The 57671-nt window shown below is 38.0% G+C and carries 57 protein-coding genes, 8 tRNA genes, 1 other RNA gene and 1 riboswitch (2 of these 67 running past the window's edge); of the genes, 38 read left to right on the forward strand and 28 right to left on the reverse strand.

The window, feature by feature from the left end; translation table 11 throughout:
• Both WFN33_RS09230 and WFN33_RS09235 read left to right on the forward strand, forming a co-directional pair.
• Positions 1-147 carry the 3' portion of an MFS transporter gene (locus tag WFN33_RS09230; RefSeq protein ID WP_336952729.1) on the forward strand. 1173 nt of this gene lie to the left of the window's left edge, so only the last 147 of its 1320 coding nucleotides appear in the window; its start codon lies off the left edge, out of view; it ends in the stop codon at positions 145-147.
• A 146-nt stretch (positions 148-293) separates the two neighbouring features.
• Positions 294-719 carry a hypothetical protein gene (locus tag WFN33_RS09235; protein ID WP_336952731.1) on the forward strand — a complete coding sequence of 142 codons (426 nt, stop codon included), beginning with the start codon at positions 294-296 and terminating at the stop codon, positions 717-719.
• Positions 720-759: 40 nt separating this feature from the next.
• On the opposite strand, the gene WFN33_RS09240 is transcribed toward WFN33_RS09235, so the two are convergent.
• The gene (locus WFN33_RS09240) at positions 760-1428 is read right to left on the reverse strand and encodes a class I SAM-dependent methyltransferase (RefSeq protein ID WP_336952733.1); all 669 of its coding nucleotides are present in this window, start codon (positions 1426-1428) and stop codon (positions 760-762) included.
• A gap of 268 nt (positions 1429-1696) precedes the next feature.
• A complete protein-coding gene (folD, locus tag WFN33_RS09245; protein WP_336952734.1) occupies positions 1697-2545 on the reverse strand; it encodes a bifunctional methylenetetrahydrofolate dehydrogenase/methenyltetrahydrofolate cyclohydrolase FolD in 849 nt (282 codons plus the stop codon).
• Positions 2546-2697: 152 nt separating this feature from the next.
• Here folD and WFN33_RS09250 point away from each other — a divergent pair.
• The 3 genes from WFN33_RS09250 to WFN33_RS09260 all read left to right on the forward strand — a co-directional run bounded on the left by WFN33_RS09250 (position 2698) and on the right by WFN33_RS09260 (position 3722).
• Positions 2698-2771, forward strand: a tRNA-Cys gene (locus WFN33_RS09250).
• A 10-nt stretch (positions 2772-2781) separates the two neighbouring features.
• Positions 2782-2867, forward strand: a tRNA-Leu gene (locus WFN33_RS09255).
• Between the two features lie 123 nt (positions 2868-2990).
• Positions 2991-3722, forward strand: coding sequence for a hypothetical protein (locus tag WFN33_RS09260; RefSeq protein WP_336952736.1), 732 nt, complete (start codon positions 2991-2993; stop codon positions 3720-3722).
• Positions 3723-3781: 59 nt separating this feature from the next.
• Here the strand turns inward: WFN33_RS09260 and WFN33_RS09265 are convergent, their stop codons facing one another.
• Entirely contained in the window at positions 3782-5548 is a 1767-nt protein-coding gene (locus WFN33_RS09265; RefSeq protein ID WP_336952738.1) for an alkaline phosphatase D family protein, read from the reverse strand.
• A gap of 216 nt (positions 5549-5764) precedes the next feature.
• Between WFN33_RS09265 and WFN33_RS09270 the strand changes: the two genes are divergently transcribed.
• Both WFN33_RS09270 and WFN33_RS09275 read left to right on the forward strand, forming a co-directional pair.
• Positions 5765-5850, forward strand: a tRNA-Leu gene (locus WFN33_RS09270).
• Positions 5851-6091: 241 nt separating this feature from the next.
• Complete coding sequence (locus tag WFN33_RS09275; protein ID WP_336952740.1) at positions 6092-7048, forward strand: RDD family protein; 957 nt, start codon at positions 6092-6094, stop codon at positions 7046-7048.
• Between the two features lie 79 nt (positions 7049-7127).
• On the opposite strand, the gene WFN33_RS09280 is transcribed toward WFN33_RS09275, so the two are convergent.
• The 4 genes from WFN33_RS09280 to coaD form a co-directional block, all read right to left on the reverse strand.
• A tRNA-Met gene (locus WFN33_RS09280) sits at positions 7128-7204 on the reverse strand.
• A 64-nt stretch (positions 7205-7268) separates the two neighbouring features.
• Positions 7269-7646, reverse strand: an RNA gene (gene rnpB, locus WFN33_RS09285) — RNase P RNA component class A.
• A 26-nt stretch (positions 7647-7672) separates the two neighbouring features.
• A complete protein-coding gene (locus WFN33_RS09290) occupies positions 7673-7936 on the reverse strand; it encodes a YfhL family 4Fe-4S dicluster ferredoxin (RefSeq protein ID WP_336952742.1) in 264 nt (87 codons plus the stop codon).
• 1 nt (position 7937) lies between these two features.
• Positions 7938-8429 carry a pantetheine-phosphate adenylyltransferase gene (gene coaD, locus WFN33_RS09295; RefSeq protein ID WP_004722475.1) on the reverse strand — a complete coding sequence of 164 codons (492 nt, stop codon included), beginning with the start codon at positions 8427-8429 and terminating at the stop codon, positions 7938-7940.
• A gap of 159 nt (positions 8430-8588) precedes the next feature.
• On the opposite strand from coaD, the gene smpB reads away from it, so the two are divergent.
• Positions 8589-9065, forward strand: coding sequence for an SsrA-binding protein SmpB (gene smpB, locus WFN33_RS09300; RefSeq protein ID WP_004722477.1), 477 nt, complete (start codon positions 8589-8591; stop codon positions 9063-9065).
• A gap of 54 nt (positions 9066-9119) precedes the next feature.
• On the opposite strand, the gene WFN33_RS09305 is transcribed toward smpB, so the two are convergent.
• The 4 genes from WFN33_RS09305 to rluD form a co-directional block, all read right to left on the reverse strand.
• Positions 9120-10433 (reverse strand): hypothetical protein, encoded by a 1314-nt coding sequence (locus tag WFN33_RS09305; RefSeq protein WP_336952744.1) that lies wholly within the window; start codon positions 10431-10433, stop codon positions 9120-9122.
• A gap of 181 nt (positions 10434-10614) precedes the next feature.
• Positions 10615-11169 carry a flavodoxin family protein gene (locus WFN33_RS09310; RefSeq protein WP_336952745.1) on the reverse strand — a complete coding sequence of 185 codons (555 nt, stop codon included), beginning with the start codon at positions 11167-11169 and terminating at the stop codon, positions 10615-10617.
• Between the two features lie 126 nt (positions 11170-11295).
• A complete protein-coding gene (gene pgeF, locus WFN33_RS09315) occupies positions 11296-12039 on the reverse strand; it encodes a peptidoglycan editing factor PgeF (protein ID WP_336952747.1) in 744 nt (247 codons plus the stop codon).
• Positions 12040-12685: 646 nt separating this feature from the next.
• Positions 12686-13738, reverse strand: a complete 1053-nt coding sequence (gene rluD / locus WFN33_RS09320; RefSeq protein ID WP_336952749.1) for a 23S rRNA pseudouridine(1911/1915/1917) synthase RluD — start codon at positions 13736-13738, stop codon at positions 12686-12688.
• Positions 13739-13809: 71 nt separating this feature from the next.
• On the opposite strand from rluD, the gene WFN33_RS09325 reads away from it, so the two are divergent.
• Entirely contained in the window at positions 13810-14832 is a 1023-nt protein-coding gene (locus WFN33_RS09325; RefSeq protein WP_004819623.1) for an outer membrane protein assembly factor BamD, read from the forward strand.
• A gap of 118 nt (positions 14833-14950) precedes the next feature.
• The gene (locus tag WFN33_RS09330; RefSeq protein WP_336952751.1) at positions 14951-16858 is read left to right on the forward strand and encodes a DNA primase; all 1908 of its coding nucleotides are present in this window, start codon (positions 14951-14953) and stop codon (positions 16856-16858) included.
• A 531-nt stretch (positions 16859-17389) separates the two neighbouring features.
• Here the strand turns inward: WFN33_RS09330 and hemA are convergent.
• Positions 17390-18676, reverse strand: coding sequence for a glutamyl-tRNA reductase (hemA, locus tag WFN33_RS09335; protein WP_336952753.1), 1287 nt, complete (start codon positions 18674-18676; stop codon positions 17390-17392).
• A gap of 77 nt (positions 18677-18753) precedes the next feature.
• Here hemA and WFN33_RS09340 point away from each other — a divergent pair, with 77 nt between their 5' ends.
• From WFN33_RS09340 to panD, 11 genes are all read left to right on the forward strand, one after another.
• Positions 18754-20466 carry a hypothetical protein gene (locus tag WFN33_RS09340; RefSeq protein WP_336952756.1) on the forward strand — a complete coding sequence of 571 codons (1713 nt, stop codon included), beginning with the start codon at positions 18754-18756 and terminating at the stop codon, positions 20464-20466.
• An 8-nt stretch (positions 20467-20474) separates the two neighbouring features.
• Positions 20475-21083, forward strand: coding sequence for a lipoprotein insertase outer membrane protein LolB (lolB, locus tag WFN33_RS09345; protein ID WP_336952757.1), 609 nt, complete (start codon positions 20475-20477; stop codon positions 21081-21083).
• 25 nt (positions 21084-21108) lie between these two features.
• A complete protein-coding gene (gene ispE / locus WFN33_RS09350; RefSeq protein WP_336952758.1) occupies positions 21109-21942 on the forward strand; it encodes a 4-(cytidine 5'-diphospho)-2-C-methyl-D-erythritol kinase in 834 nt (277 codons plus the stop codon).
• A 4-nt stretch (positions 21943-21946) separates the two neighbouring features.
• A tRNA-Gln gene (locus WFN33_RS09355) sits at positions 21947-22021 on the forward strand.
• 30 nt (positions 22022-22051) lie between these two features.
• Positions 22052-22126: transfer RNA gene (locus tag WFN33_RS09360), tRNA-Gln, on the forward strand.
• 19 nt (positions 22127-22145) lie between these two features.
• Positions 22146-22220: transfer RNA gene (locus tag WFN33_RS09365), tRNA-Gln, on the forward strand.
• Between the two features lie 91 nt (positions 22221-22311).
• Positions 22312-22386 (forward strand) — tRNA-Gln (locus tag WFN33_RS09370).
• Positions 22387-22421: 35 nt separating this feature from the next.
• Complete coding sequence (locus tag WFN33_RS09375; RefSeq protein ID WP_004722497.1) at positions 22422-23375, forward strand: ribose-phosphate pyrophosphokinase; 954 nt, start codon at positions 22422-22424, stop codon at positions 23373-23375.
• Positions 23376-23472: 97 nt separating this feature from the next.
• Positions 23473-23769: a 50S ribosomal protein L25 gene (gene rplY, locus WFN33_RS09380; protein ID WP_004722499.1), complete on the forward strand. Its 297-nt coding sequence runs from the start codon at positions 23473-23475 to the stop codon at positions 23767-23769.
• Between the two features lie 20 nt (positions 23770-23789).
• Positions 23790-24368: an aminoacyl-tRNA hydrolase gene (gene pth / locus WFN33_RS09385; RefSeq protein WP_004722502.1), complete on the forward strand. Its 579-nt coding sequence runs from the start codon at positions 23790-23792 to the stop codon at positions 24366-24368.
• Between the two features lie 153 nt (positions 24369-24521).
• Positions 24522-24902 carry an aspartate 1-decarboxylase gene (panD, locus tag WFN33_RS09390; protein ID WP_004722504.1) on the forward strand — a complete coding sequence of 127 codons (381 nt, stop codon included), beginning with the start codon at positions 24522-24524 and terminating at the stop codon, positions 24900-24902.
• Positions 24903-24958: 56 nt separating this feature from the next.
• Here the strand turns inward: panD and WFN33_RS09395 are convergent, their stop codons facing one another.
• Both WFN33_RS09395 and WFN33_RS09400 read right to left on the reverse strand, forming a co-directional pair.
• A complete protein-coding gene (locus WFN33_RS09395; protein WP_336952759.1) occupies positions 24959-25591 on the reverse strand; it encodes a GDYXXLXY domain-containing protein in 633 nt (210 codons plus the stop codon).
• The gene (locus tag WFN33_RS09400; RefSeq protein WP_336952760.1) at positions 25588-27417 is read right to left on the reverse strand and encodes a DUF2157 domain-containing protein; all 1830 of its coding nucleotides are present in this window, start codon (positions 27415-27417) and stop codon (positions 25588-25590) included. Before WFN33_RS09400 ends, WFN33_RS09395 begins: the two co-directional genes overlap by 4 nt.
• 166 nt (positions 27418-27583) lie before the next feature.
• Positions 27584-27741, forward strand: a riboswitch (FMN riboswitch).
• Between the two features lie 108 nt (positions 27742-27849).
• On the opposite strand from WFN33_RS09400, the gene ribB reads away from it, so the two are divergent.
• A complete protein-coding gene (gene ribB, locus WFN33_RS09405) occupies positions 27850-28509 on the forward strand; it encodes a 3,4-dihydroxy-2-butanone-4-phosphate synthase (protein ID WP_336952761.1) in 660 nt (219 codons plus the stop codon).
• A 212-nt stretch (positions 28510-28721) separates the two neighbouring features.
• Here the strand turns inward: ribB and WFN33_RS09410 are convergent, their stop codons facing one another.
• Positions 28722-29204 (reverse strand): DUF1289 domain-containing protein, encoded by a 483-nt coding sequence (locus WFN33_RS09410; RefSeq protein WP_336952762.1) that lies wholly within the window; start codon positions 29202-29204, stop codon positions 28722-28724.
• Between the two features lie 235 nt (positions 29205-29439).
• Here WFN33_RS09410 and trhO point away from each other — a divergent pair, with 235 nt between their 5' ends.
• The 3 genes from trhO to WFN33_RS09425 all read left to right on the forward strand — a co-directional run bounded on the left by trhO (position 29440) and on the right by WFN33_RS09425 (position 32430).
• Complete coding sequence (trhO, locus tag WFN33_RS09415) at positions 29440-30372, forward strand: oxygen-dependent tRNA uridine(34) hydroxylase TrhO (RefSeq protein WP_034618212.1); 933 nt, start codon at positions 29440-29442, stop codon at positions 30370-30372.
• A 287-nt stretch (positions 30373-30659) separates the two neighbouring features.
• On the forward strand, positions 30660-31235 hold the full coding sequence (locus WFN33_RS09420; RefSeq protein WP_336952764.1) for a DedA family protein: 576 nt from the start codon (positions 30660-30662) through the stop codon (positions 31233-31235).
• A gap of 586 nt (positions 31236-31821) precedes the next feature.
• Positions 31822-32430 carry a LysE family translocator gene (locus tag WFN33_RS09425; protein ID WP_336952766.1) on the forward strand — a complete coding sequence of 203 codons (609 nt, stop codon included), beginning with the start codon at positions 31822-31824 and terminating at the stop codon, positions 32428-32430.
• 70 nt (positions 32431-32500) lie between these two features.
• Here WFN33_RS09425 and WFN33_RS09430 read toward each other — a convergent pair whose 3' ends face one another.
• Both WFN33_RS09430 and WFN33_RS09435 read right to left on the reverse strand, forming a co-directional pair.
• Positions 32501-33025: a YecA/YgfB family protein gene (locus tag WFN33_RS09430; protein ID WP_004722523.1), complete on the reverse strand. Its 525-nt coding sequence runs from the start codon at positions 33023-33025 to the stop codon at positions 32501-32503.
• A gap of 66 nt (positions 33026-33091) precedes the next feature.
• On the reverse strand, positions 33092-33298 hold the full coding sequence (locus tag WFN33_RS09435) for a PA3496 family putative envelope integrity protein (RefSeq protein WP_004722524.1): 207 nt from the start codon (positions 33296-33298) through the stop codon (positions 33092-33094).
• A 331-nt stretch (positions 33299-33629) separates the two neighbouring features.
• On the opposite strand from WFN33_RS09435, the gene rpoD reads away from it, so the two are divergent.
• From rpoD to WFN33_RS09465, 6 genes are all read left to right on the forward strand, one after another.
• Positions 33630-35573 (forward strand): RNA polymerase sigma factor RpoD, encoded by a 1944-nt coding sequence (gene rpoD, locus WFN33_RS09440; RefSeq protein WP_336952768.1) that lies wholly within the window; start codon positions 33630-33632, stop codon positions 35571-35573.
• A 127-nt stretch (positions 35574-35700) separates the two neighbouring features.
• Positions 35701-35988 (forward strand): YbeD family protein, encoded by a 288-nt coding sequence (locus tag WFN33_RS09445; RefSeq protein ID WP_004722529.1) that lies wholly within the window; start codon positions 35701-35703, stop codon positions 35986-35988.
• A 174-nt stretch (positions 35989-36162) separates the two neighbouring features.
• Positions 36163-36852, forward strand: coding sequence for a lipoyl(octanoyl) transferase LipB (gene lipB, locus WFN33_RS09450; protein ID WP_336952771.1), 690 nt, complete (start codon positions 36163-36165; stop codon positions 36850-36852).
• A gap of 79 nt (positions 36853-36931) precedes the next feature.
• Entirely contained in the window at positions 36932-37465 is a 534-nt protein-coding gene (locus WFN33_RS09455) for a hypothetical protein (RefSeq protein WP_336952772.1), read from the forward strand.
• A gap of 3 nt (positions 37466-37468) precedes the next feature.
• Positions 37469-38653, forward strand: a complete 1185-nt coding sequence (locus tag WFN33_RS09460) for an iron-containing alcohol dehydrogenase (RefSeq protein WP_336952774.1) — start codon at positions 37469-37471, stop codon at positions 38651-38653.
• A gap of 333 nt (positions 38654-38986) precedes the next feature.
• Complete coding sequence (locus WFN33_RS09465; protein ID WP_004722537.1) at positions 38987-40399, forward strand: APC family permease; 1413 nt, start codon at positions 38987-38989, stop codon at positions 40397-40399.
• 74 nt (positions 40400-40473) lie between these two features.
• Here the strand turns inward: WFN33_RS09465 and WFN33_RS09470 are convergent, their stop codons facing one another.
• Together WFN33_RS09470 and WFN33_RS09475 are read right to left on the reverse strand one after the other, a co-directional pair.
• Positions 40474-41031 (reverse strand): flavodoxin family protein, encoded by a 558-nt coding sequence (locus WFN33_RS09470; RefSeq protein ID WP_336952776.1) that lies wholly within the window; start codon positions 41029-41031, stop codon positions 40474-40476.
• A 37-nt stretch (positions 41032-41068) separates the two neighbouring features.
• Entirely contained in the window at positions 41069-41770 is a 702-nt protein-coding gene (locus WFN33_RS09475; RefSeq protein WP_336952778.1) for an SDR family NAD(P)-dependent oxidoreductase, read from the reverse strand.
• A 167-nt stretch (positions 41771-41937) separates the two neighbouring features.
• On the opposite strand from WFN33_RS09475, the gene WFN33_RS09480 reads away from it, so the two are divergent.
• Together WFN33_RS09480 and WFN33_RS09485 are read left to right on the forward strand one after the other, a co-directional pair.
• Positions 41938-42339: a winged helix-turn-helix transcriptional regulator gene (locus WFN33_RS09480; protein WP_004722540.1), complete on the forward strand. Its 402-nt coding sequence runs from the start codon at positions 41938-41940 to the stop codon at positions 42337-42339.
• A gap of 100 nt (positions 42340-42439) precedes the next feature.
• Positions 42440-42817, forward strand: coding sequence for a hypothetical protein (locus tag WFN33_RS09485; RefSeq protein WP_336952780.1), 378 nt, complete (start codon positions 42440-42442; stop codon positions 42815-42817).
• 288 nt (positions 42818-43105) lie between these two features.
• On the opposite strand, the gene WFN33_RS09490 is transcribed toward WFN33_RS09485, so the two are convergent.
• From WFN33_RS09490 to rplU, 9 genes are all read right to left on the reverse strand, one after another.
• Complete coding sequence (locus tag WFN33_RS09490; RefSeq protein ID WP_336952782.1) at positions 43106-43585, reverse strand: tRNA (cytidine(34)-2'-O)-methyltransferase; 480 nt, start codon at positions 43583-43585, stop codon at positions 43106-43108.
• An 84-nt stretch (positions 43586-43669) separates the two neighbouring features.
• Positions 43670-45043, reverse strand: a complete 1374-nt coding sequence (gene cysG, locus WFN33_RS09495) for a siroheme synthase CysG (RefSeq protein ID WP_336952783.1) — start codon at positions 45041-45043, stop codon at positions 43670-43672.
• 81 nt (positions 45044-45124) lie between these two features.
• On the reverse strand, positions 45125-46396 hold the full coding sequence (gene serS / locus WFN33_RS09500; RefSeq protein WP_336952784.1) for a serine--tRNA ligase: 1272 nt from the start codon (positions 46394-46396) through the stop codon (positions 45125-45127).
• A gap of 108 nt (positions 46397-46504) precedes the next feature.
• A complete protein-coding gene (locus WFN33_RS09505) occupies positions 46505-47311 on the reverse strand; it encodes an RsiV family protein (RefSeq protein ID WP_336952785.1) in 807 nt (268 codons plus the stop codon).
• A gap of 111 nt (positions 47312-47422) precedes the next feature.
• Positions 47423-48133 (reverse strand): hypothetical protein, encoded by a 711-nt coding sequence (locus WFN33_RS09510; protein ID WP_336952787.1) that lies wholly within the window; start codon positions 48131-48133, stop codon positions 47423-47425.
• 12 nt (positions 48134-48145) lie between these two features.
• Positions 48146-49609, reverse strand: coding sequence for a carotenoid oxygenase family protein (locus WFN33_RS09515; RefSeq protein WP_336952788.1), 1464 nt, complete (start codon positions 49607-49609; stop codon positions 48146-48148).
• A gap of 188 nt (positions 49610-49797) precedes the next feature.
• On the reverse strand, positions 49798-50493 hold the full coding sequence (lolA, locus tag WFN33_RS09520; RefSeq protein ID WP_004722558.1) for an outer membrane lipoprotein chaperone LolA: 696 nt from the start codon (positions 50491-50493) through the stop codon (positions 49798-49800).
• Positions 50494-50744: 251 nt separating this feature from the next.
• A complete protein-coding gene (rpmA, locus tag WFN33_RS09525) occupies positions 50745-50999 on the reverse strand; it encodes a 50S ribosomal protein L27 (protein WP_004722560.1) in 255 nt (84 codons plus the stop codon).
• Between the two features lie 19 nt (positions 51000-51018).
• On the reverse strand, positions 51019-51330 hold the full coding sequence (gene rplU / locus WFN33_RS09530; protein ID WP_004722561.1) for a 50S ribosomal protein L21: 312 nt from the start codon (positions 51328-51330) through the stop codon (positions 51019-51021).
• A 430-nt stretch (positions 51331-51760) separates the two neighbouring features.
• Between rplU and sdsA the strand changes: the two genes are divergently transcribed.
• The 5 genes from sdsA to adeJ all read left to right on the forward strand — a co-directional run.
• The gene (gene sdsA / locus WFN33_RS09535; protein ID WP_336952791.1) at positions 51761-52744 is read left to right on the forward strand and encodes an All-trans-nonaprenyl-diphosphate synthase; all 984 of its coding nucleotides are present in this window, start codon (positions 51761-51763) and stop codon (positions 52742-52744) included.
• 15 nt (positions 52745-52759) lie between these two features.
• Positions 52760-54814, forward strand: coding sequence for a site-specific recombinase (locus WFN33_RS09540; protein WP_336952792.1), 2055 nt, complete (start codon positions 52760-52762; stop codon positions 54812-54814).
• Positions 54815-54973: 159 nt separating this feature from the next.
• A complete protein-coding gene (locus WFN33_RS09545) occupies positions 54974-55612 on the forward strand; it encodes a phosphatase PAP2 family protein (protein ID WP_336952793.1) in 639 nt (212 codons plus the stop codon).
• The gene (locus tag WFN33_RS09550; protein WP_336952794.1) at positions 55612-56868 is read left to right on the forward strand and encodes an efflux RND transporter periplasmic adaptor subunit; all 1257 of its coding nucleotides are present in this window, start codon (positions 55612-55614) and stop codon (positions 56866-56868) included. The genes WFN33_RS09545 and WFN33_RS09550 overlap by 1 nt, the downstream gene beginning before the upstream one ends.
• 13 nt (positions 56869-56881) lie before the next feature.
• Positions 56882-57671, forward strand: partial view of a multidrug efflux RND transporter permease subunit AdeJ gene (gene adeJ, locus WFN33_RS09555; protein WP_336952795.1) — the beginning only. It continues 2390 nt past the right edge of the window; 790 of the gene's 3180 nt are visible here — the first part of the coding sequence; it begins with the start codon at positions 56882-56884; the stop codon falls past the right edge of the window.

Consider the following 57671-nt stretch of genomic DNA (forward strand, 5'->3'; position numbering starts at 1 on the left):
ACGGCTGAATTAGTTGCGTTAAGCTTTAAAAATGCTGGGCATGAAAACTATTTCTTCTATTACATTACCTTTATGATCAGTTTATCTCTAATCACCTATGTTTTTATGAAAGATAGCAAAAAACATAGCCTGATTACGGATGATTAATTCAAACTATAGTTTGCAATCTAATTCATTTAAAACAGCTTTTTTATTTACATGAAAAAGCTGTTTTATTTACGCAATTCACTTATCGTGAAAATTGCAAAGCTATGGCATACTAAAAATAATTCAAAAAGCTAGGACTTTAAAAGATGAAAAAAATCACTTATGCAGGTTTAGGATTAATCGTTTTAGCTTTATCTGCATGTCAAACAACCCCTCGTCAATACAATGGCGTAACAGGTTATCAGATTGAAAATCAAACAGCAGATAGTGCAACACTGGCATACACCCTTTCAGGTCGTGCAGATCGTGATTTGGATGCTGATAAATTACAGCGTGCATGTCAAAAAGTTTTGGGTGCAAACAAAAACTATAAAATTTCTGTATTAAGCACCAATGAAATTATCAATCCGCAAATAGCAAAAGATCAGGCTGGCGTTCAACTTGGACATAGCCGTACATCATTTGGGCTTTCTAATACACCAAGTCTAAATAACAGTGAAGATTATGCAACACGCCAAGCATTAGATACCCGTCCAAGCACTTTACATGTTGTACGTTATACCTGTTCTTGATTTTAGATAGGTGTAAATCACAGAATAAAATAAGACGCTGTCATAGCGTCTTATAAAAACTCACATTTCTGAATTCTTTGGCTTCATCTAAATCAGGCCAAGTGGTGGCGCTTCGTTCATCCAATTTTTGGTAATTTGGATGACTAAAGTTTTTCACTCGGCTATCTGCCACCCATACTTCTGTTGAAAATTTTAAAAACTCATCTAAAAAGAAACGGTTAGATTGATCATATAAAACATCTGCTGCTAATAAGACATCAACCTGTTCTGATTTATATAAATCATCTAGATATTCAAGCTCTACATCATTAAGCAAAGCATTTTCGCGACAAGCATCCAAACTAATTGGGTCGATATCGCAACAGATGACACGTTTTGCACCTGCCATTTTGGCTGCAATTGCAACGACGCCTGATCCAGCACCAAAATCCAGCACTATTTTATCTTTTACATGCTGTGGCTCTGCAATCAGCCATTGTGCCATTGCTAAACCTGAAGCCCAGCAAAAAATCCAATACGGTGTATCATTCCAAATACGGCGAATCACCTCATCATCCAAACGATCTGTTGGAAAAACAGGTGGAATCAACCATAACGAAATTGGGCTTTCAGGCAACTGCTGCGCCAATAATTCGCATTGAGGAATTACTTCATGCAAAGCATCAAGTAAATGTTGTGGGGCTTTAGGAAATTGATAAGTACAGCTCATGCAAAATATGACCAAAATTATTATTTTGATATTGAGGAAATACAGCTTCTTCCTCATATTCGATAGACAGTAACGTCATGTGCTAAGGTTTGAGACAATACTTCTTATTGAATCTCGAATATAAATACTTAAAAGTACATCTTAAACGCGTTAAGCCAATGACAATGTTGCCTACTTTTACTGAAAAATAAATATCGCTGTGTAAATGTAGGCTAGATTTAAGCACAGTGAATGCATGGCTTTCACTGTACTCAGAATAAATTAGAACTTAAGTTAACGCCTTTTCAGCAGCTTCCACAGTTTGACGAATCAACGTTGTGATCGTCATCGGGCCTACGCCACCTGGAACTGGCGTATAAGCTGCAGCTACCTCTTCAATACCAACCAATTGGATATCACCCACACCACCACCTTCACGAGGATGGAAACCGGCATCAACCACAACAGCACCTTGCTTAATCCAATCTTTTTGGATTAATTCAGCTTTACCGACTGCACCAACAACAATATCCGCTTGTTTTACCAATTCAGCAAGATTTTGTGTGCGAGAATGACAGATTGTAACTGTTGCATTGGCTTGAAGTAGCATCATTGCCATCGGTTTACCTAAAATAGCCGAACGCCCCACCACAACAGCATGTTTGCCCGCGATTTCAATCTTATTTTCTTCAAGAATTGTCATGATACCTGCAGGTGTTGCCGAACCATAAGCAACCTCACCCATTGCCATACGGCCGAAACCTAAGCAAGTTACGCCATCTACATCTTTCTGAAGTGAAATGGCATCAAAACAAGCACGCTCATCAATTTGTTCAGGCACAGGATGTTGTAGCAAAATCCCGTGAACATCAGGATTGTCGTTTAATTTTTCAATTTCAGCTAACAATTGTTCAGTCGTGGTTTCTTTACCTAACTCTACTTTTAAAGAATCCATACCAACACGACGGCAAGCATTTCCTTTCATGCGTACGTATGTCGCAGATGCACCATCATCACCCACTAAAATAGTCGCTAAAATTGGGGTACGACCTGTTTTTGCTTTTATAGCTTCAACACGAGTCAACAAGTCTGCTTCAATTTGTTTCGCTAATGCGCGACCATCCAATACCAATGCCACGGCACATCTCCAAAGTAGATATGAATCAATTTTGCAAATAATACATGATTATTTAGACAATTTTCTTCCATATGCTGAATTTATGTGCATATGCATGAATTATAGTATTGTTTTTTTTTCAAAGATTGCTAATATGTGCATCACCAAGACATGGCGGGGTGGCAGAGTGGTCATGCAGCGGACTGCAACTCCGTGTACGCCGGTTCGATTCCGACCTCCGCCTCCAATCTTGTAAAGCCCGAGTGGTGAAATCGGTAGACACAGGGGATTTAAAATCCCCCGCCCACAAAGCGTGCCAGTTCGAGTCTGGCCTCGGGCACCATTTTAATTCTTGTTAAAATGGTGCAATAAAGAACCCAGCGATAAGCTGGTTTTTTTATGCCTAAAATTTTATATTGTTTTTTATGTTAATATCCAAAGTGAAATTTAGATAAGCGAAGCCTATATGATTCAAAACAAGCAAGTTTCCCTCTATTTAAATCAATTACAACAACAATACCCACAAGCATTTAAGCGCAACTTTCTATTTTATAGTCAAATTAAAACCAAAGGGCTTTTAGATGAAGCAAAGGAGTTTATTCCTTGGATTTTGTCGATTATGATTTTTTGCAGCATCTACTTTAGTTTAGGTCAGTATATTGCAAATCATTTTCCTAAATTCGATAGCTTTCAAGCCAATGGCATTGCCGCTTTAGCGATTATGTTATTTTTTATGATTATTGTTCCCATCATTATCAAACAAATAAAACACAGTTCGACTCATTTATACCAACAACTCAATAATATTCCGCTTAAGCTTGCGGTACTGATCGTCCTCCAAGCACTAAATCTTTATTTTATAGAAAGTACCCTGTTGCAAGGTCTGTTATTTTTCTTTGCAATGAGCTTTGGTTTTGTCAAATTTTATAAAGAAAATTTATTTAGAGATAGCACCAAAGACACCGAATATTATCAATTACAACAAATTCGAAAAACCTGTTTATGGGCTTATAAACAGGCTAAAAAAGCAAAATTCAAAATGCGATTCTTGACTAAAGATTCTGAGAAATATCAATTTTATCAAAAGCGTTTAGTGAAGTTTTTAGAGTTACATTTAGAACTATTAAAATATGAAAATGAAATGTGTAAAACCTATAAATATGAAGATTTAGATGCCTATATGGACAGTATGATGTAATCCATCTATCACGTTAAAAAGCCGAGCGATCTAAACTCGGCTTTTTTAGGCTAGAAAATTTATGCACTTTTCTGAATAGTCTTTACATCAACCAAATTGTTATTTAAAACCACTTGATGGGCACGAGCCGTATCCACTGAATAGGTTTTTTCCTTGATGTTATTTACGAAAATCCAATCCGCTTGCACTTGCTGTGCTGTAAAGCTGACTTTTAAGTAACCACGCTGATTTAAATTGGTGTAATTCAATTCATCAATGAGCGTGGTGAATGCCATTTCAAATTGTTGTAGCTGTGCCAAAGGAATACTTAAATACTTTTCCATCCCTGGTGAAGAGACCGAACTGGTTGCCAATTCAACCCCAACAAAATCACCCGTTTGAGTATGCAAGTCAGCAGACCATGCATTATGCGTATCCCCAGCCAACACTACAACTTTCTTATTTAATGCTTTGAGTGTGCCATATAAAATTTCACGTTCTACATAGTAGCCATCCCAAGCATCCAAATTATAGGGTGCAACTGTGGTCACACGGGCTTTTTCTGCAGCAGTTAATGTTGGATCACCACCTTTCAAACGGACTTTTAAAGTAACTAACTCGATGATCTGTTGATTCATTTTTGCTAAAGTTTCGGCAGTAACATTTCCACTGGTAATTGCAGATAATGACAATAGCAATTCTGCAGGAATTAACATTTTTGCCATCAAAACTTGCTGCCCCAAAACATTCCAAGTTGCTGTAGATTGTGCCAGTTTCTTTTGTAGCCACTCACGCTGGGTATACCCCATCAGTGTACGCGTAGTACTGGTTAAATCTGTCTGAAATTTAGCAATATCTAAACCAGAAGCCGTCATATAGTTGGCATAATTGAGTTGTTTGTCGCGTGCCAAAATACGCGTATCCAACATAGTTAATTGTACCAATGAACCAAAGTCAAACTGGCGATAAATATTTAAATGATCTGTTGCAGATACAGGACGAATCGGCATCCATTCAAAATAAGCCTGTAAAGCTGCCAATTTACGGTCTAAGAAATTTCCCTCATTGGCTTGATGATTCTCTGCACCCTCTTTCCATGCATCGTTTGCCAGTTCATGGTCGTCCCAAATCACGATAAAAGGATGTCGTGCATGCGCAGCCTGTAGATCGTTGTCAGTATGGTAAAGAGCATAACGCTTACGGTAATCGTCCAACTTGATAATTTCTTTATCATTGTTTGCAGCCAGTGTACGACCCAGCCTTACCGCTTCTTCTGTGGCATATCCATCTTTACCATATTCATAGATGTAATCCCCCAAATGGATAATCGCATCGACCTCTTGTTTTGCCATTTCTTTATATACATAAAAATAGCCAGCAGGATAATTTGAACATGAACACACCGCAAACTGCACAGAACTGGCAGTTTCAGGTAATGTTTTGGTACGTCCTACTGGCGAAATCACCGAACCAAATTTAAAACGATAATAATAAGTTTGCCCAGACTTAAGCTTGTCTGCATCGACCTTAACAGTAAAATCCTGAGCTGATGCTGTTTGTACTTTTCCAGTATTGATCACTTGAGTAAATTTATCGTCTGTGGCAATTTCCCAAACCACTTCTAAACGCAAAGACGTATCCTGTGGCGTAATACGTGTCCACAAAATCACACGATCTTTTAACGGGTCTCCACTGGCAACACCATGCAAAAATTCAACTTTTATTGTAGGAGATGTTGAATCGTTATTATCACTGCCACAAGCAGTCAACGACACTGGTATAGATAATGCCCCAAAACTGGCTAATGACTTTTGAATAAGTTCACGGCGTGAAATTGAGTTTGGCATTGAAGTTGATTTCCTCTAAGTTTTTTTATCCAATCAATTTAAAGGCTTAATATTTCGCTTTAATCTCAAATTGATGAAAAAATCATGACAAAATACTCATTTAACGGCTTAAAATGCTTTATTTTCAAACATAAGCACATGAATTGATTGAAAAGAAAGCAAATCGACATAAATACGCTTGCCAAGAGAAAAACTGTCCTTTATTATTGCGCACATGCCCGAGTGGTGAAATCGGTAGACACAGGGGATTTAAAATCCCCCGCCCACAAAGCGTGCCAGTTCGAGTCTGGCCTCGGGCACCATTTTAAGTCTTATTAAAATGGTGCAATAAAGAACCCAGCGATAAGCTGGTTTTTTTATGCCTTAAATTTGTAAATCAACTATAAATTGCTAATTTAAAATATAACTCAAAGTTCAATACATCTTGCTAAAAAGCGTGATAGCTCAGTAATATTTTTCTGGTTATTTTTCATTAAAAACCCTATAATACGTTAAATTTAAATTAATTATTAATATTTTCATAAACTTAATTAAACCAAACCCATGTCTAAAATTACTACTGAAACTCAAAAAGCCGCCCCTATATTTCCTCGATTATTCGCATTTATCATCGACTGTATTACCGTCGGCGTAGCCTGTTTAGTGACGGGCAAAATACTGTACCCCTATTTTGAAAATTCTCCTTTTATTTTCCAATGTATAGGCACGCTCCTCTGTCTATTTTATTTTGCTGCTTTTAACAGTCAGATAGGAAATGGTAAAACCATTGGGAAAATCCTTTGTAAAATTAGGGTAAAAGACTTAAATGGTGCTTCAATTCCATTTGTGCGCTCTCTAGTTAGATCAAGCATCTTTATCATTCCATTTTGCTTTGCAGGTTATTTACAAACATATTCAACTCAGCATCTTTTACTCAGTCTGCTTGTGGCTTTTTTTCAAAGTATCGTTTTTGCCTGCTTCTATTTGGCAATTTTTAATGGAAATAGCCAACAATCTCTTCACGATCTACTCAGTGAAACTCAAATACTCAGAAACGCTCAATCCAATATTCCACGTCAAGCTGTATGGAATATTCATTACTACATCATTGCGCTGCTAACAATTGTTATTTTTTCCGTCAATTTATGGGGTTATTTCCAAACCAAAGCAATGTCAGCCAATGATTTTACTTTAATCTCCCATGACATTAAAAATGCTCAAGTTGAAAGTCGTCATACCTTCATCGGAGAGGCTGAATCCACAAATCAGGTTTTAATTTTAAATGTAAATCAGCCAGATTATCTGGATAACATTGATAGTGCTGAAACATTGCTAGAAAAAATTGATCGACAACACGCTGAAGTTTTAACGCAATACAACATCAATCAGGTGCAATTTAACTTTTCTTATCAATTTGGTTTGGCGAAATTATCAAAAACAACACTTTATGATTATAAAAAGACACATAAAAGTAGCCTAACCTATATTGGAGATAGTACGGGATTGAACCTTGGTTTTTAACAAAACCAAGTCCCATTTGTAAAGTTTAAATCTGGAAGATAAAAAAAGACCACGTTTTTGGAAACGTGGTCTATAAAAATGGTGGCTATGACGGGACTTGAACCTGTGACCCCCGCATTATGAGTGCGGTGCTCTAACCAACTGAGCTACATAGCCTAAAACTGTGCGCGCATTATCTGCTGTAAACAATATTACGTCAAGCACTAATTAAAATAAAATTCATCGAAGTGAGCCGATAAGCCGGGTTCTGTCTAGAACGATCATTCCTCTAGGCGCATGATCACTCATACGCTCAAGCGACCTACCCGGATCCAGCATGGGCCATGCCTATAGGATCCCTATTTGGTCTTGCTTCCGGTGGGGTTTACCATGCCATGAACTGTTACCAGCCATGCGGTGCGCTCTTACCGCACCCTTTCACCCTTACCTTCCATTTCTCCGAAAAGAAACGATATTGAAGGCGGTCTACTCTCTGCTGCACTTTCCGTCGGTTCACACCGCCCAGGCGTTACCTGGCACCTTGCCCTATGAAGCCCGGACTTTCCTCCCCTGCTTCAATCACGGAGATCTCCACAGCAGCGATCGTCTGGCTCACTTCGGGGCGTATCCTAACAAATTTCTTGGCTAATTGCTTGCGCTTTTTTGAGCAATTAGTTTTTTATACTTTTCCATCAAATCTTCTTGGCTCTCTACATGGTTCGGATCGAGCGGAATACAGTCGACTGGACAGAAAAGCGCGCACTGTGGTTGATCAAAATGCCCAACGCATTCTGTACATAGGTTCGGATGGATTTCATAAATCTCCTCCCCCATAAAAATGGCATCATTTGGACATACAGGCTCGCATACATCACAATTGATACATTCATCAGTGATAATTAAAGACACACTACCAACCTTGTTGATGTTTACGATGGAAGGCTTCGACAACGCATTGAGGAACAAACTTTGCCACATCACCTTTCAATCGTGCTATTTCTCGAACCATCGTCGAAGAAATAAATGAAAATTGCTCTGATGGTGTTAAAAATACTGTTTCAAAATCATGATCAAGCTGACGATTCATATTCGCAAGTTGAAATTCGTATTCGAAATCTGAAACAGCCCTTAAGCCACGTAACACTGCTGTAGCATGTTGTTCACGTGCAAAATTTACCAATAACCCATCAAAACCGACAAACTCAACATTGGGTAAATGTTTGAGGGATATCTTTGCTAACTCTACACGTTCTTCCAAACTAAAGACTGGATTTTTATGATGTCCAATTGCAATTGCGACCACAACTTCATCAAACATTCTTGAAGCACGTGCGACTAAGTCAACATGGCCATTGGTAATTGGATCAAAAGTTCCTGGATAGATGACACGAGTTTTAGACATCCATTTGTACTCTAGTTTGTTATGTAGGGCTATAGTTTATCAAAAACTTAAATATTAGCGAATAACCTCTTTTGATTTAGCTTGGGGTTTAATTGTGAAATGACTTCACCTGAAGCCAAGTTTGAGGCAAAATAAGGCTATTCTTGGAATATTTGTATTATGTCGAAAAACATTGTCGTTAAAAAAAATAATAGTGGGACGATTGCACAAAATAAACGTGCACGCCACGATTATTTTATTGAAGAAAAATTTGAAGCTGGGCTTTCTTTACAAGGTTGGGAAGTCAAGTCATTACGTGCTGGACGGATGACCATTACTGAAAGCTATATCACCTTTAAAAATAACGAGGCATTTCTCTTCGGTGCTCAAATTCAACCTTTACTTTCAGCATCTACTCATGTAGTCCCTGAAGCAACACGCACACGTAAACTGTTGCTCTCGCGTCGTGAACTTGAAAAGTTACTTGGTGCTGTCAATCAAAAAGGTTATACCTGTGTCCCTTTAGCATGTTACTGGAAAGGTCATTTGGCAAAACTGGAGATTGCTTTGGTAAAAGGTAAGCAGTTACATGACAAACGTGCAACTGAAAAAGATCGTGATTGGCAACGTGATAAATCGCGAATCATGCATAAATAATGCCTTATTAATATAAAAAACCTCCAAATGGAGGTTTTTTCTTGCAGCAGTCTTTTAACAAAATTTTAAAGAACCATAACAGTTAGGAGCAAAATCCTGAGTTGCCAATTTCAAATCTTTAATCGGAAAATATAATGGATTTGAGCCCGACAAATTAATTTCCCCAATTGCTACCTCACTCGCAATACAAGATAAACCTATTACACCAGGACATTTCACTGTATTCTCAGATTTAGCAAGGTATTCATTTAAACTAGGTACAACTTGTTTCAAAACATCATTCGTCACATCAATTGTATTCGATGGTGTCACTTTGCCAATATCAATTTCATCTTCAATTGCTAGCCACCATCCTCTTTGTGCTGCAATTTCCGCGTTTGGCCACCACACTGATTGTTGCTGTAATGATAAAGAAAATGGATTATTCAATTGTAGCTTGTGAATGTATCCTAAGCTTTGATTAATATCTAAATTTGCAGTTAAACCAGAAATACTCCCACTGGCATTTAATGTTAAAAAAGATAAATCAATACCTGCAAGAATTGGCTTAATTGAACCATTGAAAAATAGCTCATCAATTTTAGCTGTTCCAGTTAAAAGGGCACTATTCATACGATTTCCGTATAAAGTTTTCCCATTAATTGCTAATGTAGCGCCAGTAGATTGTAGCCCTAGATTATAGTCATTTGTCTGAAAACTTGCTGTTGGAAGAATGCCTAGTTTGATATTACCTTTAATAGACATATCTGTATCAGCATATTGTAAATTCCTTGCAGTTGTATTAGCAATGCCTGTTGTTGCTTTAATTTTTAAAGCACCACTTAGACTATTAATACCATTTGGTGAGTTTGAATTTTCAGTACCTGCTGTTAACAAACCCAATGCTTTTTCAGCACTTAAGCGTAAACCCACCACTTCTCTTGTCGAAGCAGTATCAGGATTTTTAATCGCAAATTCTATAAATGGATTAGTCAGTTTTGCACTTGAACCTACACGACCTTCACGGGTATCTGCTAGACCAGAAAGGCTCAAATTATCAATATCAATATCACATCCACCTGCACCATTTGCGCCCCCACAACCCAATTGTAGTTTTTTAATATTGGCATTCAGTTCAAGATCAGCTTCAAGGCCCAGTTTATAAAAACCAACTCCTAGTCCTTGCATCTTATTCACCGAGTCATTGGGTGCAATATAACTCAAACTCATCAATGCCTGACCACTGACTTTAGAAAGCTCCTTGTCTGTTAATTCGGTTAATCCTTCAGACTGCAAAGTGTTTGCAAAACAATAAATCGGAGTAACCAACAGACCATTTATTAAAATCATCTTCATGATTTTAATAATTTTTCTAGCCTTAATATCCATATCATATGCTCAATTTTTTATTATTGGTCAAAACTATATGAAAATGATAGTAAAAAATAGGCTTAACACAGTCAATAACTCAATGAATCCAGTATTTTTCTATATCAGCCAACTTTCACAATGATTCTAAAGGATTTTTATTTATGATTTTTTTGTTTTTTTATGTAATTACAATGCATCATTATACCGCAATTTTATTTATGAGTAATGCTATATATTCTCCAAACCATATTGCAGTTTGCAAGTCACCTGAGGGCGGTGTAATTTCAACAGGTGCATTATCTGATTGTGTCATTAACCCTAAGTAACCCGCCATACGATTTAAATCTGTAGGCTTCACACCTGTAGGCATTAAAGGCAATCCAGACCATAACATGCCATGTTGCATAGCAAAAATATTAATTTGTTGTAAGACGGAAAGCTTATCTCCACTTAAACCACCTGAATTGGTAAATGCGGCAGCAAGCTTGCCCTCCCAATCACGATTTTTCCAACGTTTAGATGTCGAGTCCATAAACATTTTAAATGGACCTGTAACACTTCCCATATATGTAGGTGAACCAAAAATAATAGCATTCGCCTGATCCAAAATATCCCAGTCAATATGCTCAATATCCATGGTATGGACAGTTACACCAATCTTTACTGCGCCTTGTGCAATATAACTCGCAACTTTTGCAGTATGACCAAATGGGCTGTGGTAAACGATCGCGATAGATTTAGCAGATAAAGACATATCAATTGAAAACAAACAAATTTGCTCAAGTTTAACATCTATTCAATTTTAAACAATTCTTGTAATGTTCAGAAAACGCATTAATAGATTTTTTAAACTGCAATAAATCTATTTAAAAATAAAGAATTAATTATGAATAAATACAAAAGTTGCCATACGACCTGTTTTTGCATGACGGCGGTAAGAATAGAAATCTTGATCTTGTCGATAAGAACATTGGTCCCCGCCTGTAATCACATCGACCCCATGCTGTTTGAGAATGTAACGTGCAATCGCATATAAATCAGCGTAATACTTACCTTGTTGCTCACTCTTTACAAATGCTGTTTCTAATTCAGCATATTTAGAGCAAAAAGCAGTTTTTACTTCTATACCAATTTCAAAACAAGCTTGACTAATCGCTGCACCTAACCAAGCCCAGGTAGGTTGAGATTTCATATTGGCAATTGTATTTTCAATAATCCCCCCAGCTAACCCTCTCCAACCTGCATGTAAGTTTGCAACTTCACTACCCATCTTATTGCCTAATACAACAGGCAAACAATCAGCTGTCATCATCATCAAAGCATGCCCTTGATTCTGTGTAACTAATCCGTCACCGACCAATGCTGTAAAGGTCATTTCTTCATTGACAGTATGACAAATTGTACTGTGAGTCTGAGTCATCCACGTGATTTTATTGACACCCCATTCAGCAAATTCATCTAATAAAATCATACGATGCTGTTGTACACGTTTAGGATCATCATTTACATGCAATGCCAAATTAAAACCTTCAAGTTCAGGCTGTACAGATGGCAAAGCCTTTGGGTGCTGTATATGTGTCTGTCCGACATATACACCTTGAGGTAATCCTTGAACAAATTGCATCTGCCACATTTCCTATTTAAATCATTTCACGACTCTATAACTATAACAAATTCAATCAACCTTTGATCAATACTTTAATTAATTTAATTGATTAGTAAAGCTAAAAATTTCAACCAAATTTACTGTTATTTCTTTAATCAAAATTAACAATATCAATTAAAACTTGAATAGCGGGTAATCCCTAAAAAATTAGATCCTTATGTCTTATTCGACTTGAATTAAACATGGATATTAATAAGTTGTAGTATTTATATCCATTACGTCAATCCTTCTGGATACTTTAAAAATAGAAACGCTTGAGTGGTTATGAAATGCCTATTGAGGGATATCACTACAAAATTTTGGTCTTTAATTTAATCAAAATACCACCTCAATCGAACTTATTATAAATAAAATAACTTAGCGTATGTCGCAACATCATTACCTTGCAAAAGATTACTTAAGCAAAAGATTTCATAGTCGAATCACTTCTATTTTCGAAGATTTTCAGGTCAACTCTGCCTATCAAAACAGAATAATGTCATCAGAATGAGTAAGGGATCAATCAAAATATACGCCGATTTTTTCAACAGGACAAAAGATAGTTGTGGTTACCCAATAACTTTATAAAACTGCTCTCATTGAGCAGCTTTATAATACAAATCAATCAATACGCTTGATTTTCAGAACGTAGAACTTCTACCAACTCAACGAAATCATCTGCCCATGGTGCTTCAAACATCATTTCTTCTTTTGTACGTGGATGAACTAAGCCCAATTTAGACGCATGTAAAGCTTGGCGTTTAAAATTACGCAATGCACTGCTCAGTTTTTCAGAAGCGCCTGCTGGAACTTTAACACGGCTAACATAGACTGGATCACCCACCAATGGATAACCAATATAGGTGAAATGAATACGGATTTGATGAGTACGCCCTGTTTCAAGTTGCGCCTGTACACGGGTAAAATTTTGAAAACGTTCTTTAACATTGTAATGCGTCACTGCATCACGGCCACCTGGTAAAATAGCCATTTTTACACGATCTACAGGATGGCGCTTAATCGGTTCATCAATCGTACCACCTGCAATAATATGACCATAACAAATCAAGTCATATACACGGTAAACTGTTTTTTTAGCCAATTGCTTACTTAAAGAAAATTGAGCTTCCAGATTTTTAGCAACAACCAATAAGCCGCTGGTATCTTTATCTATACGATGCACTAAACCCGCGCGAGTTAATTCGGCAGATTTTGGATAATGATAAAGCAAGGCATTGACTAGAGTACCATTTGGATTACCAGCCCCAGGGTGTACAACCATACCTACTGGTTTATTGATGACCATAATATCGTCATCTTCATAAACAATATTTAAAGGTATATTTTCAGGTTGTGCAGAAGTTTGTGCTTCTAACTCAACATCTAAACATAGAAGTTCATTGCCTTCACATTTATACTTAGGCTTGACAATGTTACCATTTACCAACAAATGACCTTCTTTCATCCACTGCTTGAGTTTTTCACGAGAAAACTCGTTCCAAACCAGTGCTGCGACTTGGTCAATACGTTGCCCTAAATAGCTTTCATCCAGTTGAAATTGCAACGATAAACGTGTTGCAGTTGGTGCAGAATTATGATTATCTGCATCCTCAGAATCTTCAAGTAAATTGAAATCGTTTTCTGGGAAATTAGAATTAGAAGAGTGTGCTGAAGTCATTTGCTCATTCGGACAAAAGTGGTTTAATAGCGCAATTGTAGCCTATTGCCCGTATAAACAGAGGAATTTTTATGTCGCTACCACGTTATAAAGTCACAATGCTTGCTTTAACTGTAGGCTTAGCAACTGCATTTGTCGGCTGTAGCAGCAATCCGAAGAAGGATGTTGTTGATACAGGCCCGAAATCAAATGAGCAGACTTATTACAATAATGCGATAAAATCATTAGACCGTGGGCAATATGGCGATGCTGCAAAAGCGTTAGAAGCAATGGATACTTATTTTCCGACTGGGCAATATGCACAACAAGCTCAGCTTGAATTGCTTTACACAAAATTTAAGCAAAAAGATTATGAAGGCACAATTGCACTGGCAGATCGTTTTATCCGTTTAAATCCTCAACATCCGAATTTAGACTATGCCTACTATGTCCGTGGTGTAGCCAATATGGAGCAAAACTATGACAGTTTGCTTCGCTATACCTCATTAAAACAAGCGCATCGTGATGTAGGTTATTTAAAAATTGCCTATCAAAATTTTGTCGACTTAATTCGTCGCTACCCTTCAAGCCAGTATTCAGTTGATGCCGCACAGCGAATGAAATACATCGGTCAAGAATTGGCTGAAAGTGAAATGAATACTGCACGTTTCAATATTAAACGTAAAGCATATTTGGCTGCGATTGAACGTTCACAATGGGTGATTGAACACTATCCTCAAACCCCTCAAGTTCCTGAAGCCTTAGCAACTATGGCATATGGTTATGATAAGTTGGGCGATAAAGAAACATCACAACAGTACATTGGCGTGCTTAAGCAAAACTACCCGAACCTTGTTAAATCAAATGGTGAAGTGAATATACGCGCAGCACGTAAAGAAGCCAGCTGGTGGAACCGTGCAACATTAGGTATTTTAGGTCGTGGTGATAAAGCAGAAGTATCACAAGAAGCGAGTTCTGAAACGTCTGATCAAGCAGAACAAAAATCAAGCTTGTTGAATAAAGTGAGTTTTGGCTTACTTGATCGTCCAAATCGTGAAGTATCTAAAGAACCCGCACGCGCAGATGAAAGTTTGTATGATGGACAACGTAAATAAATATTGATTGCGACAAATCAAGACGGGTTTTTACCCGTCTTTTTTATTCATCGATATTTTTAGAAGCAAAACTACGTTAAACTTTAAATTAGTTTAAACGATACATGACATTAAATTTATGGCTATTCCTCAGCACACGATAGATCAAGTTTTGGATCGCACAGATATTGTCGATCTGATTGGTCAACGTGTGAAATTGAAAAAAACTGGTCGCACCTATTCAGGCTGTTGCCCTTTTCATCAGGAAAAGTCCCCCTCTTTTCATGTTTACCGTGATAAACAGTATTATCACTGCTTTGGTTGTCAGGCAAATGGCAATGCCATTCGCTTCTTAATGGATATTGATAATCGAAACTTTGTCGATGTCATGAAAGAACTCTCCAGCCATGCAGGTGTCGAACTTCCTAAAGACAATCATGACAATAAAAAATTGTCATATAAGCGTGAAGTATCCAAGCCTAAACCAGCAGTGAAGGCTGTAGAAGATAAATTAGTAGATTCTAAACCCGCTGAGCAAAAAACAGATTATGTTCAGCCACGTGAAGTTGATCCTTTCGAAGCTTTTAGCCAATATCCAGATCCAGAGCATTTCGATCCAACCCAATTTGATCCAACTGGTTTTAACCAAATCCCTCAAGATGGTAACCTTTATGATCTTCTAGAAAATATTGCACAATTTTATGAACGGCAATTGCCAAACAGTAAAGTCGCGCAGAATTATTTTAAACATCGTGGCTTAAGTAGCGAAACCATCCAATATTGGCGTTTAGGCTATGCACCAGAAGATTGGCAACATTTGGAAAAAGCCTTTCCACAAGATATTGAAGGTTTAAAACTGCTGGGGTTAATTCGTACCAGTGATAGTGGTCGTGACTTCGATTTGTTGCGTGATCGGGTGATTTTCCCAATTCGAGACAACAAAGGTCGTGTTGTCGGTTTCGGTGGTCGCGCATTGAATGATGAAATCAAACCGAAATATATTAACTCACCTGATTCTGAAGTTTTCCACAAAAATCAACTCCTTTACGGCTTGTATGAAGGGCGTAAAGACCGTGCGCAAAATTGGCTCATGGTAGAAGGCTATATGGATGTGATCGCCTTACAACAGAATGGGATTTCTGGGGCAACAGCAACATTAGGTACAGCCAGCAATGCTGATCACTTAAATATTTTATTTAAGCAGAACAATCAGATCACAATTGCATTTGATGGTGATGCCGCGGGACAAAAAGCAGCACGTCGAACCTTAGAAATTGCCCTGCCATTATTAAATGATGGTCGTGAACTTAAATTCTTTGTTCTACCCAAAGAGCATGATCCAGATTCGTTGATTCGTAAAGAGGGTTTTGAAACTTTTCAACGTATATGGCAACAATCCCCATTATTATCAGATTTTGTCTTTGCATTGTTAAGTCAAAATTATGATGTTGCTACACCTGAGGGCAAAAGTCAGGTGATGGCTGAACTCAATCAACTAACGGAATTACTGCCTAAGCAAGGTTCTTATCGCTATTTATTAAGACAATTCTTTAAAGAAAAATTAGGTTTTAATCGAAAATGGCAACCTCAAGTCAGCTTAGATGCCTCATTGTCATTTAATATTCGTACTAAAGATGAAGACTTTGCTGTTGCGATTTTGATGCAACACCCATTTTTGTATATTCATTTTGAAGTATTACGCGCATTGATTCATCCAGATGAACTATTGGCGCAGATCTTAGCCGTATTTGACCGTGTCTTTGACGAGCTACCAGACGATCAAGAACTTGCAACCTATTATATTTTAGGTGCATGTGGCGCTTATCATTTGGAATTATCTGAAATCATCCAACGCACTAATATTCAGGCTTTGGCTGAAGCGCCTGAAATGGCAGATAAATTGGCTTCAGATTACTCTTTAGCCTTGCAAGAGAAATATTTAAAATTAAAGCTTAAAGCCCCAACTTCGTTAAGTGAATCACGTAATTTACGTAAACAACTCAATGAACTGACTAAACAAATTAGTTTAAAGCTGGTACATCATTAATTTTTAATAAACGCTTCATTGAGCTTATCGAGTATTTTGTAATACAAAAAATTCATATGGCTATTGGCCTCTTCCATTGAGGAGTCATGAGGCTTATATAGGTTTATAAATATACGTTTTTGAAAGTTTTCATCACTAAACAACACGGTAGTAGGGAAATTAGAGTCTGAGTGTGCATTTATACTTTCGACCATAAGTGCATCCAATAACCGCCCTGAATAATCTAGATAAAAGCTATATAGTTTAGTTTTTTGAGATTTTTATAGCATCGATCAACTGAATCAATTACCCCCATAACTCCACCCGAAATAGAGAGGCGATGTAGATCCTTAATTGCTTGGTTCAATAATACATCACTGTCTTTTACAGGCTTTGAAAAGTATTCTACTGACAAACACAATAATATGAATATATAAAGTTTTAAGCATTTTAATTACCTTAATTACATTATTCTAATTTGATCGCACGAATAGATACACCAATAATAGCTGGCGAAGCAAAAACATTAAATCACATTATTTTAAAAAATAATCACTTCGCTTTTGGTTTTCTTTCTTGTTCAAAAATATCCTGAATATTTTCTTTCATCCACTCAAAATGTGATGGATCTTCATCTTGCGCCGCATTGCGTAATAAAATTGAAGAAGGATGCAATAACTTTTGGGTCAAACGATGCGCAAAATCCTCAAGTACATGTTGAGTATCCTCACCTGCCTGAATACGTTCTAAAGCATGCGACAATTCCATCTGACGTTGTTCTTCACCGTGTTCACGAAATTGTTGAATTGTACTCCCCGCTTCTTTTACTTTTTGCTGAGTCACCAACTGGGTCACCAGTTGATTAACCATGACTTCAGCTTCAACCGCAGCTTGACGTCGTTGTGCTAAATTTTCATCAATTACACTTTGTAGATCATCCACACCGTATAAATACACACCATCCAAACTTTCAACTTTTGGATCTATATCACGAGGTACAGCTAAGTCGACCATAAGCATTTGTTGATAACGACGTTTTTTTAAAGCAAACTTCACATCTGCATAAGCAATGACTTGATGCAAACTGCCTGTACAACTCGAAATTACATCCGCACGATAGAGATTCGAAGTTAATTCATCAAATGGAATAATTTCTACTTCAACACGATGTGCTATTTCTTGTGCTAATTTTTCTGCCCGTTCACGGCTTCGATTACAAATCAGGATTTTTGCAACACCCATTTCAGCCAAATGTTTCGCCACCAAGCTGTTCATTTCACCTGCGGCAACCACCATAACTGTAAGCTGTTCAGGCTTACTAAACACTTGCAATGCAAGTTGAGCAACTGCATATCCCATCGAAACAGCATGGCTACCCACTGCAGTTTCAGAACGTACCCGTTTGGCTGCATAAAATGCATATTCAAATATTTGATTTAGGTTTTGCGAGACGATTTCAGCATCTTTTGAGATTGATAGTGCTGTTTTAACCTGCCCAAGAATTTGTGGCTCACCTAGCATCAACGAATCTAAACCACTTGCGACTCGCATCAAGTGCGAAACAGCATCGGTATTTTCATAACGATATACATGATTTGACAATTGCTTTACATCAATACCATTGGTTTGGGCGAGCCAATTTAATACCATATCGGCATTTTCAGCCATGGCATAGACTTCAGTACGATTACATGTTGAGACCACCACCATATCATTCAAATTTTGGCGAAGGCTTTCTACAGCAAATAAATCTTTTAATCGTTCTGGATTAAAAGCAATTTGCTCACGTAGCTCAACAGAGGCAGTTTGATGGTTGACACCCAATGCAAAGAAAGACATATCAGATCATCATTTCGTTAAATTTGTGCTATTGTGCAATAACGGTGTCATAAAAAGCATACTTGGATTCGGAAAAATTGCGTCAAATAAACAACCGCTTAAGCGGCATGACAATTAAGCAATATTCTACCACATTCTTACTGGTTGGTAGCATGGCTTCTAGTGCTCATATTAGAGCATCTGGAGAATTTTATCATGCGAAATATAATACTAATGCATTAAAACAAAGTATTATTGCTGAATTTTCATTGGCTTATAATGATACAGCAACTGCTTTACACAATTATACTGTGCTCGCAATTCGTAGTAATTCAACCACCATTAAGCAACGTGCCTTGAATGTTGCAATTGAACAAAATGATTTAAAAGCCGCTTTAGACATTGCCACCCATTGGGTTGTACAAGAACCTGAAGATGTTCCTGCAAAATTTTACTTGGCACATATTGCGCTCAAATCACATGAATACGAACTTGCTGCAGAAACCCTAGACAGTATTCTCAACATTGACCCTAACGCTGATTTAGAAAAGATTTTAGAAGGAATTGCACCAGAATCAGAAGTAGATCGTCAAAATCTGCTCAGTACACTGAGAGCGAGTAAAGAAAAAAATAACCCTTCTGTGCTTATTCTAATTGCAGGTTTGGAAGCGCAAAACGATGAAATCGAGCAAGCGCTAAAAACTGTCAATAAAGCACTAAGAAAACGTTCAAAAGTGACTGGCTTTATTTTGATGAAAGCCAATTTATTAGAGGCTTTGGGTGACCAAGAAGCGACTTTAAAATGGTATGATCGAAGTAGTCGTAAAAACAAATATAACTATGATATCCGTCTAGCTGAAGTTAAATATTTGATCAAGATTCATCAATCTGAATTGGCCTTAACTAAATTAGAATCTATTATCCAAACTTGGCCGGATGCTGAAGAAGCCCTATTTATCGCAGGTTTAACTGCGATTGATTTAAAAAAGCTAGATCAAGCTGAACAATATTTGGTGGAATTACGTTATTCGTCACGTTATCAAAATGAAGCTTATTTTTATTTGGCAGTAAATGCTGAACGAAAGCAAAATGATGAAACGGCAAAAGCCTATTATCGTCTGGTTGATGGGAACTTATATACGGTTTCACGCCGTAATCTGGTCTCGATTTTTGAAAGACAAGACAAGATGAATGATGCTTTGCGGTTTTTAACCCAAGAACGTGTCAATTATCCACAACATGCAAGTTTCTTATATCAGGCTCAAGCTGAGATTTTAAAACGCATGGGCAATAAAAAAGCAGCATTGAGATTACTCACTGAAGCAGTGAAGAACTTGCCTGATGATCCTGAAATTCTCTATTCAGAAATACTGCTTCTTGATCCATTTGAGGATCGTGATTTACTTGATAAAGCACTGAAACAACTTTTAACTTTAGAGCCCAATAATCCTGCTTATTTAAATGCTTATGCCTATACGCTTGCACTACAAAATAGACGTTTAGATGAAGCGCGAAAGTATGCTGAACATGCCTTAGACTCTGCACCAGATCAAGCCTCGATTTTAGATACGCTGGGATATATCACATTCTTGCAAAATGATTTTGATGCTGCCTCAAACATTTTATCGAAAGCTTATAATTTGAGTCATAGTGTAAACATCGGTATTCGATATGCAAAATCCTTGTATATGCAAGGTGCGTTAGCTCAATTTAATGAAGTGTTACAACAACTCAAACAAAATCACCCAAATGATCCTCAATTAAATCAATTAGATTCATTAATATTACCGCAACATATTAAAAAGAGTTAATGACTTGTATGCGTCACATTCCACAGATCTTTTGTAGCCTAACTGCAGCAACAGTTTTTACACTCACGGGTTGTCAGCAAGTCGTAAAGCCTGCACCAACCACACCAACGCTTACGGCACCCACTGATGCCACAGCGCCTCAGCAAAAACCATCAAATCAATTTAATCTTGAAGGGAAAATTGGGGTAAAAACACCTAAACAGTCTGGCAGTGCGTTCTATACATGGACGCAAGACCAACAAGATTTTAACATCCAATTGAATGGGATCTTAGGCATTGGCAAAACCATTATTGAAGGAAAATCTGGGGAAGTTACTCTAAACAGCGCTAAAACAGGGTCAATTTCGGCTGAAACACCAGAAGAACTGCTTGAAAAAGCCACAGGCTGGAATGCACCTATTACGCATATTGTCGATTGGGTTCAAGCCTACCCTGCCACTGAAAATGCACAAATCACAAGAGACAATACTCAACGTATTGCTCAAATCATTGAAGATGGCTGGACTGTAGATTTTAGTTATAATAATCAAGCAAGCTTGCCCAACAAGCTGATTTTAAAACAACAACTTGAATCTGGTCAGGAAAATCGTATTACAATGGTGATTCAAAACCGCTAAATCTTTACCTTAGACAATGAAATCTATGATTCGTGTTCCCTCTCCAGCAAAATTGAATTTGTTTTTGCATATCACAGGTCGCCGTGAAAATGGCTATCACGAGTTGCAAAGTATTTTTCAGCTGATTGATTTGTATGACTGGTTAGAATTCACCCAAACAGAACATTCTCAACCAGAAATCAGTCTTGAAGGTTTTAGTAACGTCGATTTGGAACATAATCTGATTTATAAAGCGGTTCAAATTTTAAAACCTTATGCCACACAGCCATCTGGTTTAAAAATTCGTATCGAAAAGAATATTCCAATGGGTGCAGGTCTAGGTGGTGGTTCTTCCAATGCTGCCACTACATTGGTCGTGGTCAATCAACTTTGGCAGTGCGGTTTAAATACTGAGCAACTGGCTGAGTTTGGGGTGAAATTGGGTGCAGATGTTCCAATCTTTGTTCATGGTCGTAATGCTTGGGCTGAAGGTATAGGTGAACACTTAACATTCATAGACTTAGATCAAAAACAATACATTGTGTTAAAACCTGATTGTTTTATCAGCACTCAACGACTTTTTTCGCAAAAAACATTGACAAGAGATACGAAGCCTACTAAATTTTGCGCCTATCAGCTAAAGCCATCCAATTTTAGAAATGATTTTGAGCCACTGGCAAGAAATTTATATCCTGAAGTTGATGAAGCAATGCAGTATTTAGATCAGTTCGGTACAGCAAAGCTTACAGGTACAGGTGCTTGTGTTTTTGTTGAAGTCACTGAACAAATGAAGATTGATGATGTTTTAAAGTATTCACCCTGTAAAGCCTATTTGGTCAACAGTTTGAATGAATCACCACTCACTCATTTTACAGTGTAATGATAGGGGCGTCGCCAAGTGGTAAGGCACCGGGTTTTGATCTCGGCATCCGTTGGTTCGAATCCAGCCGCCCCTGCCATCATTTTTCATCTGTAGATCGTTGTATTTTAGGGGCGTCGCCAAGTGGTAAGGCACCGGGTTTTGATCTCGGCATCCGTTGGTTCGAATCCAGCCGCCCCTGCCATTAAATACAACATCAAATTAGGGGCGTCGCCAAGTGGTAAGGCACCGGGTTTTGATCTCGGCATCCGTTGGTTCGAATCCAGCCGCCCCTGCCATTTTCTCAAAAAAGACAGAACATAGTAATTTGTATTTAATGTTGATTTACCTTGACAGAGACATGCAAAAACACTAAAATTCTGCCGCATTAGGGGCGTCGCCAAGTGGTAAGGCACCGGGTTTTGATCTCGGCATCCGTTGGTTCGAATCCAGCCGCCCCTGCCATCTAATTCAAATCTGCCAACCGCCAAGGGTGCTTCATGCCCAATCTTGTCGTTTTTAGTGGAACTGCGCATCCACAATTCGCCCAAAAAGTCGTTAGCCATTTGCACATCCCTTTGGGAGCTGCTGCTGTAGGTAAATTTTCTGATGGTGAAATCACTGTCGAAATTACTGAAAATGTGCGTGGTAAAGACGTGTTTATCGTACAGCCCACTTGTGCCCCTACGAATGATAACCTTATGGAAATCTTAGTAATGGCAGATGCTTTGCGTCGTGCAAGTGCTGGTCGTATTACTGCTGTAATTCCATACTTCGGTTATGCACGCCAAGACCGTCGTCCTCGTTCAACTCGTGTTCCAATTACTGCAAAAGTTGTAGCAGACATGCTCACCACTGTTGGTATTGACCGTGTTGTAATGATCGATTTGCATGCTGACCAAATCCAAGGTTTCTTTGATATTCCTGTAGATAACATCTATGGTACGCCTGCTTTGCTTGCTGACCTACGTCAACAACAACATCACAACCTAATGGTGGTTTCACCTGACGTTGGTGGTGTAGTTCGTGCACGTGCTGTTGCAAAACAAATGGGTGATATCGACCTTGCAATTATTGATAAACGTCGTCAAAAAGCGAATGAATCACAAGTGATGCATTTGATTGGTGATGTACGTGATCGTGACTGTGTGATTGTCGATGACATGGTTGATACAGCTGGTACTTTGTGTAAAGCTGCCGATGCACTAAAAACTTTTGGTGCTCGTAAAGTGGTTGCTTATGCAACGCACCCTGTACTATCAGGTAAAGCACTCGAAAATTTAAGCAAATCTGTAATTGATGAATTGGTTGTTACTGACACAATTCCACTTTCAGATGAAGCATTAAAACTTGGTAAGATTCGCCAAGTTTCAGTAGCAAGTATGGTTGCTGAAACAATTCGTCGTATTAACAACGAAGAATCTATTAGCGCAATGTTCGATTCTTATCTATAATAGCGCCAAATTTTCAAAGCCCTACTCTTTGGTAGGGCTTTATATCACTGGGCTGGTCGAAAGTTCAGTCAATTACACTCAATGAGGAAATGTCATCATGGCAAACTTCGTATTAAATGCAGTAGCACGTGAAGAAGCAGTTCAAGGGAAAGGTTCGAGCCGCCGCCTTCGTCTTCAAAACAAAGTTCCAGCGATCATCTATGGTGGTTCTGCTGAACCTGTAGCGGTTACTTTAGAACTTCGCGAGCTTGTTAAAGCTTTAGAAAATAACTCTTTCTTTGAAGAAGTTATTGATCTTAACATCGAAGGTAAAGTTGAAAGCGTTAAAATCCAAGCTTTACAACGTCACCCAGCTAAAAACACACCAATGCACGCTGACTTTAAACGCGCATAAATGTTAAATGGTGTAAATGAGTGAGTAAACTTTCACTGATTATTGGTTTGGGTAATCCAGGTTCTGAATATGCCCAAACCCGCCATAATGCAGGCTTTTGGTTCGTCGAACGCCTTGCAGAACAATATGGTATTACATTAAAAACTGATTCAAAGTACAAAGGAATCAGTGGTCGCGGTAATATTGAAGGACAAGATGTTCGTCTACTATTGCCCACAACATTTATGAACCTTTCTGGTCAAAGTGTTGTTCCCTTTGCAAAATTCTACCAAATTAAACCAGAAGAAATTCTCATCGCTCATGATGAACTGGATATGAATCCGGGCGTCATTCGTTTAAAAACTGGCGGTGGACATGGTGGTCACAATGGTCTACGTGACATTGTTCCTCATATTGGTTCTAATTTTCATCGCTTACGTATTGGCATTGGTCATCCCGGCGCTAAAGAAAAAGTTTCAGGACATGTACTGGGTAAAGCACCAAGTAGTGAACAGACTTTAATGGATGATGCAATACACCATGCTTTAGGCAAAACAAAATTATTGGTTAATGGTGAGATTCAGCAAGCAATGAATCAAATCAATGCTTATAAAGCATAATTTAAACCTAAATTTTATGTTCTTTGTTCAATAATTTTTCTTGCCATGATTCATTTTTAAGAGCAAAATGCGCTTTCAAATGCATCCCCCCATTGAAAATTGTTGCTTCAACACAAGATAACAATTGTAAGGGCTACTCTGGAGACGCAAATCATGCTATCTCGTTTATTAAAAGCAAAAATCCATCGTTGTGTTGTTACACAAGCAGAATTACATTATGAAGGTTCTTGTGCAATCGACGGTATTCTTTTGGATTTAGCTGGTATCCGTGAATATGAAGAAATTCATATGTGGAACGTGACTAATGGTAAGCGCTTTACAACCTATGCGATTCGTGGCGAAGAAGGTTCAGGCATCATTTCAGTCAATGGTGGTGCTGCACTTCAAGCTGATGTTGGTGATTTAATGATTATTGCCACATTTGGTGATTTTACTAATGCTGAAGCTGATGCGCATAAACCACGTCTTGTATATGCAAATCCAGACAATACAGTAAATCACACAGCAAACTGTATCCCTGTTCAAGTTGCATAATTGCACACAGATGATTCAAGACCCGCAATGATGCGGGTTTTTTATGCCTACTCAGCTTATGATGATTTATTTACAGAACGAAAACCATCACGCCAACGTTGTTTATTCTCACAGTCTAAATCTTGTAGTTGCTTTCCTCTCAGAGATGCAAGAATCGCATTCCCCTGCTGATCTACTTTAAATTCTGCATAATGTGCAGCTTGATAGCATTGCCCCAAACCTTCAGCGAATAAAAAACTTTTTGAAGCTGGATATAATGATGTATATCGATTATTTGGATTTTTTAATATCAGTAGAACTGTAGCTATATTTTTGGGTGCTTCAAAATATGTATGAATCACTCGACGCTGTTGATCTAATGCTACATAATTCAAAACAGAGGACTTATTTTTTATACGATCATCATAATAATGACCTGAGAATACCTGACTGATTGTCTCATTAGACTCTATAGCGGGTTTGGTTGAATCTAGGTGATTTTCAATTGAAAATCTAGTCTCCTGAGGAGCTAAGTAAAGCTGATAATTCAGTGCCATGTAATCCCCTTGAATAAATGAACGAGGATCTGCAGGTTGTAAGCGGACATATATACTCTGACTATTTTTCAGATGCTGTTCATTCTTAAAAATGATGCCTAGAAAAAGAATAATACAGATTAAAGCAAGACAAAGAGGAATGAATTTTTTCATGTATTTACCCCCTCTTTTGATTGGAATTTATGCAGTACCCAAGTCAGTATCAACAAAATTAATCCTGAGCTAAAAATACTCAGACTTTTAACAAGGAAACTAACATTCAAGGCATAGTAAATAAACCATAAGGTTAACGCCAAAGTCACTAAAGCAAAACCATAGACAATTTTATCGTGCTGTGACAATGCCCATGAAAGTATGGCGATACAAATAAAAATTTCAAAATAGCCATAAAATATCAGTACTGCAGCAAAAGCCAATAAAATCAATTGGGCAATCAAGCTAAATTGATTACGAATCCTCAACGCCATAAACAAAGCCAACCACAAAATAGGCAGCCCCAAGCTAAGAATAGGAAGGTATCTAATTTTATCTAATTCATATTGTCCAAATAGTGTATAGAACCCCATGGATGAAAGAATAATTAATAAATTAGCCAATGCTAAACTTCGTTGGTATTGACTGGGTTGAATACGATGCATCCAAATCATTACGAGATAAAACCCATAACTCAATAAGACCAGAAATGAAAAATTTTCAACAAAACGATGTAATCCAAGCAGAACGTTTAAATCCCAAATCAACGCAATACCTGATAAATACAAAGCAAATAGTTGGATAAAAATAAAGAACCAATGGCTGCGAATAAAATAACTAAGATACAGCATGGCAAATTGAATAAAGAAAAGTGGAAAGAATTGATCAGTCCATTCAAAGGTATGGAAAATTACAGCATTTTGCCCTGCGACCCATATACAATAAGCGAACTGTCTTAAAAATAAAGCTTGTTTCTTTGTTAAAATAAAGGCGGCCAATACTACAAAAACTGCCCCCATAATCAAGGAAAAATTACCCCAAAATGTCAGCATCAATGATGCCAATAAAACACCTGCAATCCACGCACCTACTGCGATAGGAATATTGTTAAATTTGTTTTGCGGAATAAACTTAATCAATAGGAAAGTAATCATTGCAAACCAAGCGAAAACAACCAAAGCAATTGAAAATAATCCTAGCACTTCAGATTCATGAAATAGACTATTCATCCATTTGAAAATCACCAGCGTAAACGTAATCCCTAAACCTACTGCTGAAAGTACACTACATAACTGATCTCTTTTTCGATAAAAATAAGTTAATGCGACAGAAAGAAGAAAAAATGATGAGATTAAATAAGCGATCTTAACGTCTATCAATCTAAAAATCATGGTTGTGGCGAATGCCAAATCACCATCACCATATAAAAATAACCCCATATGCCAAATTGAAAGAATTCCAAACCATAGGATAAAGAGATAACGCAACTTTTGATAATAACGAAGACAAAAATAAAACTGAAATAATGACAGAAGATTTAAGCTAAATAAGAATGTAACTGGATATTCATCAGCCCAAAATGTTTGTTTAAAAAACAAAAATAAGGTGAGTTGACTGACAATACAGAGCAATGTAAAAACACCAATATTCGGACGATACAACCACGGCAATAATAAAATAGACCAGATTAAAAATAGTAAATAACTATCTGCCCCTGTTTGATAAATTTGACCTATGACCGCCAAACTTAAACCAATCATCAAGCCACTTACTGTATGTAAACACTGTACTAAATAATCATGCTTAGCCAAAAAAATACTCGCTAGAGCACTGAGTAATAAAAATATTTGTGGAATAGCTAATTGAAAAAACTGAGGCAACATTAACCAATTTGCAGCAGTCAAATATAAAATACTGACTGCAATTAGAGAAAATCCCAAAACCTGTAAGTGTTTAACAAAGTCATCGTTACGCCATGAATAGACATCTTGCTGAATCGTGATCAAGCTTAGTCTCCTTATTGTATTGCTATTCGTTGATCACTATGACCACAAATATTCTTTTAAATGTATAAGTTTAATTATTTTCTATAGCAACTATTGTTCTATCTATAGTACTGATCATTCTAAAAAAAAGCATCCATTTAGAAAAAAAGTGTCTATAATAAATGCACATCGCTTCAGGGCGGGGTGTAATTCCCCACCGGTGGTAAATTGGACGGATTTTCAAGCCTGAGCCAACAGCCCACGAGCTTATCGCGCTTAATCGTGATTCGCAGATTTGGTGAAATGCCAAAGCCGACGGTATAGTCCGGATGAAAGAAGACGACGTCACAGCTTAAAAATTTCAATATTCTTTATTGGAAAAGGTTTTGTAACGCCACTATTTCAAATGTCCTGAAATGTTCAACCGTATTTTAACTTTACGAGAGCGTTTCAATGTCTAGTTTAATTCAACCCGAAATTTTCTTTTCTGCACTATCGCCTGCAGACCAACGTATCGAACAAGCAATCGCAGATATGCGCCAAGGCAAGCCTGTTTTGGTCATGGACGATTTTGATCGTGAAAACGAAGCAGATTTAATTGTTGCAGCAGAAACCCTCAATATTGAAACTATGGCACGTATGATTCGTGATGGTTCAGGGATTGTCTGCTTAACCATTACCGATGAATTAGCAGATCACCTTGACCTGCCACCTATGGTTCAGGACAATTCAAGTCAGTTTAAAACGGCTTTTACCATTACCATTGAAGCAGCACAAGGTGTAACAACAGGTGTTTCTGCAAAAGACCGTACCACTACTATTCATGCTGCAATTAAAACAGGTGCTGTCGCAAGTGATCTGAATCGCCCTGGTCATGTTTTTCCATTGCGTGGTCGTAATGGGGGGGTTTTAACCCGTCGTGGACATACAGAAGGTTCTATTGATTTAGCACGTTTAGCCGGTTTAAAACCCGCCGGTGTGTTATGTGAAGTGACTAATCCTGATGGAACAATGGCTTCAGGCATTCAAGTTTTAGCATATGCACAAACGCATCATTTAACACTTATTACCATTGAAGAATTGGTTCAGTATCGTTTAAAACACAATGTCTAAGAAAATATTTTAAGTCATTACATTTAGACAGAGTAAAAAAGCCAGTTCAAATCTTTGGACTGGCTTTTTAATATTGATTAGGTATTCTTGATTAAAGTACGATTAAATGACAGGGCCCGTTTTTGTTTTAATTTTTATAAGTGACATTGCTTAAAATTAAATAGCCAAAATATTGAGGTCTGTTAAATAATAGATCATTACGGGAACTGGGCTTAAACATCTTCCAAATGTAAAATACTTTGACGAATACCGTCTGCGCGTAACCATGCGAAATCATAACTCGCATTCGCCAATGCCAATACACGGCGTTCAAATTCATCCCAAAGCGGTTTTACCTGTTTCTCTTGAATTCCCAAACCACTCTCTTCTGCAAGATGTTTATTTTTTTCACAAATTTTTAATGCATGATACAACTTGCGTCCTTTAGAAGCTGAGTCCATCACTCGTATACGTTTACCTAAAATAAAACCTTCGATATGTCTTAAATCGGCAAAAGGTAACATCGGAATTAAAATTTGATCGAGCTGTGCATCCAGCCTTTTCCAAACGGCTAAACGTTGCTCTGAATCATATGTATTCCATTGGATCACTTCATGATTAAAACGACGGCAACCACGACAAACAGAATCACCAAATACCGTTGAACAACGACCAGCACATGGCGTTAAGGTAGGTATCCGACGTTCGTTACTCAAAATTTACTCCTTACATCAACGATGTGACACACTTTTTCGGTACGAAATAATCTTTTCACAATACTATATATGGTATATAAAATATTTTAAAGCACTATATTTAGTATAAAAACCCACATTTTTTTCAGGGAATAAAAAAACACTACAAAGACTAGGGTTTTCTCGCATATTGATGTAAATCACGCTAAAATGTGCGCCTTAAATTTTATTCTATCTTAAATATTTGGAGTACTCCATGAACGCTACTGTAGAACAGCTTGCACCTGTAGAACAGCAAGCGACCTCTGGTTGGGTTGTTGCAGCACTTTATCAATTCAAAGAAGTTCAAGATCCTGCAGATCTTCAACAACGTCTTTTAGACTTGGTAAAAACCATCAACCTTTGCGGTACTCTTATTATTGCAGGTGAAGGAATTAACGGAACTGTTGCTGGCGATCGTCAAGCCATTGACGTCATTCATCAATTCTTATTGAATGAAGGCTTTAACAGCATGGAATATAAAGAATCACATAGTGATGAAAAGCCATTCCGTAAGATGAAGATTAAGCTAAAGAACGAAATCGTAACTTTAGGTGTAGAGGTGAAACCTCGTGATCTTGTTGGACATTATCTTGATCCAAAGCAATGGAACGAACTCATCGCGCGTGATGACGTGATTTTGATTGATACACGTAATGATTATGAATATAAAGCAGGTACATTCAAAGGTGCGATTGACCCTAAAACAGAAACCTTTCGTGAATTCCCTGAATATGTAAAAAAAGAACTTGAGCAGCATAAAGATAAGAAAATTGCGATGTTCTGTACAGGCGGTATTCGTTGTGAAAAATCAACCTCATTACTCCTTCAAGAAGGCTTTAACGAGGTGTATCACCTTAAAGGCGGTATTTTAAAATACCTTGAGGAAACCCCTGCTGATGAGAGTATGTGGGAAGGTGAATGTTTCGTTTTTGATGGTCGTACTGCGGTGACACATGGTATGGAAGAAGGTGAAAATATTAAATGTCATGCATGTGGTTGGCCACTGGTTCCTGAAGAAGCCGATTTACCAAGTTATGAACATGGTGTTTCTTGCAAATATTGTATTGATAAAACATCTGAGAAACAAAAAGAAGGTTTCCGTATGCGTCAATCACAAATTACTGCTGCAAAACGCAAACGTCTTTAGGGCCTGTTAGCATTTCATAAATGGCTTGCGTTGTAGGTTAAAATTGAGCATGAGACGTATACGTCGTAAAGCATGAATGGAGAATAGCGAGACTATTTTCAAGTTTCATAACGCAAGCTGAGATAATTTTAAAATGCTTCACTCAACCGCAGCTCATTGACTGCGGTTTTTATTTGAATGTTTTAACAACACAACAAATTCTCACTATATTTTGATAAATGAAAACAATACCATGTTCATAACGCCCTATTTTTATATATAAAATGACTGATTGGATTATTTCGATCATGGAGCAACTTGGTTACTTCGGTATTGCTCTTTTGATGTTTTTAGACAATGTCTTTCCGCCAATTCCCTCAGAAGTGATTATGCCATCGGCTGGATTTGCTGCATCTAAAGGTCAATTATTATTATCGGGTGTGATTATCGCAGGAAGCATCGGTTCACTGGTAGCAGCAGCATTGTTGTATTGGGTGGGGCGAAAAATCCCAAATCAAAGTATTTTTAATTGGGTTGACCGCTACGGTAAATATCTTTTTATCAAATCTGACGAGGTCAAAAAAGCTTTAGATTGGTTTGAAAAATATGGACATCGCGTGGTTTTCTTTGGACGAATGGTTCCTGCAGTTCGTTCTTTGATTAGTATCCCTGCTGGGATGAGTCATATGCCTTTTTGGAAATTTATGCTCTATAGCGGCGTAGGGACAATTATCTGGACCACCTTTCTTGCATGTGTGGGTTATTATTTTGGAAACAATATAGAACTCATGCAACAAATTTTTAGTCGCGTAGGCTATGTGATCATTGGCATTGTCTTAATTTTAGTTGCTTATTTTTTTTATAAAAAATCAAAAGCGCGCTAAAAACATTGTGCTCCCAGCATTCAGTTAAAACATACTATTTGTGTACATTGAGAGTTGTGTGCATTGAGTCGAGCAGACAAATTTGTCTTTGCTTGGCCAAGCTCTATGTTCTTAACATTAGCTGTCTAACAAATAATCAGCGAATTCCAAAAAATCACAAAAACATTATGGCTTTCATAAATCAAAATGATCAGGCGAAATGGATCTTGAAAGCGTCCTCGTCCTTTAGAAAACTCTAGGATGAAAGCAGCTATATGTTGATTAATAGATTTTAATAGAACTTATAAAATAAGCCTATCGTTTATATTTTCTTACGCCCACCAACTGAAACACAATCCATATATAAATAGCATCACCGTATAAAATTCACCCAACCGCAGTAAATACACCATAGCAATCGTAAAAAATCACCACATGTTCAATGCACTCAAAACGTCCAACCAATTGAGAAATTTGAGTGAATTCAAAGGCAAGAATCACTCATTCCAAAAAATCATGCATTTCATCAAAATATTATCGTTTTAATCCAACACAAATATATGAAAAATATAAAAATAATTAAAACTGTGTAAAAAAGGATACATGAGTGAATGAAATGATTGCTGTGATCTTAATCACCTGTTTGGCAGTAATAAGTCCTGGCGCTGATTTTGCTATCGTGACTAGAAACAGTTATTTATATGGTCGCAATATTGGATTAAGTACAGCACTAGGGATTGCTTGTGGTGTCTGGATACATGTGGGTTATAGCCTACTTGGTCTGGGTTTTTTAAAAAATCATATGCCCTATCTTTTACAAACAATTCAATATATTGGCGCTGCTTATTTAATTTATCTTGGCTATAAAACATTTACCCAGTCAAAAATAAAACTGGATGAAATTGGTGTTGGTATCAGTAGCTGGCAAGCGTTTAAACATGGTTTTTTAACCAATAGCCTCAATCCCAAAACAACTTTATTTGTAATCAGTTTATTTGCTCAGCTGATGACTTCTACAGGAAGTTCGACCATTCAACTTTTTGCTTATGGTGCGTTTATTTCGTTGAGTCATTTTGTTTGGTTTGGCTTGATTGTCTTATTTTGTGCACATCCCAGCATACGAAATAAAATTTTAGATCGCCAAGTGGTGATCAATCGTGTGATTGGCCTTTTACTGTTTATTTTAGGTTGTAGCCTATTATTTGCACGGTTTTAACTATTGGCGTAAATCACCAATAAAAAAAGCATGCCACTTTCAGTGAGCATGCTTTTTTTATACGCGCAAATTAATTTGGTGTGTGGTACATCAAATAAATTTCATTTAGATTTTCAGGAATTTCTTCAGCAATCTCATCCATTAACTGACCATTGCGGCGGAAAGATTCCATTTGAGGATCTTCATCATCAATTCCACTAAACACCATCATTGGTAATGTGAGATCGACAACTTGATCTTCATATTCTGGTGCAAACCAAGCTTCTTCATTGAGGAACATTGCATCAACAAAGCCAACACTCCAGTCACCTAAGCTTGATTCAACATCAGCCTCTTCAATTTCAAAAGGAAATGTAATTCCTTCTTCATTGGCTAAGTTTTGTCGAATCGCTTCAAGCCATGCTTTGATTTGTACAATGATTTCTGCTGGAACTTTCTTTTGGTTATTATCAAATAGCTCATCAAGCCATTTATCAAAAGTAGGACCAACCGCAATTGCGCACAAGAAACCATGAGTCGCTGCGAAATCTAGACCAAATTCGTTTTGGTCACCATCTAGATAATCACTCAGTAGGTCTAAATCTAAAGCACTCATTTTGTTTCCAATAAATTTGTATCAGATTTAAGCATAGCATTTTCCCACGCCATGCCCAATGAATTTTTAATCTTCATCATCAAAATCATCGTCATCATCAATGTCATAATCAAAATCTTTTAAATCTTTTTCTAAACGACGTTGAGCAAGTAAATCATCGATCAAACGTCGCTTTTCTAAAGATTCTTTGGCGCTAATTTTGCTTGATGACTCATCGAAACTAACATCATCATCACCGTAGTTATCATCTAGTTCAAAATCTGTAGAAGACACTAAAACTACCTCATAATGAAAAAAAGTGAATGGGTCTAGGCGCTATTTATCTGTCTTCAGAAAACTTGTCAAGTTTTTTTGGTTTTTTTTACATTTAAATGCGAATTTGGGCTTTTTTCGGCCCCTATTTTATGTAATGATATAATCCACCCTGCGTCTTACTATTTTATGACACTTTCTGAATAGAATACGCATGGGATGATCTTGAAAATAACAATTTCACCCCCACCTATTTGATTGAATTTAACTTCTAAATATTTTATCGGACAGTCTTATGCTGATTTCTTCCGATGAGATATTCGAGCTATTCAAAGATATATTTTAAGAAATTGTGCGCTTATGCACGGTTTTTCATTGCCACAGATTCAACGAGAAGAGAGTAAAGATGAGCGAAATGCATTCCCCTACTTCCCAAGTAGCGGCTCTTATTAGCCGAGGCAAAGAACAAGGTTACTTAACCTACGCTGAGGTTAACGATCATCTCCCAGACTCGATCACCGAAAGCGAACAGATTGAAGACATTATCCAAATGCTTCAAGACGTTGGTATTCCTGTTCATGAACGCGCACCAGAAACAGATGATGCAATGTTTGAAGGGAATAGCGAAGCTGGCGATGAAGTTGCAGAAGAAGAAGCTGCTGCAGTACTTGCCTCTGTAGAAAATGAACCAGGTCGCACAACTGACCCGGTACGTATGTATATGCGTGAAATGGGTACCGTTGAACTTTTAACACGTGAAGGCGAAATTAGTATTGCCAAACGGATTGAAGAAGGTATTCGTGACGTTTTACATTCGATTGCTTATTGGCCAAATGCTGTTGAAGTTGTTTTACAAGAATATAAAGATTACGAAACTGGCGAGCGTCGCCTTGCTGATATTTTATCAGGCTATCTAGATCCTGAATCTGACGAAGTGATTCCCGAGGTTTTAGAAGACGAAGCTGAAGTTATCGTTGAAGAAGTAGATACGTCTGCAAAACCAACGAAAGAAGTTAAGTTGGATGATGAAGATGAAGAAGAAGAATCTGAAAGTGATGATGATTCTGAAGGCGAATCTGGCCCAGATCCAGAAATTGCAAAAGCGCGTTTTGAAGAATTAGAAGCTGTTTGGAATAATGCAAAAGTAGCAATTGCTCAACATGGCCGTAACAGTACCCAAGGGACTGAGGCAATGGAAGCGCTGGCAACTGTGTTTATGATGTTTAAATTTACACCACGTTTATTTGACATCATTTCAGAAATGATTCGTGGTACGCATGAACAAATTCGTACTTCTGAACGCGAGGTTATGCGTTATGCAGTTCGCCGCGGTCGTATGGACCGTACACAATTCCGTACATCGTTCCCAGGTCAAGAATCAAACCCAGCTTGGTTAGATGAACAAATTGCAAAGGCACCTGCTGAACAAAAAGGCTATTTAGAAAAAGTTCGACCTGATGTTTTGGCATTCCAGCAAAAAATTGCTGATATTGAAAAAGACCTTGATCTAAACGTAAAAGAAATTAAAGACATTTCTAAACGTATGGCGATTGGTGAAGCCAAAGCTCGTCGTGCCAAGAAGGAAATGGTTGAAGCCAACTTACGTTTGGTAATTTCAATTGCGAAAAAATACACAAACCGTGGATTACAATTCTTGGATTTAATTCAAGAAGGTAATATTGGTTTGATGAAAGCGGTAGACAAGTTTGAATACCGTCGTGGTTATAAGTTCTCGACCTATGCAACATGGTGGATTCGTCAGGCAATTACGCGTTCGATCGCGGACCAAGCACGTACGATTCGTATCCCTGTGCATATGATCGAAACGATTAACAAGATCAACCGTGTATCTCGCCAATTACTTCAAGAAATGGGGCGTGAACCTACACCTGAAGAATTAGGTGAACGTCTAGAAATGGACGAAGTCAAAGTTCGTAAGGTTCTTAAGATTGCCAAAGAACCTATTTCTATGGAAACTCCAATTGGTGATGATGAAGATTCTCATCTTGGTGATTTCATTGAAGATAGCAACATCACTTCACCCGTTGATGCTGCGACTTCAGAAGGCTTAAAAGAAGCTACACGTGAAGTACTTGAAAATTTAACTGAACGTGAAGCGAAAGTCTTAAAAATGCGTTTTGGTATCGATATGCCGACCGACCATACTTTGGAAGAAGTGGGTAAACAGTTTGATGTAACACGTGAACGTATTCGTCAGATTGAAGCAAAAGCTTTACGTAAACTTCGTCATCCTTCTCGTTCAGAACATTTACGTTCGTTCCTTGAAAATGACTAATTTGAAGTTGTTCAATCTATGAATACTTTCGGGACTTGAAAATCAATCGAGTAACCCCATTAAGTATTTAAGAGAAACACAATGCCTGCACTTATGCAGGCATTGTTGATAAATTAGAGGTGAAAAAATGTTAGACCGCACTCCATCTCGCGAATTACAAGAAGATCTTTGGGTTTTTCCAATGGATTACCCAATTAAATTGATTGGTAATGCGGGGGAAGAATTACGTGGTGCTGTAGTTGAAATTTTGGTAAAACATTTCCCTGAATTTAATGAAGCGACACTTGTTGTACAACCATCACGTACAGGTAAATATCATTCGATTACAGCCCAGCTACGTTTTGAAGAACTAGAGCAAGTGCATGCCTTGTATGCTGACCTTGCGGCTTGCGAACATATTCGTACTGCGTTGTAATGCTGAAATGACTTAAAAACACGCCCCAATGGCGTGTTTTTTTATGCGTCAGGATTTTAAGGAGGGTAATATGCCCCTCTGGTTTATTTGCAAATGATCAGCAATTGCTTTCACTTTTCCAAACTAAATTTCTTTATAATTAAAGCGATTTCTATATTTTAAGGGCACTTGTCTGTGAACGATGCTGTTCTAAAACCACATCTGATTATTCGTCAATATCAAGACTTGACGCTTTATGCCGAGCGTTTTCAGGAAATGAAATCTTTTACTGAACAACGTGATGAAAATTCTCCAGATCAACTTTGGATATTGCAACATCCTGATGTACTCACTCAGGGGCAAGCAGGAAAACCTGAGCATATTTTAATGCACAGTGATATCCCTGTTGTTCAATCAGATCGTGGTGGACAAGTGACATGGCATGGTCCCGGTCAAATGGTGATTTATTTCATGTTTGATTTAAACCGCTTGAAATGGAATGTACGTACATTGGTCACTTATGCAGAGAATTTAATGATCAATCTGCTCAAGAAATATCATATAGAAGCCTATGCCAAAGCTGATGCACCGGGTGTTTATGTCAATGAACGTAAAATTGGTTCACTCGGTTTTAAAATCCGTAAAGGTCGTAGTTATCATGGTTTAGCATTAAACATTGATTGTAATTTAGACGGCTTCCATACCATTAATCCGTGTGGTTATGCAGGTTTAGAAATGGTCCGCGTCTGTGATCTGATCACAAACCACCCTGATTACAGCCAACTATCGAAAGATGTGATTGAGTATTTTCAACAGAGTGGTTACTTTAGTGATATTAAAGTCATTGATAAAAAATCAAATGACCATGAAGTCATTCACAAATAAATCGCTTTATTTTTATCTAAAAACAAATTAGAGTAATTACTCTAAAACAAAAGTACAATTTTATATAAGGGATTAGCGAGTGATTTCAAGTAAATCTATCAAACCCGCTTTAGAACAAGCCTATGTCAAACTCATGATGGATGTGATTGGCAGAGGTTTGGTTATGGCGAGTCAAGTTGATGATGAAATTAAACATGAAGTATCAGTACTCCCTGTTGGTTTTACATTATCCATGAAAGTTTTTCCAAATGGCGCTTCATTTATTGCCAGAGTCAACCAAAACAAGCAACTTGAACTCGTTAAATCTTTAGATGGCAAACCAGATCTGTCGATTATTTTCAAACATGTTCACCATGCTTTTTTAGTCTTTTCATTTCAGGAAAGCACAGCTCAAGCTTTTGCAAATGACCGTATGATTGCAGACGGAGATGTAGCACATGCCATCCGTTTAGTCCGTTGTCTGAATAAAATGGAAGCATTAATTTTACCTAAACTGGTCGCAGAGCTCGCTGTAAAAGAATATCCATCAGAATTGAGCTTAAAAGAAAAATTGGCGGGTGCTGCAAATATCTATCTCAAAGTTGCCCAATCATATTTAAAAGGGAGTGCTTAACACATGGCTAAACCATATTACGAATTTTTCTGTCCTGTAAAAGTGATCGCTGGTCATGCTGCACTCGAACATATTCCTTTCGAACTCGCATCATTAGGCGCTAAGCGTCCCATGATTATCACTGATAAAGGAGTACGTGCAAATCACCTTTTGGCCCCTATCGAAGCTGCTTTTGAATCTACAGATATTGAAATTGGCATTATTTTTGATGATGTTCCACCTGATTCAAGCCTTGAAACAGTCCGTGCCGCTGCGCAAGCTTATCGTGAAAATAACTGTGATGCGATTATTGCTGTGGGTGGTGGTTCAGTAATTGATACCTCTAAAACAGCAAATATTTTAGTCTCAGAAGGTGGTGATGATCTGCTGAAGTATTCAGGCGCTCACAACCTCCCTCGCCCACTTAAACCATTTTTTGTCATTCCCACGACCTCAGGTACAGGTTCAGAAGTGACCTTGGCAGCCGTGGTATCGGACAATCAAAAAAATGTCAAAATGGCATTTGCCTCGAATTACTTAATGCCACATGCGGCTATTCTTGATCCGCGTATGACTCAAACATTGCCACCACACTTGACTGCAATGACAGCGATGGATGCAATGACGCATGCTGTGGAAGCCTACACATGTATTGCAGCCAATCCAATTTCTGATGCATATGCAACTGCTGCCATCAAGAAGATTAGCAATAGTTTATTTGATGTACTGGATCACCCTAGTGATGCAACAGGTCGCTTAGAACTTGCTCAGGCATCAACAATGGCGGGCATCGCATTCTCTAACTCGATGGTTGGTATTGTACATTCACTTGGCCATGCTTTAGGTGCAGTTGCGCATTTGCCTCATGGCTTATGTATGAATCTGTTTCTTCCTTATGTGTTGGAATACAACAAAGACCTCAATGGTGACAAGATTGCCGATCTCTTGCTGCCACTTGCTGGTGCTGATATTTATGCACAAACGCCTGCTAACCAGCGTGCAGATAAGGCCATTGAAACGTTAAATACCATGCGTGATCGTCTCTATCATTTGACCAAACTACCACGCACCCTAAGTGAAACAGGCAAAGTCACTCAAGCACAGCTGGATGAAGTTGCTGAAAAAGCACTCAATGATGGCTCAATTATTTTCAATCCGAAAGAAGCTACTTTTAAAGATTTAAAGTCGATCTTAGAAAAAGCTTGGTAATTGTCTAAAATTGCGACAATATAGAGGGAGCTATTGGCACTAAGTCTATATTTGCAGTGATGTCATCCCCAGATGAAATGTTGACAGCCCCCGATAGTAAATAGCCTGATGTTTATCTAAACATCGGGCTTTTATCTTGCAGAATCGGCAGTCACTTATTTTTTGATCAAGATGGCACGTTTTCTGCTAAAAAAGCGAACAAAGTTACTGACAAATGTGACCTTTTAGAGTAGATTGGCGCACTTTTGTTTTATTCTTAGGGGGGATCGTTCGTCTCAAACGATCCTTATAAATATGACTGATCCTTGATCAACGATTAAGAGGATAACGCCGTTGACAGATATCTCTGGGACTCAATCCACAGCAAAACTGAAAAAAAATCTTGTGCTGTGGCATATTATCATTATTGGTCTAGCGTATATTCAGCCACTTACCTTATTTGATACCTTTGGTTTAGTGTCCGACGGAAGCCATGGACATGTTCCAACTTCTTATATTTTTGCGCTTGTTGCCATTCTTCTGACCTCTATCAGTTATGGTCATATGATCAAGCGCTACCCTTCGTCAGGGTCTGCTTATACCTATGCGCAAAAATCGATTCACCCGAATGTCGGCTTTATGGTGGGTTGGTCTTCTTGGTTAGATTATTTATTATCTCCACTCGTCAACATCATTTTAGCTGATATTTACTTAAGAGCCTTATTCCCAGATGTGAATAACTGGATCTGGGTCATAGCACTAACTGCAATTATGACTGTGATCAACCTATTTGGTTCACGTTTTGTTGCTCGATTTAACAGTACCATTGTTGTGGTGCAACTTGCGATCATTTTCTACTTTGTTTATGAAGTTTATTTACTGCTAACTCAGGGTATTTACGCAGATGGCACCTTAAACCCAGATAAAGCTGAACTATGGTCACTTGCTCCATTCTGGAGTGAAATGACTGCAATTGGTGCGTTAATCGGTGGTGCAACGATTCTTTGTTTCTCTTTCACAGGTTTTGATGCGTTATCATCCCTTGCAGAAGAAACCAAAGATGCTGAAAAAACCTTACCAAAAGCAATTTTCTCTACAGCGTTGATCGCGGGTATTATCTTTATTTTTAGTACCTATTTTATTCAGCTATTTTTCCCAAGTAATGCCAATCTTTACTTTAATCCGCTGGATGAGTCTCAACCTGTGATGCTTGAAGCTCTTGGCAATGCAACAATTCTAACGGCAATTACAGGCATCGCATTTAAAAAGTTAGTGTTGTATTTTGCGGTCATTGCTGTACTGGCTTCTGGTATTTCTGCACATGCTGGGGTATCACGTTTGATGTATGTAATGGGTCGTGATGGCGTGATTAACAAAAAGATTTTTGGTCACATCAGTCCAAAATTACATACCCCGACTTATAATATTTTGATTGTCGGTGTTGTTGCGTTATCAGCGGGTTTTCTTGACCTTGAGCATATTGTCAACTTAATTAGCTTTGGTGCTTTAACAGCCTTTAGTTTTGTGAATTTCTCCGTGATTTCACGCTACGCCTTACGTGATGGCAGAACAAAATCACTCAAAGAAATCATCAATTATGTGGTGATTCCGTCTCTTGGTTTTGCCAGTGTATTCTTGATGTGGTTAGAAATTGATGAAATGGCATTAAAACTCGGACTTGCATGGGCTGTATTAGGTGTAGCATATTTAGCCTATAAAACTCGTGGTTTCCGCTACCCTGCACCACAACATAATGAACATGAATAATTGATTATTGCATTTGTAATCAAATAACAAAGGCGCTTTATGCGCCTTTATTATTTCAGTCATATCAACTGCAATTATGATGCAATAAATTTTTCCGTAATCGCTTTGATACGTTTTGCATATTGTTTTGCAGTCTCTAAATCACCGCTTGGAATTTCATCAACATTGGCATCAGCAGGTGATTGAACCAATAAGCCCACAGACCCACCTAAGCTGTTCACATCCTGACGTGTAGCACTTTTAGTGTTTGAAGGTGCTAAACCGAGGCTGACCCAAATACCACCGTGCTGTGAAGCCAAAGTGTGTAACGAAATTAATGTCACTTGCTTATCGCCATTCATACTTGCACTGTTGGTAAAACCACCAAAAACCTTGTCTGCCCATGCACGAGTAAACCAACGCTTAGATGATGCATCTGCAAATTTTTTAAATTGCCAAGGCACACCGCCCATGTAAGTTGGTGCACCAAATACGATTGCATCTGCGGCATCCAAAGTGTCCCAATCTTGATCTTGAATATTGCCTTCTTGATCCACTTCGATAAGTGTTGCCTGAATTTCATTGGCAAAGGTTTCTGCAATGACTTTGGTATGGCCATAACCTGAATGATAAACAACAGCGATTTTTGACATGATAAGTCCTCTTATATAGACGGTAAATATTTAAAAATTAATGTTTGATATAACTTGGAACGGTTGCCGTTAGACCTTGTTTGAGTTGTTGAGTAGATTCCCCAACCAACACTTCAAAGGCATTTTGTTGAATTCCATCAAATACGTGTTGCGCCACTGTGTGTGGAGAAATTTTGGCAATATCGAGTGATTGGGTTAAATCTGTGTCGACAAAACCGACATGTACCCCCATCACATGAACATTGGCTTTAACTAACCATTGTCGAGTTGAATTGGTAAATGACCATGCTGCTGCTTTAGAAATTGCATAACTGGCTAACATCGTGCTGGGTTCCCAAGACACATCCGATAAAATATTGACGATATAACTTTCAGAATGGCTTGCTAAAATTGGAGAGAATTGCTGAGTCGTATTGATCACACCATAAAGATTGGTATCTAAAACCGTCCGTGTCACTGCTGCAATATTTGCGTCTACAGGACTTTCATTTAAGCGTGCAATACCTGCATTGTTGATTAATAGATTGACATCACCACATTCTGCAACAGCTTTTTGAATAGATACGGGATCTGTGACATCTACAACAATCGGAATAATACCCTGTTGATTAAAACCTTGAAGATTACGCATGCCTGCATAAACTTTCTTGGCGCCACGTTGTATCGCTTGCTGGGCAAGTGCTAAACCTAGACCACGATTTGCACCCGTAATAAAAACGACCGCATCTGTTATTTTCATTAAAACCACGCTCATAAATATAAAATGGTCTATCAACGCTATCAATCAGCAGAAGTTGTATTGACCTGATTAACTTATGATATACTTTTGAAATCTAGTATCAATTAGTTACTATGTGGTAACTGGTCATTTCTTGGTTATAACTTTCCAAATAGAGGTATAGATTGATGACTAATGCATTCAATTTTAATATTTTTCATCCAAATTGCCCGGCACGATCTTTTTTTGAAAAATTTGCAGATAAGTGGGTTTTGATGATTATTTATCGACTCCATCAGCACTCTCAACACTTCAATGAACTGAAAAAAAACTTAACAGGGATCTCACCTAAAGTACTTTCGCAAAAATTAAAAATTCTGGAAAGAGATGGATTTATCACCCGTACAATTCATGAGAACAATGTGATTCGTGTTGAATATGCATTAACCTCTCTAGGCTTTGAGTTTGCTCAAACTGCTTTATCATTTAAGCTCTGGGCTGAAGGCAATGTGCAACATGTGATTCGCGCACAAAAACAATTTGATGCAATTCAAGCAAAAAATGAGCCAGCTCTGTTGCAGGAAGCATAAATCTCAACACTCAGAACATGACTTTAACTCAGCTCGATATGTTGTAAATATGATTAAACTCAGCATAATTTTAATAAAACATATCAAAGGGAGAAAAATAATGAAAATTCCACTGCTCTTTATTCTAGCAATCCTCAGCCATAGCGCTTTTGCGTCCTATGAAAATTCTTGTGATTTAGAGGTTAAGCTTTTAGAAAACACTTCTACACGTACGCTATATATCAATAAAGATGGCTTAGGTGAAATTGAGGAAACAACACTCAACATAAAAGGTGTTGTAAAAAAAGCGCAAGAGGTAGGCCGAGCAGATAGTGGTTGTCAATACTATATCGGCAAAGTCTTAGAAGAAAATTTAAGAAATTTCCCGAATCGCTCTGAATTAAAAAAAGGACAAAAAATTAAACTGAATATCTTAATCACAGATTATAAAGGTATACCGAAATCTGAAACAGTGACCTATTTAGGACCAAACAAATAGTTAAAATCTGAATTATTTTAAAGTATGGATAATAAAGTACAAATGTCGGAGCACTCTGATACAGACTGTCCACATTATTTAGGAACGGTTATAGAAAAAATGACTGGCTCAGACATTTGCTACACAGCAAAGAAAGGGCAAAAATTAAGATAAATATTGTGATTACTCATTTTAAAGCCTCCAACAGATGAAGTCGCTTTTATGCAAAGATAATCACATCGCTCTTTCTCAAAAGGAAATCATAAACCAATATGAATAAAAACCCATCTAAACGATGGGTTATGATTTTTATTTTAATTCTTTAAATCCTTGTTGACGCCATGCTTCATATAGAATCACTGCGGTGGCATTCGATAAATTCAGACTACGTGAATTCGGTGCCATAGGTAAACGAATCCAATGCGCCTTTGGGAACATCATACGGACATCTTCTGGTAAACCACGTGTTTCTGGCCCCATCAATAAAGCCACAGGTCGGTTTAAATCTGAAGTATGCGGTGTTTCAGTACCTTTGGTAGTTAAAGGATAAATCGCATCAAGATCAATCCCCTGCACCTCTAAATGTGCCAGACATTCAGCAAAGTTTTCCCAAACTTTCATATGTGCCCATTCATGATAATCTAATCCTGCACGGCGCAACTTTTTATCATCCAGTTCAAAACCTAAAGGCTTGACTAGATGTAATTGTGCACCTGTATTGGCACATAAACGAATGATATTCCCTGTATTTGCAGGAATTTCAGGCTCGTATAAAACAACATGAATCACGGGAGATCTCTACTTATCAGAATACAACCTAAGTACTTTAAAAAAAGACCATGTCAGTTTTTTAAAGAAAAATTTAGGCAGATATTATTGCCACTGTAACTGTTCGCGCAAATTCACCACTTCACCAATAATGGTCAAAGTAGGCGCTTGAATATGGTTTTCTTCAACTTTTGATGCAATATCTGCCAAAGTTCCAACCACCACCTTTTGATCTGGGGTTGTCCCTTTGGAGATCAAAGCCACTGGCATATTTGGACGTTGACCATGTGATATTAGATTTTCACAAATTTTTTCTAGTCCCACCAAGCCCATATATAAAACCAATGTCTGATTTTCGTAAACCAGCTCATTCCAAGGTAATTCTGGTGAACCTTCTTTTAAATGCCCCGTCAAAAAACGAACGCTTTGTGCATAATCACGATGTGTAAGCGGAATCCCAGCATAGGCTGAACAACCTGATGCAGCAGTAATACCTGGGACGACTTGGAATGTAATATTGGCTGCAAAAAGCTCTTGAATTTCTTCACCACCGCGACCAAAAATAAATGGATCACCACCTTTTAGACGACATACACGTTTGTTTTCGGTGGCATATTTGACCAGTAATGCATTAATACCATCTTGTGGCACGGAATGATTAGAACGTGCTTTTCCGACATATATTTTTTCAGCATCACGCCGACATAATTCTAAAATTGCTGGAGAGACCAAACGGTCATAAATCACCACATCCGCTTGCTGCATCAGTCTAAGTGCTTTTAAAGTTAACAGCTCAGGATCACCTGGTCCTGCCCCCACCAAATAAACTTCACCTTTTGGTTTTTGCCATTTTGTCAAAGCTTGTTCAATTAAACGATCCGCCTCTTTGAGGTTGTCATTAAACACCTGCTCTTTTAAAGGACTGGCATATAAATCTTCCCAAAAGATTCGACGTTCATCAGGATTACTAATCTGCTCTTTAACTGCTTTACGCCATTTTCCAGAAAAATCAGCAAGTTTACCCATGCCATGTGGAATAGAAGCTTCGAGCTGAGTACGAATCTGGCGAGATAAAACAGGAGAAGCACCATTGGTGGCAATTGAAACTACCAGTGGTGAACGGTCAATGATCGCAGGCACCATAAAGCGACAATGTGGAGGATCATCAACACTGTTGACCAACACATTTAAATCTTCACAAGCTTCAAAAACAGCTTGATTGACAGCTTTATCATTGGTTGCAGCAATCACCAAACGATAGCTACTTAGGCTAATTTGATAATCAAATTTATCCGCATGATATTGCCCATAGGTTGAATGGACAATATCTAAGAGATTTTGCTCTATATTTGGCGCAATCACATGAATCACTGCACCTGCTTTTGCAAGTAATACTGCTTTGCGGTAAGCAATATGCCCACCACCCACAATCAGACAAGGTTGCCCTTGCAGTTTTAGTGAAATTGGGAAAATTTCCACAGTGTTCCTCAAAAGTTCAAATCTGATTGTACTAAGCAATATTTATGCACAAAACTGAACCAAATATCGAGTTTTCGACATTTAATCGATAAATGTTGCACCAGCCATGTACGGGCGTAACACTTCTGGCACTTCAATAGAGCCATCAGCACGTTGGTAATTTTCCATCACAGCCAATAAAGTGCGACCTACAGCCAAGCCTGAACCATTCAAAGTATGTACCAGCTCAGTTTTCTTTTGATCTGCACGATAACGCGCCATCATACGGCGTGCTTGGAAATCTCCCATACTTGAACAAGAAGAAATCTCACGATATGTATCTTGGCTTGGTACCCAAACTTCTAAATCATAAGTTTTGCATGCACCAAAGCCCATATCACCACCACATAAAACGATTTTACGATATGGTAAACCCAATGCTTGTAAGATCCCTTCCGCATGCCCTGTCAATGCTTCCAAAGCATCCATTGAATCTTCAGGTTTTACGATTTGAACCATTTCAACTTTGTCGAATTGGTGTTGACGGATCAAACCGCGAGTATCACGACCATAAGAACCCGCCTCACTACGGAAACATGGTGTATGCGCAGCATATTTCAACGGTAAACGATCAGCATCAATGATTTCATTACGTACAAAGTTCGTCACTGGAACTTCAGCCGTTGGAATCAAATAGTATTCTTTTTCACCTTGTAATTTAAATAAATCTTCTTCAAATTTAGGCAGTTGACCCGTACCACGCAATGAGTCTGCATTAACAAGATAGGGTACATATGCTTCAGTATAACCATTTTTCAGGGTATGCGTATCGAGCATGAACTGGGTCAATGCACGTTGTAAACGGGCTAATGGACCTTTCAATACACTGAAACGTGTCCCCGTTAACTTGGTTGCCGTTTCAAACTCTAAACCACCCATCATTTCGCCAAGGTCTGTATGGTCTTTGATTTCGAAATCAAATTGACGCGGTGTGCCCCATTTGAATACTTCAACATTATCACTTTCATCTTTCCCTTCTGGTACAGACTCATGTGGCATGTTTGGGATAGAGAGTAATTTTGCTTCTAATTCAGCTTGAAGTTCATTCAATTCAACTTCAGCAGCTTTAATTTCATCACCAATCGCACCCATACGTGCCATGATTTCTGAAGCATCGCCACCAGATTTTTTGATTTGACCAACTTGTTTCGCACCCGAATTACGCTCTGCCTGTAAGTTTTCAGTTCTAGACTGGATTTCTTTACGGCGAGCTTCTAGTGATGCCCATTCTTCAACGTTGAGTTGTACACCACGTTTGGCTAAGGCTAAGTTTACAGCCTCGATATTATTTCTGATTAATTTCGGGTCGATCATAGTCAATCTAAAGGGTAAGAAAAAAACTGACTATAGTGTAAGCTCTTCACTGTAAAAAATACAGTGACAGAGCATTAGACATACATGAATTGTATGATTTGAAGGCAATTAAGGTGTAACAGGTTTTTCGACAGCCGCTTCGACTTGAGGTAGACTTGGTAAATACTCAGCTTTAATCAAATCTTTTGCAACTTGATACGGCAGTTTTAACTCAGGCATACCTTCTGCATAAGAGGTAAGCTCATACAGTGGATAAACAAAAACTAGACCATTTACACCATAATAATAGTTATCGCTTAACTGCAACTTTTCACGTGTAATATCTTTTTGAATCAACCAATTCGCATTGGCATCATAAAGCTGTTCAGCCACTTTTGCTTCCACGTTTGGTTTTAGAATATCAGTTAAGGCGAGGCGCTTTTGCGTGGTTAAATCGAATGTCACATATTCATTGTGATACATCCCATGAGCTGCACCTGCTACATAGGTATAAGTCTGGATCACAAAAGTGGCTAAATTATTTTGTTGTGAAATAAAACGAACATAAATTGAATTTTGATTTAAACCTTTAGCTGAAGATTGCGCTTCACTTTCAGCTTGGGCATGATTTTGATCTTTTTCAAATGCGCCAGGTACATCTTTTTTAATACGATTTAGAAAATAATCATCTAGCCAAGACACATTACTTTTAACAGTTTGCAAATCATATTGTGTACAACCATCTTCATCACAAAACTGTTTTTTTACCACGTTGACTCGCTCAACTTTGGCTTGAATCAGCGGTATTTTCGCGTGTTGAGTCGCAGTTGCAGCCTGTTCTGCTTGAGGTTCCGGCTTTTCCTGGCATGCGCTAACCATGAGCATACTGGATAAAAGAGATAAAAAAATCAGACCACTTTTAAAATTTACTTTCATTTCTATATCTTTAAAGCATATTTAGTAATAGCCCTATCATAAAACCAGAACCTTTAAATTAATATTCATTATTGTAATTATCACCTATTTACACTGTAAATAAGCGCGTTGTTATTTCAAAGATTTGCTTTCTGCTAACATCTTCTTCCTGTTGATACGCGCATTTATCCATCTTTTTTGTTGATAACTATGTTTTAAATAATCATTTCTTGTGTGTAAATAATACTTTTTTATAATTTTTAAACTCATTAGATCAAAAACTAAATAACATTGAATACCACTAATAACACCAAACATCCAATCCTCAGGGTCAGGGCCAACACTAGGTTGAGCCAAAACTACAAATAAATCATTATCACTAAAAAATGTTAGCACAAAAGTATGGAACTGTCGTGGAGCACCACGTTCATTATGTTGAACAAAATACTTCCCAGCTTGTTTGATCATTTTCAATGTGATTGCAGGACTGACAACTCCATCCAAATTATCCTCAAAATCGCATCTGACTTCATCAATTTGTTCTTCAAATAAATCACTCGCATCATCATAAATAAACACTTTCTTCTTTATGTCATAACAATAGAAAATTGTATTTAAAAGATACTTTTCATAATTATTGTGAACTGAAAATAAAGCTTTTAATATTTTTTTATTTGGGGTGACTTCTAAATATACATCGTAGTAACGACTCAGCTCAAAACTGGATTCTCTGTTTGAAAAAACTTCATAAAACTTGATTAAACACAAAATAAGATCTGCAGTCATAAAAGAGTTAGAGGCCGTTTCTGGATGATATAATGGATGTTTAAAATCTACAGTCATAATTTTCAAACCTTAAGCTAAATCCACCCAACTACAATGAAACCCCAGTGGTACATGTACCCCCAAATCAATTTCAGCTTGTGGCTGAATTTCCAATCCATTTACTTTTAAAATAACAGCTTTAGCTGCTTCTCCGTCCAAATGATGTAAATAGGCCATCAAATAACCATGCCCTTCTGCACTGTGCTCATGCTCAGCCACAAAAGTGACTTCACCCATTGCCCACTGTATACCAAAATCATAACTCACCGATGTTTGCATTTCTAAATCATGAATATATAAACAATTGAACAATGCAGTTCCAGCAAAACCCAAAGTATATAAATAACGATATGGAATCCCAGTAAAACGCGCATCAATTTTCGGAAATTCTTGAATCCGAGAGTCGAGTACAGATCTATCTAATGTCTGTGAGTTTAGATCAATGCTCCAACGCTCTAATTGTGCATGTTGCAATTCATAAGCTGCGTGTTGAGAATGTTCAAAATCGTCCTGATGTACTAAAACATCTAAAATAATTCTATTTTCATGATCACGAAAAGCATTTGCCGCATGAAAAACAAAACATGGCTCAAGCTCAATCCACTGAATCTTTTCAGCATTTCCATATTTAGGCAATATTCCGATACGCGCTGGATGTTGTTTATTCCATTGATACGGAACACTTGCGCCACGTAATAATCGAGCCATAGAAAAAGTAAGTGGAAAATCAAAAACCAAAACTTCATGTTGTGTAATGAGACAATCATGAATCATGGGACCATGTTGTAATAAAATTTGCGTCACATGAATCAAATCGCCATGCTGATCAATCACTTGGTAATAGGCATTTTTACGATCTAAGGCATCATAACTAATCGCATGTAGGTGCCCTGTTTTGATATCTTTACGAGGATGTGCCGTAAACGGTAAATCAGCATCACTATTAAACAACTGATAACGTTCTGCATTTAACTCATCATCTAAGCAGATCGGAAACGCGCCAGCTTCAATCACTGCCCAAAGCTTTCCTGCATGTTTAAAAATGTTGGTATTCACAACATCATGTGCGCCACGGCGAAAACCACCTATTGAGGGACGTTGTTTATATTTCTGTACAGTATCTGTGGCCAGCATACTGCTTTTAAAGCAGATTGCTTTACCTGCTTGTAATTTGAGTGCATGAATCATTCCATGACCAAGATACCACTCAAATAATGAAGGCTTTTCTATCTCAATCGGATTTGAACCAATTCTTAACAATAAGCCATTTAAATGATCTGGGATAATTCCTGATATTTTTAAGTGAGTTGTGATGATTTCTTCAACTGGTTGGTAAAGCTTTTTGTGATATAGATTAACTTCCTTATCACGACGATGTCGCCTTAAAAATCGCCCAATCACGCAGATTAACTTTTGTCTCAAAACATTAAAAAATGATTTTTGCGCAGTTATCCTTGGGTAATGTTTGAGTTTCAATTGTGTTTTGCGATACATACAGAATCTCTATTTTTATATTCAAACCCTTGTTTGAGCATAGAATAATCTTATATTGAAAGCCACTTTATTTGCTCGTCGCTATTTATCATTCGCCTGATTAACATGACCGAGTCTATTGCTTTGTTCTGTTTAATTGGCATAAAAAAAGCAACCTTATGGTTGCTCTTCTATTCATTTAAAATCGTTTATTGATCTATGATATCTGTACCTTTAGGTGGCACAAAATTAAAGGTAGATGCTGGGATAGCCGCATTGACCTGTACATTGTTAAAACGCACAGTGGTTGTTTGACCTAAAGAATCTTGCAAGATCATTAAAGTCGGTGCATTTTTCGCCCCAAAACTAATCGTCAAGCTTTGGAAAGCACCATCTTTTTGTTTTGGATACAAGGTATAGTAAGTTTTACCTGCATTTGGCTGAGTAATACGATAAGCCTTTTGAATTTGCTCGGTATTACCACTGAGTAGTAATGCCGGTGTATTAGCAACCTGCTCATCTAAACTTTGGCGTACAGCCTGCTGTAAGTCAGGATCATAAATCCACACTGTACGACCTGCAGTCACAATAGTCTGTTTCGCGGGTGTCGTGGTTTCCCAATAGAATTTACCAGGGCGCTCAACCTTCATTGTACCTTTAAAAGTTTGATTCATATGTTGAGCGGTTAAACCCTTTTTCTGTGCAACTTTACCTGTTTGAGTCGCTTTTGTGGTTTGCTCAAAATTTGCAGTAAAGCTTTTTACACCACTGAGTTGTTTAACCAGATTTGCGGTTGCTTGTTGCTCCGAAGCAGCAGTTGCTGCAAAAACTGTTGTGCTCATTACAGGTGCAAACAGCGCTGCACTTATAGCCACTGCACCCATCGTTTTACGAAGCATATTCATATGTCCACCTTTTCTATGTCTGCACCTCAATTAAAATATTCAGATAATATTTGGCACAGAATGTAATTTATTAGATTGCTTATCTTAAACCAAATTGAGTCAGTAATAATTGAGAAAATAAGAAGTTTTGTATTGTTATTGGTGCAATATGTTGAAAATTATTCATCATGATGAAGATGGTTTTTTCTTTAATGCTAAAAAAACTGATAAAAAAACCCGCAATAAAGCGGGCTTTTTTGCACTATTAAAACTTACGCTTCAACAGATACATAGCGACGGCCAAATTGACCTTTCACTTCAAATTTGATTACGCCGTCAGCAGTAGCAAATAAAGTATGGTCACGACCCATACCAACATTTGTACCCGCGTGGAATTCTGTACCACGTTGACGAACGATAATGTTACCAGCAGTCACAGCTTGACCACCGTACATTTTAACACCTAACATTTTAGGATTCGAATCACGACCGTTTTTGGTCGAACCACCGGCTTTTTTAGTTGCCATGTCTATATACTCCTAGTGATTAACCTGCGATCGTAGTAATTTTCAACTCGGTAAACCATTGACGGTGACCTTGTTGTTTACGGTAGTGCTTACGACGACGCATTTTAACAATACGAATTTTGTCATGACGACCGTGACCAACCACTTCTGCAGTTACTTTTGCGCCAGCTACAACTGGAGCACCGATTTGAATACTTTCGCCATTCACAACCATTAATACATCATCAAATGTAATAGTCGCGCCAGTTTCAGCTTTCAACAATTCTACTTTAAGGGTTTCACCCTCAACAACACGGTGCTGTTTACCACCGCTTTGGATTACTGCGTACATAACGTACTCCAACTGACCCGTGTCGTCGTGCCGATAAAGGAATATACCGATCTTAAGACGAACGCCACTGGGGGTTATTCAAGGGCAAAGATTTTAAGTGATAATGAATTAAACAACAAGTCATTTCCAGCAAATATTAGCATTGTATAGAAAATAATCTGCATATATTCATTTTTTTAAGATTCTCCCTTTGATAATATGAATTTTTTTTTAAGATCCAGCTAAAATTGAAATAGATTTTTAAAACAAATCCGCTACTATGTAGCTCAAAAGAATGATCTATTGAATGTTAAATGCTTTATTCATCTTTGGACAAAGGAGGAACAAATCATTAAGATTCAGGCACGATGTCTGCTTTCAAAAGCAACATTGAGACATGTTAATTGTTACACTAGCAACTTATAACGCATTTGCATGAGGCTCCCACCCGATGACCATCGACTTTAAGCAAGATATTCTCGCTCCAGTTGCAACCGACTTTGCTGCAATGGACAAGTTTATTAATGAAGGGATTACCTCAAAAGTTGCTTTAGTAATGGCGGTCAGTAAACATGTTGTTGAAGCTGGTGGTAAACGGATGCGTCCAATTATGTGCCTACTTGCAGCAAAAGCATGTGGTGCAACAGACTTACAGATGGAGCCTTATCGTAAACTGGCAGCCATCATAGAAATGTTACACACTGCAACACTAGTGCATGATGATGTGGTCGATGAATCTGGTTTACGTCGTGGTCGTCCAACTGCTAACGCGACTTGGAACAACCAAACTGCGGTATTGGTTGGGGATTTCCTTATTTCTCGGGCTTTCGATCTTCTTGTCGATCTAGACAATATGATTTTGTTAAAAGACTTTTCAACTGGCACTTGTGAAATCGCTGAAGGCGAAGTGTTACAACTCCAAGCCCAACATCAACCTGAAACAACTGAACAAACATATTTAGATATTATTCACGGTAAAACATCTCGTTTATTTGAACTTGCAACTGAAGGTGCTGCAATCCTTGCTGGGAAACCTGAATATCGTGAATCTTTACGCTTATTTGCTGGCCATTTTGGCAATGCCTTCCAAATTATTGACGATATTTTAGATTACACTTCTGATGCTGAAACATTAGGTAAAAATATTGGTGATGATTTAATGGAAGGTAAACCCACTTTACCTTTAATCTCAGCCTTAGCAAATACCCAAGGTGAAGAGCACGAGATTATCCGTAAAAGTATTGCAACTGGAGGAACAAGCGATTTGGATCGGGTGATTCAAATTGTTCAGACCTCAGGTGCTTTAGATTACTGTAGTCGCCGTGCAACAGAAGAAACTCATGCTGCGATTCAGGCTTTAAATCATTTACCTGAATCTGAGTATCGCCAGGCATTGTATAATTTAGCGCAACTTGCCTTACATCGAATTCAATAAAATTTAACAAGGCTTATGCATATACAATTTAATGATCTTTTCCTCCTTATGCAGGAACAACTTGATAGCATAAAAGTTGTTCCCAATCCTGATATATTAATTGAATTAATCAATCGTATCAGACCTACTGACAGCCACAATTTAGAAGAAAGTCAAAATAAATTTGAGGAATTACTTCAAGCACTCTTAATCACACCAAATGCATCATCTGCGTTTCAAGGTTACTTACTAAAACTGGTTAACCACTATAAACAAGCAGGATTATATGCTGATAGCGGGATTTTATCCTTAGACGGTTTCTGGAATCAGCTTGGACAACGTATCGGTGCACATTTTCTACCTTTATTAAAAGACGAATCTGATCTCAAAGATTTGGTCGGCAAAGTGTTTCATCAACGTAGCGATAAGTATTGGCTGGAAAATATAAGTGAAAAGAAATGGGAACAACTATTCCGCTTATTGAATCAAGGTCATCGTTATAAAAACGATAAATTGGGAATTAAACGCGACATTGTTAAAGCCATCACAGTACTTTCCTATCGAATCAGTGGTATTGGTCTGTATCCTGAATTTATTAATGCTTACCCAGAACTTCAGGAATATGAATCTCCTTTTTTAGTTCAAAATCGTGAAATAGTTGAATTTATAGAAGCGTATAAGAAGCAGCATCAAGATGAAGATGAGCTTGCTATTGGTATAGCTCCAGATGCAGATCAAGCTTTGGTTATGATTGAACAATGCCGCGATGTGGTATTAAAAATCCGTCGAGCAATTAAACGGATTGGTGTTAGCTTAAGTTTGACTTATTTATTATCGCTACTAGAACAATGTATTGATCGAATTGAACTGCTTCTCAACTTACTTGTAGAAGATGATCAAATTCGTTATCAACTCTGTGGCGAATTACTCACCGATTTAGTCAATGCACACTATAGTGAAACCAGTGTACGTGATTTACTCAAAACTAATAGTGAATTGATTGCACTACAAGTCACTGAAAATGCAAGTAAGACGGGCGAACATTATGTCAGTACCGATAAGAAAGGTTTCTTTGGCATGTATAAAGCAGCTGCAGGTGCAGGTGCGATTATTGCCACCATGGCAACACTTAAAATACTGACAGCACGTTTAGTTCTTGCACCATTTATGCATGCTTTTCTTTACAGCATGAATTATTCATTGGGTTTTATACTGATTCATGTTTTGCACTTTACTGTAGCAACAAAGCAACCAGCAATGACTGCAGCCGCACTAGCATCAACAGTTCAGCACCAAAAAGGTTCAAAAACAGCACAAATTGCTGAACTTGCAGGACTGATTATTAATATTATTCGGACGCAGTTTATTGCAATTCTGGGAAATATTTCGATTGCAATTCCAACTGCAGCTTTAATAACGTATCTATGGCAACTTTCGATGCATGAACCACTTTTAACCCATGCGAAAGCGACAACCTTACTCGCCAGTCTAAATCCATTTACCTCACTAGCAATACCACATGCAGCAATCGCTGGTGTTTGTTTATTTTTATCGGGATTAATCGCTGGATATTTTGACAATATGTCAGTCTATCGAAAAGTCGGTCCTCGTTTAAAAGCCCATATGAAATTGAAAAAAATAATGGGACAAGCAAGGTTGGAAAAATTTGCAGACTATATAGAAAGAAACTTGGGTGCTTTAGCAGGTAATTTTATCTTTGGTATTATGCTTGGAAGTATGGGAACAATTGGGTTTATTTTAGGCTTACCATTAGATATCCGTCATATTGCTTTTGCTGCTGCCAACTTTATTCAAGGCTTAATGACCATCAATGGCTCACCTGATATTGGTCTCATTATTGTGTCTTTCCTTGGCGTGTTGTGTATTGGTTTAACCAACTTATTTGTCAGTTTCACCCTCACCATTATTGTGGCACTTCGAGCAAGACAAGTTCGTTTTTCGCAATGGAAACCATTGGCAAAACTTATATTTACCCATTTTTCTACCCGTCCTTTAGATTTCTTTTGGCCCCCAAAGCAACCGTTACAACTGGAAGATGAGGCAAACTCACAAAACAAACTAAATCACTAAGCTTTTTGTTAATTTTTGTGCAAATTGTTAAATATTTCACAAAAAGAAATTAGTATAAATTACCTAAATTTACTCACTTGAAAAAAAGTGTACTGGCTAGTACACTTCAGTGCATTAAATAAACTTAACGTACGCAATTTATATACTCTAGGTTATCTTATGCCTTATGTATTGCTCCTTATTGGCTGTATAGGTTTACTTATTGGGAGTGTTGGTTTAAACATTAACCAGATACAACAATTTGATTTTTCAAGCGTTGTATGGATGAGTACACACCGTTTAGAGGTCTTAAATGGTTTAGCACTTACCCTATCCTATCTGGGCGGCTTACCGTCAATGATTGTGATCGCAGGGCTATGCAATTTATATTTCATACGCCTCAAACAATATGCGAATGTACTGATGATCAGCATTGGTCTACTTGGTGCTTCGGCAATTGGTTGGATTATTAAATATCTAGTCAATCGTCCAAGACCTGATGAAATCTACCAAATGGTGCAAACCTATGGTGCTTCATTTCCTAGTGCCCACAGTATTTATGCTGCTATTGTCTGCTGTTCGATTATGTTTATATTTCAAAAGCATCGCCAAGCTAAATGGATTAGCTTAGGGGGCTTTTTATGGTTTCTAAGCATGGGGGGATCTAGAGTTTATCTAGGTGCACATTTCCCAACTGATGTACTCACTGGATGGGGTATAGGTGTCATATGGGCTGCTATTTTATGGCTCATACTGTCACGAGAAACGTTAAGACAGAACAAATTATTTTTAGATAAAAATCTAAACGAGGTGGAATAATGATGTCGGCAAAGCTTTGGGCCCCTGCCCTTACTGCTTGTGCTCTCGCAACAAGTATTGCACTTGTAGGCTGCAGCAAAGATCCTAAATCGGCACAACAAGCTGGTGGTGCTGCCCAAAAAATGCCGCCGACTGAAGTTGGTGTCATTGTTGCTCAGCCACAAAGCGTAGAACAAACTGTTGAACTTTCAGGTCGTACTTCAGCGTATCAAATCTCTGATGTTCGCCCACAAACAAATGGTGTTATTTTAAAACGTTTGTTTACTGAAGGCAGTTTTGTTCGTGAAGGTCAACCTCTTTATGAGATTGACTCAAGCATCAATCGTGCAAACTTAGACAGTGCAAAAGCAGCTTTAGTACGTCAGCAAGCAAATTTAAATGCATTGCAAGTTAAAGCAAATCGTTATCGTCAACTTGTCGGCATCAATGCTGTTTCTAAGCAAGAATATGATGATTTACTTGCTCAAATCAAACTTGCAGAAGCAGATATTTCAGCATCAAACGCTGCTGTTAAAAATGCGCAAATTGACCTAGGTTATTCGACAGTTCGTTCGCCTATATCAGGTCAATCTGGTCGTTCTTCAGTCACTGCTGGCGCTTTAGTCACTGCAAACCAAGCCAATGCTCTGGTCACGATTCAGCAACTTGACCCAATTTATGTAGACATCAGCCAATCAAGTGCTGAGCTATTACGTCTACGTCAACAATTAAGTCAAGGTAGTATTGATCGTAGCAACAATACCAAAGTTCGTCTAAAACTTGAGGATGGTAGCTACTACGGTGTGGAAGGAAATCTTGCATTTTCTGATGCAAGTGTAGATCCAAGTACTGGTTCTGTGACTTTACGTGCAGTCTTCTCAAATCCTAACCATTTATTATTGCCAGGTATGTTTGCCAATGCGCAAATCGTACAAGGCTTAATTCCAAATGCTTACTTAGTTCCACAAGCTGCAATTACACGCACACCAACCGGTCAAGCGATCGCGATGATTGTAAATGCAAAAGGTGTAGTAGAAAGCCGTCCTGTAACGACTGTAGGTGTTCAAGGTAAAGATTGGATTGTCACTCAAGGTCTAAACACAGGCGATAAAGTGATTGTAGATGGGATTGCCAAAGTAAAACCAGAACAAGAAGTTGTTGCTAAACCGTATCAACCTCAAGCGGCTGCACCACAAGCAGGTGCTAAACCAGGTACAGCAGCACAACCTGTTCAACAAAATAAGTCTAGTGAACAAAAAGCTACTTCAAATGCATAAGGGGTAGACGAATATGGCTCAATTTTTTATTCATCGCCCTATTTTTGCATGGGTGATTGCACTGGTGATTATGTTGGCGGGTATTCTTACGCTAACAAAAATGCCTGTTGCTCAATATCCAACAATTGCCCCTCCTGTGGTGACAATTGCTGCAACTTATCCTGGAGCTTCGGCACAAACTGTTGAGAACACAGTAACTCAGATCATTGAACAACAAATGAATGGTCTAGATGGTTTACGTTATATCTCATCGAACAGTGCGGGTAATGGTCAGGCATCAATCAACTTGAATTTTGAACAAGGTATTGATCCAGACATTGCACAAGTTCAAGTACAAAACAAATTACAGTCAGCGACCGCACTTTTACCCGAAGATGTACAACGTCAAGGGATAAAAGTGACCAAATCTGGCGCAAGTTTCATGCAAGTACTTGCATTTTATTCGCCAGATGGCAGTCTTTCTGGGGCTGACATTAAAGACTATGTAAACTCAAATATTTCTGAACCACTCAGTCGTGTTGCAGGTGTAGGTGAAATTCAAGTCTTTGGTGGTCAATATGCAATGCGTATTTGGCTAGACCCAGCTAAAATGACCAGTTTGCAAGTGACACCAAGTGACATTGCTGCTGCTATTCGTGCGCAAAACTCACAAGTAGCTGTAGGTCAATTGGGTGGTGCACCAGCGATCCAAGGTCAAGTTCTTAACGCGACTGTCAATGCACAAAGCATGCTGACAACTCCTGAACAATTTAAAAATATCTTCCTGAAAAACACTGCTTCTGGTGCTCAGGTTCGTTTAAGTG

The organism is Acinetobacter sp. AS167 (genome assembly GCF_037152175.1).
Classification (GTDB): Bacteria; Pseudomonadota; Gammaproteobacteria; order Pseudomonadales; family Moraxellaceae; genus Acinetobacter.

Coding starts and splice junctions, on each gene's coding strand:
- WFN33_RS09235 (WP_336952731.1), top strand. CDS start 294: ATGAAAAAAATCACTTATGCAGGTTTAGGATTAATCGTTTTAGCTTTA.
- WFN33_RS09240 (WP_336952733.1), bottom strand. CDS start 1,428: ATGAGCTGTACTTATCAATTTCCTAAAGCCCCACAACATTTACTTGAT.
- WFN33_RS09260 (WP_336952736.1), top strand. CDS start 2,991: ATGATTCAAAACAAGCAAGTTTCCCTCTATTTAAATCAATTACAACAA.
- WFN33_RS09265 (WP_336952738.1), bottom strand. CDS start 5,548: ATGCCAAACTCAATTTCACGCCGTGAACTTATTCAAAAGTCATTAGCC.
- WFN33_RS09275 (WP_336952740.1), top strand. CDS start 6,092: ATGTCTAAAATTACTACTGAAACTCAAAAAGCCGCCCCTATATTTCCT.
- coaD (WP_004722475.1), bottom strand. CDS start 8,429: ATGTCTAAAACTCGTGTCATCTATCCAGGAACTTTTGATCCAATTACC.
- smpB (WP_004722477.1), top strand. CDS start 8,589: ATGTCGAAAAACATTGTCGTTAAAAAAAATAATAGTGGGACGATTGCA.
- WFN33_RS09305 (WP_336952744.1), bottom strand. CDS start 10,433: ATGGATATTAAGGCTAGAAAAATTATTAAAATCATGAAGATGATTTTA.
- WFN33_RS09310 (WP_336952745.1), bottom strand. CDS start 11,169: ATGTCTTTATCTGCTAAATCTATCGCGATCGTTTACCACAGCCCATTT.
- pgeF (WP_336952747.1), bottom strand. CDS start 12,039: ATGCAATTTGTTCAAGGATTACCTCAAGGTGTATATGTCGGACAGACA.
- rluD (WP_336952749.1), bottom strand. CDS start 13,738: ATGACTTCAGCACACTCTTCTAATTCTAATTTCCCAGAAAACGATTTC.
- WFN33_RS09325 (WP_004819623.1), top strand. CDS start 13,810: ATGTCGCTACCACGTTATAAAGTCACAATGCTTGCTTTAACTGTAGGC.
- WFN33_RS09330 (WP_336952751.1), top strand. CDS start 14,951: ATGGCTATTCCTCAGCACACGATAGATCAAGTTTTGGATCGCACAGAT.
- hemA (WP_336952753.1), bottom strand. CDS start 18,676: ATGTCTTTCTTTGCATTGGGTGTCAACCATCAAACTGCCTCTGTTGAG.
- lolB (WP_336952757.1), top strand. CDS start 20,475: ATGCGTCACATTCCACAGATCTTTTGTAGCCTAACTGCAGCAACAGTT.
- ispE (WP_336952758.1), top strand. CDS start 21,109: ATGATTCGTGTTCCCTCTCCAGCAAAATTGAATTTGTTTTTGCATATC.
- WFN33_RS09375 (WP_004722497.1), top strand. CDS start 22,422: ATGCCCAATCTTGTCGTTTTTAGTGGAACTGCGCATCCACAATTCGCC.
- rplY (WP_004722499.1), top strand. CDS start 23,473: ATGGCAAACTTCGTATTAAATGCAGTAGCACGTGAAGAAGCAGTTCAA.
- panD (WP_004722504.1), top strand. CDS start 24,522: ATGCTATCTCGTTTATTAAAAGCAAAAATCCATCGTTGTGTTGTTACA.
- WFN33_RS09395 (WP_336952759.1), bottom strand. CDS start 25,591: ATGAAAAAATTCATTCCTCTTTGTCTTGCTTTAATCTGTATTATTCTT.
- ribB (WP_336952761.1), top strand. CDS start 27,850: ATGTCTAGTTTAATTCAACCCGAAATTTTCTTTTCTGCACTATCGCCT.
- trhO (WP_034618212.1), top strand. CDS start 29,440: ATGAACGCTACTGTAGAACAGCTTGCACCTGTAGAACAGCAAGCGACC.
- WFN33_RS09420 (WP_336952764.1), top strand. CDS start 30,660: ATGGAGCAACTTGGTTACTTCGGTATTGCTCTTTTGATGTTTTTAGAC.
- WFN33_RS09430 (WP_004722523.1), bottom strand. CDS start 33,025: ATGAGTGCTTTAGATTTAGACCTACTGAGTGATTATCTAGATGGTGAC.
- WFN33_RS09445 (WP_004722529.1), top strand. CDS start 35,701: ATGTTAGACCGCACTCCATCTCGCGAATTACAAGAAGATCTTTGGGTT.
- WFN33_RS09460 (WP_336952774.1), top strand. CDS start 37,469: ATGGCTAAACCATATTACGAATTTTTCTGTCCTGTAAAAGTGATCGCT.
- WFN33_RS09470 (WP_336952776.1), bottom strand. CDS start 41,031: ATGTCAAAAATCGCTGTTGTTTATCATTCAGGTTATGGCCATACCAAA.
- WFN33_RS09475 (WP_336952778.1), bottom strand. CDS start 41,770: ATGAAAATAACAGATGCGGTCGTTTTTATTACGGGTGCAAATCGTGGT.
- WFN33_RS09480 (WP_004722540.1), top strand. CDS start 41,938: ATGACTAATGCATTCAATTTTAATATTTTTCATCCAAATTGCCCGGCA.
- WFN33_RS09485 (WP_336952780.1), top strand. CDS start 42,440: ATGAAAATTCCACTGCTCTTTATTCTAGCAATCCTCAGCCATAGCGCT.
- serS (WP_336952784.1), bottom strand. CDS start 46,396: ATGATCGACCCGAAATTAATCAGAAATAATATCGAGGCTGTAAACTTA.
- WFN33_RS09505 (WP_336952785.1), bottom strand. CDS start 47,311: ATGAAAGTAAATTTTAAAAGTGGTCTGATTTTTTTATCTCTTTTATCC.
- WFN33_RS09510 (WP_336952787.1), bottom strand. CDS start 48,133: ATGACTGTAGATTTTAAACATCCATTATATCATCCAGAAACGGCCTCT.
- WFN33_RS09515 (WP_336952788.1), bottom strand. CDS start 49,609: ATGTATCGCAAAACACAATTGAAACTCAAACATTACCCAAGGATAACT.
- lolA (WP_004722558.1), bottom strand. CDS start 50,493: ATGAATATGCTTCGTAAAACGATGGGTGCAGTGGCTATAAGTGCAGCG.
- rpmA (WP_004722560.1), bottom strand. CDS start 50,999: ATGGCAACTAAAAAAGCCGGTGGTTCGACCAAAAACGGTCGTGATTCG.
- rplU (WP_004722561.1), bottom strand. CDS start 51,330: ATGTACGCAGTAATCCAAAGCGGTGGTAAACAGCACCGTGTTGTTGAG.
- sdsA (WP_336952791.1), top strand. CDS start 51,761: ATGACCATCGACTTTAAGCAAGATATTCTCGCTCCAGTTGCAACCGAC.
- WFN33_RS09540 (WP_336952792.1), top strand. CDS start 52,760: ATGCATATACAATTTAATGATCTTTTCCTCCTTATGCAGGAACAACTT.
- WFN33_RS09545 (WP_336952793.1), top strand. CDS start 54,974: ATGCCTTATGTATTGCTCCTTATTGGCTGTATAGGTTTACTTATTGGG.
- WFN33_RS09550 (WP_336952794.1), top strand. CDS start 55,612: ATGATGTCGGCAAAGCTTTGGGCCCCTGCCCTTACTGCTTGTGCTCTC.